This window comes from Shewanella sp. SM29, assembly GCF_025654245.1.
GTDB classification, from domain to species: Bacteria; Pseudomonadota; Gammaproteobacteria; order Enterobacterales; family Shewanellaceae; genus Shewanella; species Shewanella oncorhynchi.
In genome coordinates this window covers 115343-160716 of record NZ_JAKKRN010000009.1, presented here as the reverse complement: position 1 = coordinate 160716, position 45374 = coordinate 115343, and the positions used below count along the sequence as shown (strand labels likewise).

The window sequence follows — 45374 nt, the reverse complement described above, 5'->3', positions numbered from 1 at the left end:
TTTTGATTATTGTCTACATATTTCAATAAAAAAGATAAAATATTTTTGTATACAGAAATCAAATAAAAAGGGTATGCCAAATGACATACCCTGAAAGAACCGCGCACAATGAACTTTATGTTACGGTCAAAAATCAGCTAGAACGATTCTCGTACCTCACCCACGTCCCGCGCTAATTTTTGTCGGTTTGTGCTGCGCATTATACAAACCGCAGTACCTCAACATAATGTTGAGTCTTATTGTGCGCAGCTCTGTATCTAATCACTCTATGCCTTTCAAATGGTCGATTGGTTTGTTGAACGCACTCTCATGACGTTCAATTTGGCTTGTGTGCAAATATTGCGATGTAGTGTCGATACTTTCGTGGCCAGCGTCGGCTTGTACATGGGATAACGGTCTGCGGTTGATATTGATATCGTGCGTAATGCCGGTGTGACGAATATTGTGGGCAGTAAGTTTGCGCATCTGCGCCGCATCTTGTGTAAAGCCATCGATTTCTATACGTTCTGCAGCCAGATTAATTATTTTTTGAATTTCGTCGCGAACATGACGAATGCCTAGATTGGCATTGAGGATACCAACATCTCGGCCGCGTCCAGCAGCTTTATGCCGTACAAACAAAGGATGATTTTCGTTTGGTCCTGGATAATCCGTTAATCCTAAAAACTGACGATATTTGACTAATGCATCGAGCAAAGCTTTTGAAATCGCAACACTGCGTCTTTTACCACCTTTACTCAACGGAATATGAAAACTCCAGATGCCCGTTTGCTGATTACGTTTAAACTGGTTCATCACCGGCGAATAACCCGCACGTGCAGACACATCTGAAATGCGTAAATAACAGCAATAAATCAATATAACGAGGAATAAACTTCTTTGATGTAACTCAGGAAATTCTTCTGCTAGTCCAGTAACGGTCGCCATAATATATGACCACTGTAATTCAGTAAATGCGAGACTATTTTCATCTTCATGACTTTGACGCTGATATTGCCTGTTTGCTGCAAATCGACTGTGATTAAGCCAGATTTGAGCAGGATTCCGCTCACAATATTCTTCACTTGTCAGATACGAATAAAACGAAGACAAAATGGCCATTTTTGTTTTTAACGCATTATCGCTTAACACATAAGGCTGGATTTGCCCGAGTTGTTTTTTGCCGACAAATGGTCGCCATTGCGAGTTTGGAACCCGTTCATCATGCAGTTTATCGTACTTAAACTGTGGCACATTAAAATAACCGATCAGTGCTATCGGCGGTGCTTGGCAATAATCAACGTAACGGCTCATGTCTTTGCGCGTAACTTGAATGGGAGACATTGAAACTACATCAAAACACCAATGCAGAAACGTAGTGAGTTCACTGCGATAAGCTTTATAGTTGTTTTCGTTATGCTTTTGCTCAAATAGCCAATCACTGGCATGCTCGATGACTAAGCCCGCATCAACCACCTTTTTCATGCTAATTTGGGTGATATATTGGTTAACAATACTATTGCCAACTTGTATGAATTCAAATGAGTCAAATAACGGGATTACTGGAGGAAGTTGCATATTACATCTGAATTATAAGAGTTTCTTGTATGATAATACTTAAACGCAAATGCCGATAATGTTATTTATCGGCATCAAGATATGTCAGATTTTTAGCGCAACTTGAAAATGAACATTGCTGACAAGTAATACGCTTTTTGCAACAGATCAAGCATAGCTGCCACACTTGCTGTTTCGATTGGCTATCTAAGCACGTGAAGTCAGATGCGCAGATGTGTCCATCATGTATCAGCTGTGCCAATTTATGCGCTGAAATTGATAAGTTAATTCGATTAGTCATGCCCTTTCCCTCCCTATCATTATTTGATAGTAATAGAATACACAAATGAGAATCGTTATCAACAACGTAATTTAAGGATTGCCACTCATCTCGCTATTTTATGCAAGATTTTGCACCGCTTTGAAATGTGTCTACTACACTGATTATGTGATCATTATTTTTACTTGAATGAGGTATCGGATGCTGATTGATCTTGCAAAGAAAAACCCTCTTTTTTCCGGTAAAAAGTCTACCGAGACAACAGAGTCTGGTATTCCTTGGAAGGTATTAGTGGTCGATGATGAACCTGATGTTCATACCGTCACTAAGCTTGCCCTCTCCCGCTTTAAACTTGATGGCCGTGCCCTCACCTTTATCAATGCTTATAGTGCCGAACAAGCAAAAGAATTACTCAATCAAGAACATGACATCGCCATTGCCTTTATTGATGTTGTCATGGAAAGTGACCATGCAGGGTTAGAACTAGTAAAGTGGATCCGTGAAGAATTACTGAATAAAACCACTCGATTGATCTTACGTACAGGCCAGCCAGGGCAAGCACCAGAAGAAGACGTTATCGTCAATTACGATATTAATGATTACAAAGCAAAAGCTGAACTCGATTCCCGTAAGCTGATGACCAGCGTCTACTCAGCCCTTCGCTCTTATCGCGATATCATGGAAATCGAGCAAGCAAGGCGCACCCAAATAAATCACCGTAAGGGCTTAGAAAGAGTACTAGAAGCCACCTCAGGATTATTTGAACTGCGCACCCTGCATAAATTCGCCGATGGACTGCTTACTCAAGTCGCCACCCTGCTCAATCTGGATTCAGAAACCCTACTGCTAACGTGCAATGCCATTGATGCGATCAGCGGTCATCTTGATCCCGTAAATATTGAGATCCTCGCGGGCACAGGCCAGTTTTCCAATAAAAACCATATTACTCAATTGCCAGAGCATATCGACCGCTTACTGCGCAATGCGCTCACGCAAAAACGTTGCCTTTATGAAGACAATTGTTTTGTCGGTTACTTCCCCACAAAAAGCGGGCTAATCAATCTACTCTATATGGATGGTATTGATAAAATTGATGATCTTGATAAGAAACTCATTGATATTTTTGCCATCAACGTCGGCGTTGCATTTGAGAACTTGCTGCTCAGTCAAGAAGTTGAAGATACCCAATCTGAGCTCATTCTGCGTTTAGGGGATGTGGTTGAAAGCCGCTCAAAAGAAGCCGCCAATCACGTGAAACGTATGGCGGAATATTGCTCCCAACTCGCTTTACTCGCTGGTTTACCTGAATACGAAGCCGATTTACTGCGCCGCGCCTCACCTATGCATGACATAGGTAAAATAGCGATCCCCGATGCCGTTCTGCTCAAACCCGGTAAGTTAGACGATGAAGAATGGCAAGTCATGCGTCAGCACCCTACGATTGGTCATCAGATTTTGGCGAATTCAGAGCGCCCTATCCTCAAAGCTGCATCGATTATTGCACTGCAACACCATGAAAAATATGATGGTTCTGGTTATCCCGCCAATTTAAAACAAGACGAAATTCACATTTTCGCGCGGATTGTGGCTATTGCAGATGTGTTTGATGCACTTTCTCATGCCCGCTGCTATAAAACGGCTTGGCCTTTAGAAGAGGTGTTAGCTGAAATGCGTAAAGGCGCTGCGAAACACTTTGATCCGCACTTATTACAGCTTTTTATCGATAATGTGGATATTTTTGTCAAAGTAAAAGACAGTTGGAAAGATAGTTAATCCTTAATCACCCGAGTTAACACTCTCTAATAATACGCTGAGGACGATTCGAATAAATATCTAGCCAGTCTTAGCCATTGTCATCAGCGAGAAAATCAAACACTGCCGTTTTAGTTTCGCCATTAAGGTTGAAACTAACAAAGCCGCGCCAAACCATATAACCACTGCTACAGGAGCCATATACCATCTGACCAATATAGGTCATTTCATCGGTTTGCTTCACATTTACAGGAATAACCCCCATAAACATATCTCTTCCTTCTAAACGAATTTGCACATTTTTGATAGGCGATGAAGCTAATAGCCTTAATGTTAATGGCTTTTCGCTCGGGGCATTCGCTGGCGATAGGCTAATAGCAAGCTTGATATCGTCCAATTGTTTAACACAATCCCCTGCCGAAAATTGACAGAGGGAAGGATCAAGACTGCTTTTATGTGTGACTTGCTTAGCATCTTCAGTACAAGCTGTGAGATTGATGAGAATTAACGCGATGAATAAATAGAGATTAGGACGATTTAGCACAAAGATTAACCTTATGACGCAATATGTTAACATTCTATGGCGTAGGTTGATCTAGATCAACTTTCCACACCCCTTCTTTGGTATCTTTTTTGATATTGCTCAAGTATCATTGCGAAACCTCATATTTGAGCAAAAATATGCAGGGTAACGCATTGACATGACTCAGCAACCTGAATAGGGAAGCTGATTTTTATGTCGTTTTATAACAGGTAAAGCTTGTCTTTACTCAAAGTATCAGTAATAAGCAGTGGAAGCATGATGATGAACCATTCCCAGCCAACAGGCGCTGATTACAATTACACCATTGTCCGCCAATTTGCCTTAACCACAGTTTTGTGGGGTATCGTTGGTATGTCAGTCGGTGTATTAATTGCGGCTCAGTTAATCTGGCCTCAGCTGAACTTTGACACTCCTTGGTTAACGTATAGTCGCTTGCGACCATTACACACCAATGCGGTGATCTTCGCGTTCGGTACATCAGCCCTTTTTGCAACATCCTATTATGTCGTACAACGTACCTGTCAAACCCGACTATTTGCACCTAAGTTAGCTGCATTTACGTTTTGGGGCTGGCAAGCAATTATTATCTCCGCAGTAATCACCTTACCCTTAGGCTACACATCGAGTAAGGAATACGCAGAGCTAGAGTGGCCTATCGATATCGCAATTGCTATCGTCTGGATAGCTTATGCTACGGTATTCTTTGGCACGATTGTTAAGCGCACAACTTCACATATTTATGTGGCAAACTGGTTCTTCGGGGGGTTTATCCTTACCGTAGCGGTACTTCATATTGTTAACTCAATGGCAGTACCTGTTAGCCTGTTTAAGTCATATTCTATATACAGTGGCGCTGTCGATGCCATGGTACAGTGGTGGTATGGTCATAACGCCGTTGGTTTCTTATTAACCGCAGGCTTCTTAGGGATGATGTATTACTTCGTACCTAAGCAAGCGGGTCGTCCTGTGTACTCTTACCGTCTATCAATTGTCCATTTTTGGGCTTTGATCGCACTGTATATTTGGGCAGGTCCTCACCATTTACATTATACCGCGCTACCTGACTGGACTCAGTCTTTAGGTATGGTGATGTCACTGATCCTATTCGCACCTTCTTGGGGCGGTATGATTAACGGTATCATGACCTTGTCTGGTGCTTGGCATAAACTGCGTACCGATCCTATTTTACGTTTCTTAGTTGTTTCTCTGTCTTTCTACGGTATGTCTACCTTCGAAGGCCCGATGATGGCAATTAAAACCGTTAACGCACTGTCACATTATACAGACTGGACTATCGGTCACGTTCACTCAGGCGCGCTAGGCTGGGTTGCTATGGTGTCTATTGGTTCTTTGTATCACCTGATCCCTGTGTTATTTGGCCACGGCCGTATGTACAGCGTCAAGTTAATCAATGTTCATTTCTGGTTAGCAACGATTGGTACTGTACTCTACATCGTCTCTATGTGGATTTCGGGTGTAATGCAAGGTTTAATGTGGCGCGCAGTGAATGCTGACGGTACTTTGACTTATAGCTTTGTTGAAAGTCTGGAAGCTTCTTATCCTTTCTACTTTGTGCGTTTCCTCGGCGGTTGTTTATTCCTTACCGGTATGCTGATCATGGCATATAACGTGATCCGTACAGTGAAAGCCTCTAAAGATTCATTGCCAGCATTGGCTGAACCCACAGCGGCTTAAAGGAGCAAACTCGATGAAATTTAATCATGAGATAGTCGAAAAAAACATCGGTTTGCTAGCGATTTTTACTGTTATCGCTATCAGCTTCGGTAGTCTGGTTGAAATCACACCGTTGATTTTTCAAAAAGATACGACTGAGCCAGTTGAAGGTTTAAAGCCATACACTGCCCTGCAAATCGAAGGTCGCGATCTATATGTGCGCGAAGGTTGCAGTAATTGCCATAGCCAAATGATTCGTCCTTTACGGGCTGAAACTGAACGTTATGGTCACTACTCTGTTGCGGGTGAATCGGTTTGGGACCATCCATTCCTATGGGGTTCTAAGCGTACAGGTCCTGATTTGGCACGTGTTGGCGGTCGTTATAGCGATAAATGGCATGAAGTTCACTTAATCGATCCTCGTGCTGTAGTACCTCAATCGAATATGCCTGGGTTCCCATGGTTAGCCGAAAACAAGTTAGACGGCGAACTGACGGGCGCGAAGATGACTATCCTACGTAACATGCATAAAGGCGGTTACAAAGGTAATGATCTTTATACCGATGAAGAAATCGCTGGCGCACAGAAAGCTGTTGCAGGTAAGACAGAGCTGGAAGCCTTGATTGCATATCTTCAGTCTTTGGGTCACGCACTCAAATAAGGAGGCAATATATGGATTACGGCACATTACAAGGCATCTTAACCATTATTGTGATGCTGACCTTTATCGGTATCTTTGCTTGGGCATATAGCTCGCGCCGTCAGAAATCATTTGATGAAGCAGCTAACCTTGTATTTTCCGATGAGGAAATCAGCAAGGAATCGAAGGACTCAGGAGAGAATAAGTGATGAGTAGCTTCTGGAGTGTTTGGATTACCGTACTCTCGTTAGTCGTGATCGCGGGTTGTTTTCTATTACTCCGCGTGTGTTCTAAGAACACCACGGGCGTAAAAGAAGGCGAATCCATGGGTCACAGTTTCGACGGTATTGAAGAACTCAATAACCCACTGCCAAAATGGTGGAGTTATATGTTCTATATCACTATCGTGTTTGGCTTGATCTATCTAGCCTTATTTCCTGGTTTAGGTAACTACAAAGGCCTTTTAGGCTGGACGAGTTCTAACCAAAGCATTGGTACTGAACAAGGTATTAAAGCCGATTCTGCCGCAGCCATTGAGCTTGCAGCAAAAGAAGGCCGTTATGTTCAGTATGACCAAGAAGTAAAACACGCTAGTGAAAAATATGGCCCAATCTTCGCGGCTTACTTGGCAACACCACTAGATGAATTAGTGAAAAACCAAGAAGCATTGAAAGTGGGTGGCCGTTTGTTCCTACAAAACTGCGCACAGTGCCATGGCTCTGACGCACGTGGTAGCAAAGGCTTCCCTAATCTCACCGATGGTGACTGGTTATATGGTGGCGACTTAGCCACGATTAAAACCACTATCATGGGTGGTCGTCATGGCATGATGCCGCCGAAAGGTGGTTTGCCAATCGATGACAGCGAAATTGCGGGTTTAGCTGAATACGTTGTTAAATTGTCTGGTCGTGAGCACGATGAAACACTCGCTGCCCAAGGTCAAGGGTCATTCATGAAAGGTTGTTTTGCGTGTCATGGTATGGACGCTAAAGGCAACAAGTTTATGGGTGCTCCTAACTTAACTGACGATGTTTGGTTATATGGCGGTAGCCGCGGCGTGATCGAAGAAACCATTAAACATGGTCGCGCAGGTGTGATGCCGGCGTGGAAAGACGTTCTCGGTGAAGAGAAAGTTCACGTAATCGCAGCTTATGTTTATAGCTTGTCAAACAAGTAATTAGATATGAGTAACGCTAAGGCCTCGAAGACTTCGAGGCCTTTTTTTTAAAGTGCTAAAACCACCTTTTAACGGTAAAATGGCGCAAATTTTTTAGAATGGGTATCTGACATGAACGAACAACAAGCCTGGTATAAGCAGTTCTGGCCTTGGTTTTTAATTATTCTTCCTTTATGTGCTGTCATCGCAAGTTTTACCACACTGAAAATTGCCCTTACTAACTCGGACTCGTTAGTCGCCGAGGATTACTACAAAGAAGGCAAAGCCATTAATATGGACTTGAGTAAAGTGAAGTATGCCAAACAAATCGGCATGAGCTTTTTACTCGAACAAACTAATAATGAAATTTTACTGACGCAACAAGGGGGACCTACATATCAAGCCGCCTTGAAAGTCGAGTTCTATCATCCAACCATTGCCGACAGAGATATGAAACTCACTGCGACGGCCGATGCCAGCAATGTGTATCGCATTACCATCCCTACTACCCTAACCGGCCCTTGGGAAGTTCGCCTCGAAAGTTACGATGGTAAATGGCGAATTCACCAACGCGTTGAATTAAAAGATCACGTCCAACTTTGGCTGAATTGATTGTGGTTAAATAAGTAGCGCTATGACGTATCCAAGTTGTTTTCACTGCCAAGAGCCCGTTCTGACGGGCCAGCAGTTTGTGACTCGCATTAATGACCGTGATGAACTTATGTGTTGCCCTGGCTGTCAGGCGGTTTCTCAAGCGATTGTCGATGCGGGATTACTCAGTTATTACAAGTTCCGCACTGAGCCTGGCAGTAAACAGAATGCCCTGGTCCCCGAAGCATTAACGCAATTTAGCGCCTATGACTTGCCCGAAGTGCAGCAAGACTTTGTGCATTCTGAGGACAATGTCGAATCAGTATCACTCTCCATCGATGGTATCACCTGTGCCGCCTGTGCTTGGTTAATTGAACACAAAGTCAAACAACTCGCGGGCGTGAGCCAAGTGCTAGTCAACTCAACCACCCAACGCGCCATGATCAGTTGGGATAAACGCAAGGTAAAACTTAGCGATATTCTCGGACAAATTAGTCGTATTGGCTATCAAGCCGCGCCCTACCAAGTTGACGAACAAGAGCTCAACAATAAACTCAATAGTCGCAAATTTTTACTGCGTTTAGGCTTAGCTGGCTTTGCGACTATGCAAGTCATGATGTTCGCCCTCGCCCTTTATACTGGCTACTTCACTGATTTAGACGTGCAGTATCGGGACTATTTCCGCTGGGTCAGCATGATTTTTGCCACGCCTGTGGTGCTTTATTCGGCGCAGCCCTTCTATTTTAGTGCCATTCGTACCCTGCTCAGCGGCAAACTCAATATGGATGTGTCTGTTTCGATTGCCATTGGTGGTGCCTATACCGCAAGCTGTTTTGCCACAGTGAATGGCACAGGCGAAGTGTATTTTGAATCCGTATCCATGTTTACATTCTTTTTGTTACTCGGGCGTTACTTCGAGCAAAAGGCAAGACAAAAGGCCTCGGTCAGCTCCAGTAATTTACATAAATTGGTGCCGCTCACTGCACACTTAGTCACCGAAAATGGTCAAGAAGAAATTCCGGCCAAAAAGTTACGCCTCAATGATGTGATCCTTGTGAAACCAGGAGAAATGGTTGCGGCCGATGGTGTGGTGATTGAAGGCCACACAAATATCAATGAAGCTATGCTCACAGGTGAGCAAATGCCCATTGAAAAACAGCAAGATCAGCAAGTGTACGCTGGTACTATCAACGTCGACCAACCGATAAAAGTTAAAGTTACCGCATTGGGGCAAGACCAACTCGTGGCTGAAATTATTCGACTGCAGGAACTGGCATCCAATACAAAACCTGCGATAGCCCTATTAGCCGATAAATTATCCCGCTATTTCTCGGGTACGATTCTAACAATCGCGACGATCACCTATTTGGTTTGGCAACAGATTTCCCCAGAGGATGCCTTTTGGGTAACGTTATCGGTTCTGGTCGCCACTTGTCCTTGTGCCTTAGCGCTAGCGACACCGACCGCCGTCACCTGTGCAACCGCCATTTTTACCCGTCTTGGGATCATTACCCGCAAAGCCGGTGTCTTTGAAAAACTTCCGCAGATTAAACATGTGGTCTTTGATAAAACTGGCACCCTTACCTGTGGTACGCTCTCTATCGGGCAAACGCAGTGCATGGCCGATTTAACAAAGACGCAGGCCTTAGCTATTGCCGCAGCGCTGGAAACAGGCTCTCGTCATCCGATTGCGGCTGCATTTGCCCTATTTGCCGATAATACCTTGGTCGCAGAACAAGTTCACCATGAAGTCGGCTTTGGTGTTCGAGGCCGTATCGAGGGGACTGATTATTTAATTGGTAATGCTGTATTTACTGGTGCACGTGTCGATACTCAGGACCCAACCCAAAAGATTTGGTTAGCACGCTCAGCTAATGAGCAGCTTGAAGTGCTTGCCAGCTTTGAGATCCAAGACAATATTCGTCAAGACAGTAAGGCCACGATTGAAATATTAAAGCAACAAGGTTGTCGCATTAGTATCGCCAGCGGCGATAGCTCCGGACATGTGCATCAACTGGCCAAAGAGCTGGGAATTGAAGATGTGCACAGCGGATTAACCCCCGCGGGCAAACTTGCCCTAGTAACGAAATTACAACAGCATACTCGCGTGGCGATGTTTGGCGATGGCATCAATGATGTGCCAGTACTTGCGGGGGCTGATTTGTCGGTCGCCATGGGCAGTGGCAGTGCGATTGCCAAAAACAGTGCCGATTTGATTTTGCTGGGCGATCATCTATCCCGTTTCACCCAAGCTGTCGCGGTCGCTAAACTGACCACGCAAATTATTAAACAAAATTTAGCGTGGGCGCTGGGTTACAACGCCCTTATCTTGCCTTTAGCTGTCACTGGTCATGTGGCACCTTATATTGCCGCGATTGGCATGTCGGCGAGTTCTTTGATTGTGGTCGGTAATAGCCTGAGATTATTACGGGTAAAAGTGTGATCATAATAAAACGTTTAACCAGATACTAAGAGGTCATTATGGAAATTATTTATGTGCTTATCCCCATTGCCATGATCTTCGTCGCCATTGCGGTAATGGTATTTTTCTGGGCAGTGAAATCTGAGCAATTTGACGATCTTGACCGTCAAAGTGTTTCTATATTGTTTGATGAAAATACTGACAAACCAGGCCATCTACCCACCCCTGCCATTCAGTCAACAGCAGAACATGATGACATCGCAGCGCAGCAAGCGATAAAAAATCAGCAAAAAGGCATGCCTTTGTGATTGAGTACAATGTCACCGGTGCCTTTCTCGTCGGCTTGATGGGAGCTGCACATTGTTTTGGTATGTGTGGCGGTTTAGTGGGCGCTTTTTCCGCCCAAATCCCTCATCCTAAAATAGGTAACCAGCTGGCCCATCAGCTTAAATATTTACTGAATTACAATTTAGGCCGTATTTTAAGTTACACCTTAGCAGGCGGCTTAGTGGGTGCATCGTCGGCAGGTCTTGGTCACTTATTTGAACTGGATATTTATCTGATTGTCCTGCGCATGGTTGCTGGACTGATGATGATTGCAACAGGGCTTTACATCGCTAAAATTTGGGTTGGAATAGTGCAAATTGAGCGTGTAGGTCAATGGCTATGGCAATATTTAAAACCGCTAGCGCAGCGCCTTGTTCCAATCAAGAATCCGAGCCAAGCAGTCATGGCAGGATTCATTTGGGGCTGGCTCCCCTGCGGCCTCGTCTATAGCACCTTAACTTGGTCGGTTGCATCTGGCTCTGCCAGCCAAGGCGCCTTAATTATGTTAGCCTTTGGCTTGGGTACTTTACCCGCGCTATTAAGCGCTGGCGTTGCGGCAAAACGCCTTGCTGCATGGGTACAAAAGAAAACCGTTAGACTATTGAGCGGCTTACTGTTAATTGCTTTTGGTGGTCAAACTTTATATATCGCACTCGCGCAGCTAAACTAGCCCAAGTGAGTGAATTGGTTTAACATGGTTGCAGTGGATAAACTTGAGAATCAACATGACAATTGAACAAAATAAGAATCGTCGTCCTGCCGCTAGCGGATGCACAATCCATTGTCACGATTGCAGTATGGGTACCCTTTGTATTCCTTTTACCCTCAATGCAAGTGAGCTAGATCAGCTCGATGATATTATTGAGCGTAAAAAGCCAATCCAGAAAGGCGAGCAAATTTTTAAGTCAGGTGATGCATTGAAATCCCTGTTTGCGATCCGCTCTGGCACCATCAAAAGTTACACTATTACCGAGCAAGGTGATGAGCAGATAACGGGCTTCCATCTTGCGGGTGATGTGATTGGTTTTGATGGTATTCACGCTCAGTTGCACCAGAGTTTTGCACAGGCCCTCGAGACCTCTATGGTCTGTGAAATCCCCTTTAATATCCTCGATGAACTTTCGGGCACTATGCCTAAGTTACGTCAGCAGATCATGCGTCTAATGAGTAATGAGATCATGAGCGATCAAGAAATGATCCTGCTGCTCAGTAAGAAAAATGCCGAAGAACGTCTAGCAGCGTTTATCAGCAATTTAGCAAATCGTTTCGGCAGCCGTGGCTTCTCACCCAAAGAATTCCGCTTAACCATGACCCGCGGTGACATTGGTAATTATCTCGGTTTAACCGTTGAAACCATCAGCCGCTTACTTGGACGCTTCCAAAAGTCAGGCTTGATTGAGGTTAAGGGTAAGTACATCACTATCCTCGACTCGCAAGAGCTAAATCTGTTAGCGGGTAATTCTCGCATCGCGAGATAGTCAATCGCAAGAGCATTAACCGTGAGAGGTCAAGCCTAAATAATTGTCGCCAATAGCATAACAGTTTAATGGTAAAAGCTGTGCTTGCTAGACATGTCATGCAGATTAAGGCATGATTTTTAAGCGAGTTTTAATCAATTTCAAATGAGTTTGATCTAGAACAATACAGCTCACTGCCAAAGGCTCATGATGATATTGAGCCTATGACTAAAGGAACCAAACATGAAGGATTATCAAAAAATACTGGTTGTGGTTGACCCTACCACTGAGAATCAAGTTGCCCTTGCACGAGCGGTCGCCTTGGCCAGTAAATGCAACGCTCAAGTCACTGTGTTTCTTTCTATCTTCGACTTCTCTTACGAAATGACTTCGATTCTGTCGAATCAAGAACGCGAAGCCATGCGTCAAGGTGTCATAGATCAACGGCTCGCCTGGATCCAAGACTTACTCGCCGCTTATACTCATCTGCAACTCAATATCGATACTCAAGTCATTTGGCATAATCGCCCCTTTGAAAGCATTATTAATCATGCTATTTCAGGGCAATATGATTTGATTGTTAAAGGCACCCATGCCCACGACAAACTCAAGGCGGTGATCTTCACTCCAACTGATTGGCATTTAATGCGTAAAGCCCCTGTGCCAGTGTTGATGGTGAAAGCCCATGACTGGCCAGCCGCAGGCAAAATCCTCTGTGCTGTGAATGTGGCAACCGAAGATACCGATCATCAAATGCTTAACGGTAAAATTATTGAACATGCAAAAGATTTGGCGAAAAAGTTCTCTGCTGAAGTACATTTAGTTAATGGTTATCCCGGCACGCCAGTTAACTTAGCCATTGAGCTTCCTGACTTTGATGCCCAGTCATACAACGAAACCATTCGCATGCAGCATGAGCAGCGCGTGAGTTATCTTGCAGGCGCTTATGATATTAATCCAAGTCATTGCCATGTAAAAGAAGGTTTACCAGAGGATGTGATCCCTGAACTGGCTGAAAAACTTGATGCTGAATTGGTGATCCTAGGGACTGTCGGTCGTACCGGATTTTCAGCAGCACTGATAGGTAATACCGCTGAACATGTTATCGATAGCATCAACTGCGATTTATTGGCTATAAAGCCCGACGGTTATAAATCACCGTTAGAAGAAGCCTAAGCAATACGCGGCTCTTTACCCCGCCAAAGATAGCTGGAATAATACGCGCCCTGAAACTGTGTTACTGGGCGCTTTTTTATGCTTGAAGCTATATCTGAAGTTACGGTAAATCCTATGCCGGAAGAATTATCAAAAAAACAAACTACCCGTCTGAATAAATTACAGAAGCGGCTTCGTCGTGAAGTGGGCAGCGCGATTGCCGATTACAATATGATTGAAGATGGCGATAAGATCATGTGCTGCCTCAGTGGCGGTAAAGACAGCTACGCCATGCTCGATATTTTGATGAATCTGCAGCAACGTGCGCCCATTCAGTTTGAAATCATTGCGGTTAATTTAGATCAGAAGCAACCAGGCTTCCCTGAGCATGTATTGCCCGCCTATCTCGATAAGCTCAATGTGCCTTATCACATCCTCGAGAAAGATACTTACTCGATAGTGAAAGACAAAATTCCTGAAGGTAAAACCACCTGCTCCTTGTGCTCTCGCCTGCGCCGCGGCACGCTTTATGGCTTTGCTCAGCGTATCGGCGCCACTAAAATCGCCCTAGGCCATCACAGGGATGATATTATTGAGACCTTGTTCTTAAATATGTTCTTTGGCGGTAAGATGAAAGCAATGCCGCCAAAGCTGCTGTCGGATGATGGCGCTAATATCGTCATACGTCCCCTAGCCTATTGTCGCGAGAAAGATCTCGAAGAATATGCAAGCTTAAAAGAATTTCCAATCATTCCATGCAACTTGTGTGGCTCACAGGAAAACTTAAAACGCGCCGCAGTCAAAGACATGCTGAATCAATGGGATAAACAATACCCCGGACGCATTGAAACGATTTTCACCGCCATGCAAAACACCGCACCATCACAGGGTGTTGACCGTGAACAGTTCGACTTTGTGTCTCTAACACGTGACCCCGATGCGCCTATGCGTGGTGATGTTGCTGAAGCCAATCTGCCTGCATTCGATTTTCTTGATATCGCCAATAGTGGTCGTATCGATTTGGATGCAGCAAAACGCATTGATATTGTTAACACTTACGAAGTCTAACTTAGACTGAATTTAGCGCCTATTCAGTAAGAGAAGTTAACGCAACGAAAGTAAACAAGATAAATTAACACAACAAAAATGCCCACTTAATGTGGGCATTTTTATGGCTACAGAATAAGTTTATCTTTGAGCCAGCGCTTCTGAATCGCTCTGAAGATATAAAGATGATTACTTCACCCAAGGACTCAACACTAATGGCTTGGCACTGAAGCTTAGCGTGGTGATGCTTTCAAGCTCATTAGCGGCTAATTTATAACTGCCTTTTATCGCTTCTTCACGACCATTAAGGCGTATATAGACTTCTTGTTCAGGTGAGAATTCAAAGTTTAAGCCAGTAATGGATTCCCTAAAATAACGCATCGGGAAGCCTTGCATAGCACCGAGCAGCGTGTCCATCTCAGTCATGATTTGTTGTAGGCGCGTTTTATCGTACTCGGCTAATGTCTGTTTTGCTCTAACTTGCATTGCAATACCACATCCCTCAGCGCTGCCAGCGAAATGCAGATTAACCAAGGCTCGCTGATCTTTTAAATCATCATCTAAGGGAATGAATAACCGCTGATCATCAGTATACGTCAGTGGCGTTGAGGTTTTTTCACTGGAAATAGAACCACTTTGGATCAAACAATTCTTTTGCATTGGAACACTAAAAGCCACTTCCACGAGTTGATAACCGCCTTTATTGACTTGTTTCAACCTATCATAAAAGCCTTTATATTCAAGGGATACAGTTTCTGCAGCGGCGCTAGTTGCCAAAAAAAATAGGCTACTAAACAACAGTTTTTTATACATCGACATTCACCAAATATTTTTCATTATGACGTAACATATCAAGCAGCTCATCAATATAAGCCTCTTGTCTTTCAGAATAATTCACTAAACCGTAAATCAATTGATCCGCTGTTGGCTCTAGCTCCTGTGAACGTAAATCTGCTCGAATAGAGCGAAATAACGCATAGGCAGTATTAGAATTTAAATTACGCATATAGGATGAAACCGATTCATCGACCGATGAAAACACTTTCACCTCATGACTTTTACCCGAACCACGTGAGGACGGCACTATGCCGCAGCCAGAAGTAAAACACCATTCACCAAAAAAGTTAAAACCTTCTCTCGCAAAACGTGAACTCCCCCAACCCGATTCATTCGCGGCTTGAATTAACACCATAGATTCCGGCACGATATCGACACGTTTAAGTAAGCTTGCTAATGACTTAGCATCTACGTTACGCGCCGCATATTGGTATTTATCGAATAACGCATTGATCTGCGCTAATTCGGTATTAGATAAACTCTTACCATTATCGACTAAGGCAAGCATCTCATTGATAAAGCCACGCTCCATCAAGATAATGGCATTCTGTTGCTGAACAATCGGCCGCAGGAAATCAAAAAAAGCTTTCTTCTTTTCGGTAATGTCGCTGATCGCTGAAAAGTCAGGGACTTGCGTAACAGGATCGACATCGCTGACGAATTGGGGCGCAATAGCGGATGAGTCATTCGAGTGAGGAATGATCCAAACTCGTAATGCAAAAATCGCCACTATGACCATGGCTAATGCCAATGTAAACGAACCGATTCTACCCGTTTTCAATCATTCACCTTAGGTGTAACGCCCTTATTGGGCAAATAAAGGCCGGATTATAAGCTATTTGTCAGATTTCACGAAATTTGCCCATCATCATGATCACGAACTCAGGTACAATATTACGCCTGAGGCACCATTATCGAGTCGAGCTTGCTATTACGCCGTCATTTATAGATGCAAGCATTTGACTGAGTATTTATACTAAGGTTCCTTAGCGTTATCACCATTGCACAACGGCTCATGAGTCATCCCGCTTATAGCGACAATGGATGGCTATGACATTAAATTTTCGGGTATTCAGGAAGGAAAAACCCAGATGCAGCATTTGATGTTAAATCAATTTGAACGTGTCGTCGCCATCGGCGGAGGCCATGGTTTAGGCCGAGTATTATCCTCGCTCGATTTTTTAGGCAACCGCCTTACAGGGATTGTCGCCACCACTGATAATGGCGGTTCTACTGGTCGACTGAGAGCCGAACAAGACTGCATTGCTTGGGGTGATTTACGTAACTGCTTATCCCATTTAGCTAATCGTCCTTCCGTTGGCTCGCAATTGTTCGAATACCGTTTTCAAGGTGCCACTGAACTCAGTGGCCATAATTTAGGTAATTTAATCTTACTGGCTCTTGATCAACTCTGCGTTCGTCCATTAGAAGCAGTTAATCTCATCCGTAACTTACTTAAGATAGAAACCCAACTTATTCCCATGTCAGAGCAGCCCACTCACTTAGTGGCCCTGCAAGCCTGTGGCAGTAAAGTCTTTGGGGAAATTAATGTCGACAGTATGAATGAGGCTCCTATCGCGCTCTGCCTTGAGCCGCAGGTCGATGCCACCTTTGAAGCCTGTGAGGCCGTTCGGCACGCAGATTTAGTTATCCTAGGCCCTGGGAGTTTCTTAACCAGTATCATGCCGCCGCTGCTGTTACCTAAGTTCGCGAAAAGCCTCGCCGCTACTAAAGCACAGGTAATCTTTATCGATAACCTTGCCGAAGAGGCCTCACCCGCAGGTCGGTTTAGCATTGAGCAACGTATCGCTTGGTGTCACCAAGTGATTGGCAAGCCCATTATTCACAAAGTACTTCGCCACGGTGAACAAACGCGTTTAGGGCCACTGATTAACTATTTTCCGTTGAAGAATCGCCATAATCCCAATCTACATGATCAAGCTAATTTATTAGATGCATTAAGCGCCCTGCTGCGGATCAATGATCTCACTCAACAACCGCTTGCCTGCTAGTTCTTACCTGTTAATCATTTAATCGAAATAATAAAGGACAGCAAGTGCTGTCCTTTATATTGTAAAGCTAAAAGGAATGTCCCTTTAGTCTGTCTATAAGGCTGCTATAACCATTACAACACTTGTGCTATGGCTTTACAGATAACAGGCATATTCGTCTTAGTCATGCCTGCAACGCTAATGCGTCCAGAGCCGACAATATAGACACCGAATTCGTCTTTCAAACGTGCCACTTGGGCTTTGTTTAAACCTGAGAAACTGAACATGCCATTTTGGCGAGAAATAAAACTGAAGTCCTGAGTCACGCCCTCAGCCTTTAAGCTATCAACAAACAGAGTACGCATTTCGGCGATACGTTCACGCATCTCTTTGACTTCCTGCACCCACATGGCTTTCAGAGCTGCATCATTTAATATCGTGCTGACGATCAGTGCGCCGTGGGCTGGCGGATTAGAATAGTTGGCGCGTATGGTACGTTTCACTTGGCTAAAAGCACGTACGGCAGCATCAGCATCTTCAGCCACCACAGTCACGGCGCCAATACGCTCGTTGTATAAACCAAAGTTTTTAGAGAAAGAGTTAGCGACCAGCAACTCAGACACTTTAGACGCGACTAAACGCAGACCTGCCGCATCTTCTTCAATGCCAGCACCAAAACCTTGATAAGCAAAGTCAAACAGTGGCACGAGTTTCTTATCAGCACACAATTGAGCAACAAGTTCCCATTGCGCCAACGTTAAATCGATACCCGTTGGGTTATGGCAGCAACCGTGTAGCAGCACGACATCACCCGCATTGGCGTTAGATAAATCAGTCATCATGGTATCGAAATCGATGTCATGGGCTTCTGCTTTGTAATAACCGTACTCTTTAACCGTTAAACCCGCCGTTTCAAAAATATTCTGATGGTTGGCCCACGTTGGATTACTCACCCAAATCGTGTGCGAATCGGTATTACGCAGTAAAAACTCAGCAGCAATACGCAGTGCTCCTGTACCACCAGGAGCTTGCGCTGTGGCAGCACGGCCAGAAGAAATTAATGCACTGCCTTCGCCAAACAACAATGTTTGTACTACACGGTTATAAGCTTGAACGCCTTCAATGCCTAAGTAGTTTTTGGTCTTCTCTTGCTCAAGTAAAATGGCCTCGGCTTTTTTCACTGAAGCCAGAACGGGAGTCTGTCCTGCCTCATCCTTATAAATGCCAACACCAAGATTAACTTTATCCTGACGCGGATCAGCTTTAAAGGTATCGGTTAAACCAAGAATTGGATCAGCGGGTGCGAGTAATACTTGAGAGAAAATCATGACTACGTATCCTAATATGCGCGTGTAGGGGAAATTTCGGCTTATTTATACCACTGTCTTTAAGGGGGTAATAGCGACTTAAGTCCCTTCTTAGGGAAATTATTACACTATTGTCGATTCAATAATAAAAAGTACATTTTATTACGCAATTATTAGCCCAATAGTGACATTACTTAAATAAAGCGATTTACAACATCTAGATCACAAAATCACTCAGTTTTGTATTGTAGAAAAGAAACAGGTCAGAAGTCGCAATACTGAATGAGTAAAATAGTGGGCTTGGGCCTAACCAATCTATAGCTGTAGTGATACTAGATTAAGAATCATGAAATGTGGGTGTAGAAGTTATAAAGCAAAAAAGCCCTGACATCAGTCAGGGATTTTTTGTTTTTTGGTACCCGAGGCCAGACTTGAACTGGCACGCTGTTACCAGCGAGGGATTTTAAATCCCTTGTGTCTACCGATTCCACCACTCGGGCAAACTCTTTATATTAACAACGGGAATCGTGTCATTAATACTTTAATCTATGGAGGCGCGACCCGGAGTCGAACCGAGATCGACGGATTTGCAATCCGCAGCATAGCCATTCTGCCATCGCGCCCAAACTGCCAAATTTATTAAAATTTGGAGCGACATATCGGGTTCGAACCGATGACCTATACCTTGGCAAGGTATCGCTCTACCAACTGAGCTAATGTCGCCTATCATTGCGCTTAATCATTTGAACTCATGCTCGGCATGCTTTCCCCTGACTGCGGATTGGCATTCTACCGATTTAGACCTCAGAGTCAATCAACAATTTTTAAAAAATGATCTAAGCCGTATCGTTTGCCCAATAAACCGCCACACCTCAGTAAAGTTGATGTTTCATTCATCAATTTAGGCTTTTTACCGATACTGATGCCGATGCTACCGCTAATTAAACGCGGCAGATAAACAGGAGTTCATAATGAGTTATGGAGTAGAGTCCAATAAAATTGTAGAAGTATAGAAAAACAAAAGCGCCCTATTGGGCGCTTTATTCAAAGGTTAGGCAAAGTCATTAATCACTCGAGCAAAAACTACGCGGGCAATTTACGCAGGTAGAGATAACGTCGTTAAACCTAACATAGTTTGCATTACGCCAACCACTTGGCAACTGTAACCAAATTCGTTGTCATACCATACATAAAGAATGGCACGCTTGCCTTCTGCAATAGTCGCTTGTGAATCAACCACACCCGCGTAGCGAGAACCCACTAAATCGCTCGATACAATCTCAGTAGAGTCTGTGTAATCAATTTGATTTTGCAGTGGTGATTGTAGCGCCGTATCTTTCAGATACTCGTTAAGCTCATCTTTACTGGTTTCAGCATTCAGGTTCATGCTGATGATCGCCATAGAGACGTTAGGCGTCGGCACACGAATCGCGTTACCTGTTAACTTACCGGCTAATGCAGGTAAAGCTTTAGCAACCGCTTTTGCTGCACCCGTTTCAGTGATCACCATGTTTAATGGTGCACTACGGCCACGACGGTCAGCAGTATGATAGTTATCAATCAGGTTTTGATCGTTAGTATAAGAATGAATCGTTTCAACGTGACCATTCTCGATACCATATTTATCATTCACAGCTTTCAGTACTGGCGTAATAGCATTGGTGGTACAACTCGCCGCAGAAACGATAATGTCTTCAGGGGTAATATCGCCTTCGTTCACACCGTAAACGATGTTCTTAATCGCGCCTTTTGCAGGAGCCGTCAGTAATACTTTGCTGGCACCTGGGCTCTTAAGGTGTAAACCAAGACCCGCTTCATCTTTCCAAATACCTGTATTATCGACAATCAATGCATCATTGATGTCGTATTTAGTGTAATCCACTTCGTCGGGTGAATTAGCATAGATCACTTGGATATAAGTGCCGTTGGCTATGATGGCGTTGTTCTCTTCGTCAACTTCAACAGAACCATTGAAAGGACCATGGACTGAGTCACGACGCAGTAAACTCGCGCGTTTTTCTAAATCACCTTTCTTGCCGCCACGTAAAACGATAGCGCGTAATCTTAACTTATTGCTGCGACCTGTGCGTTCAATCAGCAAGCGTGCCAATAAGCGACCGATACGGCCAAAACCATAAAGCACGACGTCACGCGGCGCGACATCATCGGCATGGTCGATAGCATCGGCCAATTCTTTTGCCATATAGCTTTCAATTTCGCTGACATCAGTATGGTCGCGCCAGTAATTGACAGCGAGTTTACCAATATCCACTTTACATTGTTTAACTGCGAGTTTGCTCAAAGCTTGAACGAAGGGGAAACTCTCGCGTAAACGTAATTTTTCACCGACATGACGACGAACTAAACGGTGCGCTTTAATGATTTCAATCGTAGAAGCATTGAGTAACGGCTTGCCGTAGACCACGACTTCAACGCCTTGGTTACGGTACAACTTGCCTAACAAAGGCTGCATCGCCTCTGCCATTTCAAAACGTTCTTGCCAACTTTGTAGGTGTTTATCAGCGCTCATTTACAGATCCTTTATCTCACTTTTCAATAAAATGTACTGAAAGGTTTGAGTAACATGACGAAAAGACCAATAATCTAATGCGGGTTTTAGGGAAAACCCTGTTTTGGTCGGCGCCATTGTAATGAAAGTCGCGCTTTGTTGCCAGTAAGATATTTTCTGTAAATCTGTAATTTTATTAGAAATAATTATCGTTTGGAGAGTGTTTTGAGACAAAATCTAGTAATAATTACATCATTTACCTTAGGGATGAGCTTTTTCGGTCTTTTCGGTTGTGATAATGACCGAAATATCTCAGCAATTTGTAAAAATAATCCTGAAATTTGTGCCGATTTGCATAAGGATAGCTGGTGTTTGACTGAAAAGACCAAACTTATCCAAAACCGCTACATGTTAAAAGACAACGAAAACCTCACAGGTAAGCAGCTCTACTCACAATTAACCTACCTTGAGGATTACAGCCGTTGCATTGAACTCGCCTCTGGCGTTCAGCATATCATCCACACCAATCGCACAGCAGATAGAGCCAGAGCCTTTAGACTAAGCACTCAAAATTTAAGTTTACTACAAGATCAAACCCGTGAACGGCAAGACCCTTTTATGTCCTATTACCAATGGACTCGCTTTGGCGATACCGCTGCGTTAAATAGATTATTAGAACAGGAAAACGCCGGCGAAGTGACTGACCCCTTTCTACTTGCCCAAGTCGCAACCTATTACAGCAATCGAAATGCCATCAAAGCGCAACAACTCTATCTTAAAGTCTTTGCGGAGATCCAATACGATGATTTCGACGTTAACTGGTTACTTGGGCTCGCATCTGCCTATCGCCAGCAACAGGTTTTAGATAAATCCTATATGCTAACAAAAGCAAATTTACTACTTACGCAGCAGAAGTATTCTGAAGAAAAAATGCTAGCCTTGCTCGGTGGCAATAAAACGCTGGCGACTGAACTCGATTTAAAAGCCCAAGCCCTTATCGATGCGCTAAAAAAGGGCACTTATTCTATGAGCCCAGTAAGACAATGGCTTGATCCTCAAGCGGTTGCCCAAGCGCCAACTGTAACTGAGGTGGTGCCGCCTGCGCCTGTCGAAAAAGTAAACTAAGCAATCGATGGCAAAATGTTTGCCATCTTGTAATTTTTTACCCAATTAACGCGTAAAAAATGGCGATTTCGCGACCGATGTAAAAAAAATACCTAATTTGTTAATCAAGACAGCGGTAAAATGCCGATTTAACTTGACGATAGCTGTCAGTTTGGTAATTTTACTACCAGTTGAATTTTATAATCACCAGAGGGATATGAGATGACTATCCGTGTAGCAATAAATGGCTATGGCCGTATCGGTAGAAACGTATTACGCGCCTTGTACGAAAGCGAAAAAGCTTATCCAATCAAGATTGTCGCTATTAATGATTTAGGCGACGCTTCAATCAACGCTCACCTGACAAAATACGATTCTGTTCATGGTCGTTTCAATGCCAAGGTTGACCATGATGCAGAAGCCATTTATGTGAATGGCGATAAGATCCTCACTTTCCAAGAACGTGATCCTGCAAAACTGCCATGGGCAGAGCTACAGGTTGACGTGGTTTTCGAATGTACCGGTATCTTCACTTCTAAAGAAACCGTTCAACCACATTTAACCGCTGGCGCGAAGAAAGTGATTATTTCTGCTCCAGGCAAAAACGTCGATGCCACCGTAGTTTACGGTGTGAACAACAACGTGCTGACGTCAGACATGACAGTGATTTCAAATGCTTCTTGTACAACAAACTGTTTAGCCCCTTTTGCTAAGCCGTTAAATGACGAGATTGGTATCGAATCAGGCCTGATGACCACCATTCACGCTTATACCAACGATCAACGTTTATCTGACGTGTACCACACAGATTTACGTCGTGCCCGTGCTGCGGCACTGTCAATGATCCCAACTAAAACTGGCGCAGCTGCTGCTGTAGGTTTGGTTGTACCTGAATTACAAGGTAAATTCGACGGTTTAGCGGTTCGTGTACCTACAGTTAACGTATCACTCGTGGATTTATCTTTCATCGCTGCCCGTGACACTACAGTTGAAGAAGTGAATGCCATTATTGAACGTGCTGCCAGCGTTGCGCCATTGAGCGAAGTGTTAGCGGTAAACAAAGAGCCATTGGTGTCTATCGACTTTAACCACAATGCGTTTTCTTCAAACTTTGACGCAACTCAAACCCGTGTAAACGGTCGTTTAGTGAAAGTGATGTCTTGGTATGATAACGAGTGGGGATTTAGTAACCGTATGTTAGATAACGCGGTTGCCCTGATGAACGCCAAGTAAGTAAGCGTAAAGTAATCTAGTCACTAGATTCCGCGTTACTCAATTAAGCCTCGCATTTGCGGGGCTTTTTATTGCCTTAGTTTTAATAAAAACAACAGACATAAAAATCCCCACTCTATGGCGGGGATTTTTATTAGGCTGAAGAAAAGCTAAATAATGGGCTTAGGCATTACCCTTCACTTTCATATTCAGTGTCTTGGCAAAATCCAGCATACGCGTCAGTGGGATAAGCGCTTTAACTCTTAAGTCTTCATCCACAAAAATCTCATGGGTGGTTTTATCGCTGTCGGCGAGTGACGCTTCAATTGCCTGCAAACCGTTCATCGCCATCCAAGGACAGTGGGCACAGCTCTTACAGGTTGCGCCATTCCCGCCCGTTGGCGCTTCAATTAAAATTTTACCTGGCGCCGCCTGCTGCATTTTATAAAAAATGCCGCGATCGGTTGCCACGATAAAACGCTCATTTGGCATGGTCTGCGCTGCTTTAATCAGTTGACTGGTCGAGCCAACTGCATCGGCCATCGCCACCACACTGGCTGGCGACTCAGGATGCACAAGAATAGCCGCATCTGGGTAAACGCTTTTCATATCGCGCAGCGCATTAGATTTAAACTCGTCGTGAACGATACAATCGCCCTGCCACATCAACATGTCGGCGCCCGTCTGCTTGGCAATATAGCTGCCTAAATGACGATCGGGTCCCCAAATGATCTTTTTGCCTTCGCTGTCTAAGTGCTCTACGATTTCAAGGGCAATACTGGAGGTCACCACCCAATCGGCGCGCGCTTTAACCGCAGCCGAAGTATTGGCGTAAACCACCACAGTATGATCTGGGTGCGCGTCGCAGAAAGCGCTGAACTTATCGATTGGGCAACCTAAGTCCAATGAACAGGTTGCTTCTAAGGTCGGCATTAAAATGGTTTTTTCTGGGCTTAAAATCTTGGCGGTTTCGCCCATAAACTTGACCCCAGCAACGATTAAGGTTTTTGCTGGGTGATCGCGGCCAAAGCGCGCCATTTCTAAGGAGTCTGAAACGCAGCCGCCAGTCTCTTCGGCAAGGGCTTGGATTTCAGGATCGGTATAATAGTGGGCAACCAGAACGGCATCTTTTTCAATGAGCAGTTGCTTGATACGCGCCTTGTAATCGGCTTTTTGCGCATCGGACAAAGGCACTGGTTTAGGCGGAAACGGGTAATCAATGGTTTCTATTGTTGGAGCAAATGGGCTGGGGGCTAACTGACTCATAACACATCCATCAGGATAACTACGTTCGGGAATTATACGTAATCGGGATCAAAAGATTAACCCATTTGTGCAAAGCAAATAAAAAAGGACGCTTTTAGCGTCCTTTTAGCGTCCTTTTAGTGTCAGTTATTCGTGCCAGCGGCTTAGCGCATCGCTAATAACATCTCTTGAGGCTGCTCAAGATACTGTTTCCACAGATTACAGAAGCGAGCAATCGTACCGCCATCGATCACTCTATGGTCACCTGACCAGCTCACTTGCATGATTTGGCGAGCTTCGACTTCCCCTTTCGCGTTAAAGCGCGGTAGGGTTTGCAACTTACCTAAGGCCACAATCGCCACCTCAGGTTTGTTGATAATAGGCGTCGCCACTGTGCCACCTAAGGCGCCAATGTTCGATATGGAAATCGTGCCGTCTTTCAGATCCGCTGGCGCCACGCGGCCGCTGCGGGCTGCTTGGGTCAGACGGGTGATTTCTGCCGCCACTTCTAAAATACTCTTGTCCTGCACGTCTTTGATGTTGGGCACCAAGAGACCGACTTTAGAATCCACCGCCATGCCGATATTGTGACGTGCCTTGTAAGTTAGTTCAGTGCAATCAGCATTCACTTGACTGTTCATCACAGGGAACTGACTTAACGCGAGCGACATTGACTTCATGAAGAAAGGCATCATGGTCAACTTCACTTCATCTGACGAATACTTCACTTTCATGCTTTCACGCAGTGCAACTAAGTCTGTTAAATCAAACTCTTCGCAATAGGTAAAGTGCGGAATGCTCGATACAGATTCCACCATCATGCGTGCCATCACAGCTTTTACGCCGCGAATAGGCTCAACCGTGTCAGCGCGTTGAGTCACTGTAGATGTTGGAACTTGGGTTTGAGATGCTTGAGTCGCTTGAACTGGCGCCTCTTTTACCTGAGCCACACTTGGAGCAGAAACATTGCTCGCGCCTTGTTGGAAGCGAGATATGTCTTCCTTATACACACGGCCGTGCTTTCCTGTGCCAGGTACTTGGCTCAAATCGATATCTAACGACCGCGCCATACGACGAACTGCGGGGCTGGCTAAGGCTTTACCTTGGCGAGCAGGCTCTGCACTCACAGCCTGCGCTGCAGGTGCGGCATTGGCCACAGTATCTGTGTTTGTTGTTGCCGCAGGTGCAGAAGCCGCCTGTTCAACTTCAATGGCAAATAAAGGCGCATGCACTTTGGCAAGCTGACCTTTGCGATAATGCAGTTTGGCTATTTTACCCGCTTTAATGGCAGGAATTTGCACCAGCGCTTTATCTGTCATCACGTCGGCAATCGGTTGATCTTCCTCAACCCAATCACCTTCACTCACCAACCATTCAACTAGTTCACATTCAACAATGCCTTCGCCGATATCTGGTAGCAAGAATTCTTCAATGCTGACAGATGAATGAGATGACGTGGTCGCGTTTGTTACTGCCACTGGCTCAGCCACAGCAGATTCAGCAGTAACAGATTCGCCCGCGATTTCAACTGCACCTTCAATTTTTACGGCATAGAGCGGCGCATGCACTTTCGCAATATCGCCCTTGGCGTAATACAGTTTAGTGACCACGCCCGCAAAAGGCGCAGGGATTTGCACTAAGGCTTTGTCTGTCATGACATCGGCAATCGGCTGATCTTCAACGACAGTGTCGCCTTCTTTGACAAGCCATTCAACCAACTCACACTCCACAACACCTTCGCCAATATCCGGCAAAATAAAATCTTTAATCATACCGGACTCCTAGAAGGTCACTGATGCTTTGATGGCTTCAAACGTTTTGAATGCATCTGGCATGTATTCTTTTTCATGAATGAGTGGGTACGGGGTATCTAAACCACAAACGCGGCTGATGGGCGACTCTAGATACAAGAAGCATTCTTGCTGAATCGTCGCCGCTATCTCACCAGCAAAACCACCGGTTAATGGCGCTTCATGGTTAACCAGTAAACGTCCGGTCTTTTTGACTGAATCGGCAACGGTATCGATATCCCAGGGTGACAAGGTGCGTAAATCGATAACTTCACAGGAGATCCCTTCTTTAGCGGCCATATCGGCGGCTTTTTCAAGGATTTCCATTTGCGCGCCCCACGCCACTAAGGTGATGTCTTTACCTTCGCGAACCACTTCAGCCTTACCCAGTTCAATTTCATAATCGCCCGCGGGCACTTCGCCAACCGATGCACGATATAAACGCTTAGGCTCAAAGAAGATCACCGGATTTTTGTCACGGATTGACGCCAACAGCAGGCCTTTGGCTTGCTCAGGGTTGCGTGGCACCACCACTTTTAACCCCGGCGTCTGGGTAAAATAGGCTTCAGGTGATTGCGAGTGATAATGTCCGCCCGCGATACCGCCGCCATAGGGCGTACGGAACACTAATCCACCGACATCGAATTCATTACCGCTACGGTAACGGAACTTAGCCGACTCGTTGACGATTTGATCAAACGCCGGAAAGATATAATCGGCGAATTGAATTTCAGCCACGGCGGTCATGCCATTTGAGGCTAAACCATTGGCAAAACCGGCAATACCTTGCTCTGTCAACGGCGTATTAAAGCAGCGAGCGCGACCGAATTTTTCTTGAAGACCGGAGGTGGCGCGAAATACCCCGCCAAAGTGGCCCACATCTTCACCAAAAACCACCATGCGTTCATCGGCTTGCATGGCAATCGACAAGGCCTCATTGACGGCCTGTAACATATTCATTTCAGCCACGGCTTATAGTCTCCCTGCACTTTTTGGATAGGCTTGCGGATATTTCTTGATATGTTCTTTAAGATCGGCGAGTTGCTTTTTCAGCACTGGCGTCGGCTTGTCGTACACATCTTCAATAATTTCATCCAGCATAGGCACAGGAATTTTTTCAGCCACTTTTACCGCAGCCAATACTTCTTCACGATATTTTTCATGCAGTTTCACATCATCCGCTTCAGCCAACCAACCTTTGTTGATAAGCCATAATTTGAAGCGTTTAACCGGATCGTGTTGCTGCCACTTGGCTTCTTCATCTTTCGAGCGATAACCTGAGGGATCGTCTGAAGAAGAGTGTGCGCCGAGACGGTAAGTCATGGCTTCAATCAGCACAGGCGCATTATGCTCAATCGCATAGGCACGTGCTTGCTGGGTTGCCGCTAACACGGCCAACATGTCATTGCCGTCTACACGAATGGTGTGCATGCCATAACCCACACCGCGGCTGGCAATACCGTTTCCAGCAAACTGCTCTTCAGTGGGGGTAGAAATCGCGTAGCCATTGTTACGACAGAAGAAAATCACTGGGCATTTCAGTACCGCGGCCATGTTTAGGCCAGCATGAAAATCCCCTTCCGATGCAGCGCCTTCGCCAAAATAACAAACCGCGACTTTGCGCTTACCTTGCATTTTTAAGCTGTAGCCCACACCAGTCGCCTGCGGGATTTGCGTGGCTAACGGTGACGAAATCGTTTGATAATGCAATGCCGCACTGCCGTAATGGATTGGCATTTGGCGACCTTTACCAAGATCTTTCTCGTTACTGAACATCTGATTCATAAACTGTTCAGTGGTAAAGCCGCGATAACGCAGCGCCGCATGCTCACGATATTGTGCGAGGATCACATCTTCTTGATCGAGTGCGGCCACACTGCCGACAATCGCCGCTTCTTCACCCGTACAGGTCATGTAGAAGCTGATGCGTCCTTGACGCTGGGCGCCAAGCATACGTTCATCAAGTACCCGAGTGAATACACAGGTATCGTAAATTTTAGTGGCTAAGGTTTCATCTATCACAGGCAAAACCGCGGTTTCATAAGTGGTGCCGTCGGCTTGTAGAATTCGAAGGATAGGAATGTGTAGCGATGCCTTATCCAAGAAGCCGACACGGTGCACTGTATCAGTGTTGAGTGTTGCTTTGCTCATATTGTGCTCTTGTTATCTCATTACGCATCAAAGCGTTTTGATGCGTCTGTTTATACGAATATGCCCGACGAACATTACGTTAACGTAAACTACCTATCAACCATTGGCATAGCTCAAACCACAAGTTATCCCTGCCACGCATGTATATATTGCTTTACAAGCCTAACGCACGTCCGCATTCACCGCAGGGATCAGGCAAATCACAGTGCGATTGCCAATAGGCACTTTGGCATTAGGGAACACGACAGACTCAAACTCGTGCTCTACTTTAATTTCTTGCCCACCTTCCCGCGCTAAAACAAAGCCCTTCGGGAAAGATCTGAAGTTTTCGACATCAGTTGCGAAGGTAAATTCAAAATCATCGAAATGTTTATTGATGACGCGGCACACTTGGTACAAGTTGACCTTATCGGCATCAAATTCATCCAGCGCCAACGGCTTAGCGGTGATCAAGCGCATGAACATTTCATGGGTGGCGATAAAACGCGTCATGTCGTTCTGCCCCATGGGATACACTTTGCCAAGCTCAATGGTAAAGGCATCAGCGCCGTAACGTTCAGAGGAAAAATAGCTGAAGGTCGTGGTCGGTTCGTGGTGGAAAAGTACTGTATCGACGCCGCTTGCGGCTAAAAACATAATTTGCTCGCCGCTAAAGGCGCGCCCTGGACGATAGGGATAGATAGCGAACTTTTCATGCTTCGAGGCGCGCATCGCCGTGTGCAAATCATAATGAATGCGCTGACGTCCATCGGCAACCGCAGTATAAAAACGATCGACATAGGCTTCGAGTTTTTTCGCGCGTACTCGCTCAGGGTTCACTAACCCTGGTGGATTGGAATGCTCACCACTAAATAGACGATTCATGTTTTCGTCAATAATCCGCGTGCCGTTATTAATCGCTAATGGGTTACCAATGAGAAATAAAGTGCGCTGCTTTGCGATGATCTTTTGCTGTAGAAGTTGTTTAATTAAGCTATTGCAGAGTTCAATGGGCGCGGTCTCGTTACCGTGAACACCGCAGGAAAGCACAATATCTTTTCCTTCATTCTGTATTGGTTCGAAAACAATAACACCGGTATCCCACACTTCCACTTGAGTATGATCGCCTAAGTTAAATGAAAATTCGCCATCGAACTGTTCAGGATGGGCTAAGGTGAGCGCTAAAAAATCCTTTGAATCTAACAGAGCTTGTAACACAGAATTCTCCTTATAATGATGTGTAACAGTATTGGCGCAATAGCATAAGTACAGGCAGTAATAACCACTTAAGCATTTATCTCACTGCGGTTAGTCTCACTCGCACCTAAAAAACGGCTTCAATACTAACACATGTTTTTAGTGCTGTTCTCAGACATTTATTGCCGTAGGACCCAGTTTTAAGCGGAATGACATTCAACTAAGCTGATTGTTAAATTCTTAGGACATTCCCTAAGAATTTCCCATGATAAATATTCCAGCTTGAGGCTTGCTTTTGCACTCAAGTTTTATCACAATCCTTAGCCATCTAGACTTCTATTGGATTTAATTATGGCGTTAGCAACCTTTGGTGCCGGCTGTTTCTGGGGCGTAGAGTATTTTTTTAGACAAGTGAACGGCGTATCCAATGCCACCTGCGGCTATATGGGCGGCAATAATGCGGCGACGAGCTATGAAGAAGTCAAAAAAGGCAAAACGGGCCATGCCGAAGTGGTGCAAGTGGAATTTGACCCTGCCCTTGTCAGTTATGAAGACTTGCTCGATGTATTTTGGAAAAACCATAATCCTACGAGTCTGAACATGCAAGGCGGAGATATTGGCACTCAATATCGCAGCACCATTTTCTTCCACGACCGTGAGCAAAAAGCGGCCGCAGAAGCCTCAAAGTTAGCTTTTGCCCGCTCGGGCCGTTGGGGATTACGCCATATCGTTACTGAAATAGTGCCACTTCAACAGTTCCATGTGGCTGAGGAATATCATCAAAATTACATCGATAAGAATAACTTACCGAGTTGTCATATCGAGTACTAAATACGGTCAAATCAGTATTAGATCAACTACTCACAGCTGAATTAGACACAAACAAAAACGCACTCAAATCTGAGTGCGTTTTTTATTTTGAGACGTTAGCTAAACCTACTACTGCATTAAGCGTTTAGCGCCTTATCAATTAATGCCTGCGCATCTTTGATGATCTCAGCCAAATGCTGCTCACTGATAAAACTTTCGCCGTAGATTTTAAATAACGCTTCAGTGCCCGATGGACGCGCCGCAAACCACCCATTAGCTGTGGTAACTTTGATGCCGCCAATCGCCGCATTATTGCCTGGCGCATGGGTTAACACGTTTTCGATTGTCTCACCTGCAAGCACAGTGGCATTTAAAGTATCGGCATTGAGCAAAGCAAACTTGGCTTTGTTTTCAAGGCTGATTGGGCTATCGATACGCTTATAGAAACTTTGGCCAAATTGTTTTACTAGCTCTTGATGGCGTTGACCTGGGGTTTTCCCTGTCACCGCAAGAATTTCTGCGGCAAGTAACCCTAAAATGAAGCCGTCTTTATCTGTGCACCATGTACTGCCATCACGACGTAAAAATGCCGCGCCAGCACTCTCTTCACCGCCAAAGGCGATTGTGGCTTCGGCTAAACCGTCGACAAACCACTTAAAGCCCACTGGCACTTCGAGTAACTTTTTGCCGTGGAAAGCACAGATTTTATCGATAAGCGCACTCGATACTAAGGTTTTACCTATGGCTAAGGTATCGCTCCAATCTGGTCTGTGTGTCAGTAAATAATCGATAGCGACCGCAAGATAATGATTCGGATCCATCAAACCCGTACCAGGGCAAACTATGCCGTGACGGTCATAGTCGGGATCATTACCAAGGCATAAATCAAAGGATTCTTTATGGGCGAGTAACCCGGCCATCGCGTAGGGAGATGAGCAATCCATGCGGATTTTGCCGTCTTTATCCAGCGGCATAAAGCTAAAGCTTGGGTCAACTTTATCATTAACTAACGTGATATCGAGCCCATAACGCGCGGCAATCGGTGCCCAATAGAAAATCCCTGAACCACCGAGCGGGTCAACGCCGATGCGCAGCTTAGCGTTGGCAATCGCCTGCATGTCGATAACATTCTCTAAATCAGCCACATAGGGTGTAATCAAGTCAATGGCTTGCACATAACCCGAAGTCAGCGCATCGGCATAGGCTGATTTTTGCACGCCAACTAATGCTTGGCGCAGGTAATCATTGGCCCGCGATTCAATCCAAGCCGTGATATTACCTTCGGCCGGTCCACCATGGGGTGGATTGTACTTGATGCCACCGTCCTGAGGCGGATTGTGGGAAGGCGTAATGATCAAACCATCGGACAATGCAGCACCCGTAATATTGGCTTCGCGATTGGCGCAAATCACCCCATGGGAAACCACTGGCGTAGGTGTAAATCCGTCGTTCTGTTGGATTTTCACTGTGACTTTATTTGCCGCCAGCACTTCAATTGCCGACAAATAGGCCGCATAGGATAACGCATGGGTGTCAATCCCAAGGATCAGCGGCCCATCGATATTTGCCGATTGACGGTAGTCCACTACAGCTTGGGTAATCGCCCAAATGTGTTGTTGGTTAAAACTGCCATTGAAGGCGCAGCCTCTGTGCCCAGAAGTGCCAAAGGTGACGCGTTGTTGTACGTCATCCATATTTGGCGTGATGCTGTAATAATGGCTCATCAGTTTTGGAATATTGACCAGATCCGTCTGATTAGCGATTTGTCCTGCCCTTTGATGTATTGCCACCGATGGCTCTCCTGCACTCAATTACAATTAGAAAAAGTAGAAAAATGTCGTACTAACTTGGCTCATCCGCGGATTAAACGCGCTCGGCGATACCCGCTGCTACTGTCGCATCACAACCAAATTGCACTAAAACTTCCGATAAAATAGTGCGTTTCTTGGCGGTATTGTTGTTACTCGTTACCCAGAAACCACTTGTACCAATTTCTTTTGGGTTAGCCGAAGCACTCGCTTCGAGCAGTTGCTCCTTAGAGCGAGCAAAATACAAACGATCGCGCCCTTGGATCTGCAAAATTTGTGAGAATTGCTCTGGGGCTAATTGATACAAACTTTCGAGCAAAAACAGAAAACGACCTACTGCGCCTTTTTGCTGCGATAACTGATGTTCATCGACTAAGCGACTAAAATCATTCACTGCTGGCACTGTTTGCGCCGCGACGGGCTGAATAGGTTCAGCTTCAAGGCTCGGTTGGCTAATCGCCAAAGGCTGAGGTTGTTCGACCGCATCGACGGACAGGCCGAGTAATCGACGAAGAATGTCAGAGGCGCTCTCACCAATTCGTTCTGTTTTGCTGGCAATATGACGATAGAGCTCTTCATCTACTTCGATATATTTCATAACCTTAATTATCCTTTGTTATTCAACAGGCTTAACCGAAAAAAGTGTACCACAGCGATCGGGGCAGATCATTGCGATCTGTTACCAGTGTATCTATCTCTATCAATCTGATAAAGCGCCATTATTCTAAAAGTGCGGGAAATAGCACAGCAAACTAGCAGTTAATCGACAATTGCCGAAAAAGCACACAAGTTACTGGCCGCCCCCACTATAGAAATAGCAACTGACTTGTCAAGCCAACGGCATTAAGGGCACAATTCGCGTCACGCTAAGCTAAAAATCTCCAACAGGAATCACCATGAACTTTGTTTCTACAGGCCAAGGACCCGCAGTGCTCTTGATCCACGGCTTGTTCGGTAATCTAGATAACCTCAAAGGTCTAGGGCAAGTATTAGAAAATCAGTATCAAGTTATTCGTGTCGATGTGCCCAATCATGGTTTAAGTGAGCATTGGGATCAAATGGACTACCCTCGCCTCGCCACTGCAATGATCAGCTTGCTCGACGAACTGGCTATTGAACGCGCCCATATTGTGGGTCACTCCATGGGGGGTAAAATCGCCATGGCGACGGCGTTAGCCTTTCCTGAGCGCATTATCAGTATGGTGGCAGCCGATATCGCCCCCGTCGCCTATGAGCCAAGACACGACACAGTGTTTGCGGCATTAGAAAGCCTGCCCTTAGAAGGCCATACCGACAGACGCTTTGCCCTAAACCACTTAATTGACAATGGTATTGACGAAGCAACGGCACAATTTTTACTCAAAAATCTACAACGCACTGATACTGGTTTTCGTTGGAAAATGAACTTAAGTGGTCTAAAGGCTTGTTATCCTAATATTATTGGCTGGCAAAATCAGACACTAAATCCAGTACAAAGCTATGCTGGACCAAGTCTGTTTATTCGCGGCGGCGACTCAAATTATGTCACTAGCGAGCACAGAAGCGCTATCATGGCGCAATTCCCCGCGGCACAGGCAAAAACACTTGAAGGATGTGGTCATTGGTTGCATGCGCAAAAACCCGTCATTTTTAACCGGATCGTGTCTGAATTTATTGACAAACATTCAATGTAAATCAGCAGCAAACTCGACCGAAAGCATATGGCAGCCGCCATCTTGTTGTGATATATTCGCGCCTCTTTTGGCCTTAGAACACTCTCAAGGACTAAGAAAGTATGTTATCTCAGTACATGGAACAAATTGAAACCATCGGCCTGAACCTGTTTTTTGCCTCGATATTTTTCTTTATCGGCATGGCCATCCACGATGTGCTTAAACAAGGTAACGTGCCAAAATTTGGTCGATTTATTGTTTGGTTAGTGTTATTTCTCGGCTGCGCCGGGTTTATTGTAAAAGGTATTATCCAGATCACTTGGGAAGGCTCAGGGATCGGTTAACAATAAGAACATGGCAAAAGAAGCGACAGACAGAACCACTATTGACCTTTTTGCCAATGAAAAGCGCCGGGGCCGCCCAAGAAGTAATCCTTTGTCCCGTAGCCAACAGCTTAAGGTCAACAAACGCAATCAAATCCAGCGCGATAAAGCCAACGGATTAAAGCGAATAGAGTTAAAGGTGTCACAAGATTTGTATGACGCCTTGAATGAGCAGGCATTGGCCAGTAACATCAGCCGTAGCCAGTTAATCGAATTAATTCTTCAGCAACAAGTTGAGTGCTGAACGAGTACCAGCAAGATTAACCTAATAAGTGAACTAGACATTAAAGGATAGACAATGGCAACTGTAGGTCTTTTTTTCGGTAGCGACACAGGTAACACCGAAGCTGTAGCCAAGATGATCCAGAAAAAACTGGGTAAAAAAATGGTTGAGGTGAAAGATATCGCCAAAAGTACCAAAGAACAGATTGCAGAGTATGACTTGCTGCTGTTCGGCATCCCGACCTGGTATTACGGTGAAGCGCAATGTGACTGGGATGATTTCTTCCCTGAATTAGAGCAAATTGATTTTACTGACAAACTTGTCGCTATTTTTGGTTGTGGTGATCAAGAAGACTACGCTGAGTACTTCCTTGATGCTATGGGCATGGTTGGCGATATTGTTCAGGCCCGTGGTGGCATCATCATCGGCCATTGGCCAACTGCAAGCTACAATTTTGAAGCCTCTAAAGGTCAAGTCGATGACGACCACTTTATTGGTTTAGGTATCGATGAAGATCGCCAGCCAGAGCTGACTGAAGAACGTGTTGATGCTTGGGTTAAGCAAATTTACGAAGAAATGTGTTTAGCTGAATTAGAAGATTAATTCTGTTAACCATTTGATTAAAGCGGCTTAACGCCGCTTTTTTTATGCATATATTTCTACTTGTTGCAACTATCTACTTGTTGTAACTAAGAATAACGACATACCACACTCATGACCAACACACCCAGCTCCACCCATTGGGATATCTTTTGTACCGTCGTCGATAACTATGGCGATATTGGCGTCACTTGGCGTTTAGCCAAACAAATGGCTAATGAGTACCACATTCCAGTTAATTTGTGGGTCGACGACCTCGCAAGCTTCTCCCATATTTTACCGACACTTGAACCACTAAAAGCCACTCAAACCTTCAATGGTGTGAATATTATTCATTGGAAAGAGCGTTTGCCTGTAGCGTTTGTCGCAGGAGCTGTGCTCATCGAAGCCTTTGCCTGTGAACTCCCCGAACAGGTAAAAGAGCAGTTGGTTTATTTACATCAGAACGCCCCAAAATCTGTACCTGTTTGGCTGAATTTAGAGTATTTAAGCGCAGAGGATTGGGTTGAAGGCTGCCATGGTTTGCCATCGTTACAAGCCAATGGTTTGAAGAAGTATTTCTACTTTCCCGGTTTTAGCGCCAAAACGGGTGGACTCATTTGCGAGCAAAATTTGTTTGCAGAGCGTGATGCTTGGCAAGCTGATACTGCCAATAAATTGCAGCTTTTTACTGTTCTAGGTCTTAAGGACATTCAGGCACAAGACACTGTTATTAGCGTTTTTAGCTATGAGACCGAGGCGCTACCTGCATTATGTGAGTTATGGCAGCAATCGGCAGAAAAAATCCATGCGCTGATCCCCAAGGGGCGTAGCTTAAACAGTCTGACGCATCTACTACCCTGTGAAATTGCCGCTCTAGTGCCGGGTCAACAGATAAATCATGGTAATTTAACCCTGCACATTTTACCTATGACTGACCAACAGGGGTTTGATCGCCTGCTCTGGAGCTGTGATTTTAATATCGTGCGCGGTGAAGATTCCTTTTTACGTGCCCAATGGGCCGCAAAACCCTTCATTTGGCACATTTATCCCCAAGAAGATGATTATCACCTCGTAAAATTAGAAGCTTTTCTCAAACTTTACTGCGATAATCTGCCACCTAAAATTGCTTGTTATTGGTCTGAATTGAATCTCGCGTTCAACCAAGCACAGCAATCAGCCGTGAGCCTTCACTGGCAAAACCTTAATCCTGTTAATTTGCCCTTGTTGCATCACCATGCTAAACAATGGCCAATTAATGCATTAAATGCTGCAGATCTCGCTACTCGACTAGTTCAGTTCGTTAAAAACAGCTAAGATACTGCGCGAAAACAGAAAAATCTAAATATAGGAAATAGTGTAATGAAAACTGCTCATGAAATCCGTCCTGGTAACGTGATCATGTTAGATGGCAGCCCATGGGTTGTGCAGAAAACTGAAACAACTCGTTCTGGCCGTAACGCTGCTATCGTTAAGTTAAAGTTGAAAAACTTACTGCTTAACTCTGGTACTGAAACGACTTTCAAAGGTGAAGATAAGTTAGAAGACATCATCTTAGATCGTCTTGACTGCACATATTCTTACTTTGCAGATCCTATGTTTGTATTCATGGATGCAGAATACAACCAATACGACGTAGAAGCTGAAAACCTAGGTGATGCAGCGGCTTATATCGTTGACGGTATGGAAGAAACTTGCCAAGTGACTTTCTATGATGGCAAAGCTATCTCTGTTGAAATGCCAACCACTATCGTCCGTGAAGTGATCTACACTGAGCCTTCAGCTCGTGGCGATACTTCAGGTAAAGTAATGAAGCCAGCGACTATCACTGGCGGTGGCACAGTAAGTGTTGCTGACTTCGTGAAAGTAGGCGACAAAATTGAAATCGACACTCGTACTGGTGAATTCAAGAAGCGCGTTTAATCGCCCTTCTCGTTTCCAGACAAAGAAAAGCCAGTGCTTGCACTGGCTTTTTTGTTGCTATTTTTTAGTTGAACATTTTTAAGACTCTTAAGTCATTGAAGGGGTAAAACTTTTATAAGTAATAATTCCCTTATTCATAAAAGCGTTAGCATTGCGGCCCTAAGAAACGTCGCTCCCAAGCCCCTATCTCACTCAAATAACTTTGGAATTCAATTTCCTTCACCGATACAAAGCCAGTGACAAAATCGTCCCCGAGTAAGCGTCGTGCCGAATCACTTTGGCGCATTTGCGTTAACGCAGCTAAAAATGTCTGCGCTAGGTCATGGCTGCTATCGTAGGCGCTCCCGGTTTCTGGTGCACTTGGCGATAATTTTTCTTCTATTCCGGCAAGGCCCGCTGCCAAAGATGCGGCAATCATCAGGTACGGATTAGCATCGGCGCCCGCAATGCGATTCTCTACCCGTCTCGCCACCGGAGCACTCAATGGCACACGTAAGCCAGTGGTGCGATTATCAACGCCCCAACTTAAATTAATCGGCGCTTGACTGCCGGAAATGTAACGTCTAAATGAATTGATATTGGGTGCGAATAACAACATTAAATCAGGTAGATACTTTTGTAATCCGCCGATGTAGTGGTGAAAACGGTCAGTGTCGCTACCATCTGCATGGCTGAAAATATTATGACCTTTCTCATCGACGACACTTTGATGTAAATGCATAGAACTGCCGGGTTGACCCGCTATGGGTTTTGCCATAAAAATCGCATTCAAACCATGTTTTATGGCGATTTCTTTCGCGGCATATTTGAACATAAAGGCTTGATCTGCAAGAGCCAACGGATCACCATGCACTAAGTTAATTTCATATTGTGATAGCCCCATTTCATGGATCCAAGTATCACCTTTAATCCCAATCGCATCGATGGCGGCATTAAACTCATCCCAAAATGGTGCGAGTTCATTGAGCATATTCATGCTAAACGCGGATTGACCATTTTCAACTCGGCCACTTTTTGAAATGGGCGCCTGATACGGAACACTCGGATCGGTATTCGCCTCCGTAAGATAAAATTCAATCTCGGGTGCCACCACAGGGGTTAACCCCAAGGCTTGGTAACGAGCCAGCACATTTTTTAACATAGAGCGCGGCGCAAATGGACATAAATTACCATCCAGTAATACGCAGTCATGGATGGCAAATGCGCGCGGCACTGTGCTCCATGGGATCATCTTGAGGGTGCTGTAATCGGGGACGAGTAAAAGATCAGGATCAGCATCAGGGAAAACAGGATCGTAGGAATACTCACCGGTAATCGCTTGCATCGAAATAGCTTGGGCAATACGTAATTCAGCACCCTGAGCAAAACTTCGGGCTGGCATAAGCTTTCCCCTTGGATAGCCTGAAATATCAGGGAATAAACACTCGACATCACGTATTATGCCGTGCTCGAAAAACGCAGTAAGAAGAGTTGAGTCCATTTGATTCGTTTGCCACTAATGTTGAAAATAATGCCCTGAAGGATGCAAAGTATAATCAGGCTTTGATTTGAAAAGCTACATGGCGACGATGAAATATGTAAAATATAAATGACAATTTCGTAAAATATAATTTGACATCAGTTGAAAATCTTCATTTAACAGTGTAATCCTGTTTATCCTAGTTCAAGCCTCATCACTCTTTACTCACCTTTTACTCACTCTAGCCGCCTAACCCAATGACGGCAGACATAAAAAAACCAGCCGTAGCTGGTTTCTTATATTAATCGTGACAGAAGTTATGCAATCACAATAAAGCCGATAAATGCTATTACCGCTGCGATAAGTGCATAAGGTAACTGAGTCACAGCATGGCTCACTAAGTTACAACCTGAGCCTTGGGCGGCCAATACGGTTGAATCTGAGTAAAAGCACGCTTGGCTACCAAATGATGATGCGGACAATAAGGCCCCAATGACTAATGGGATGTCCGCCCCAACCGCTTGCGCTAATGGCATCACGATAGGAATCGTCACGGCAAATATACCCCAGCTCGAACCTGTGGCAAATGCGAGTATAGCCATAGATAAGAACACTACCGCAGGCAGCAATTTAGGTGTCATAAATGGGCTTAATGATTCAATGACATACTGCGGCAGTAATAACTGATCGCACACATCCTTAAACACAAACGCCGCAATTACAGTGCTAATGGCCGGTAGCATGCTTTTAAAGCCATCGATCATTTGGTCCATCATCTCTGAAAATGGCATCAAACGCTGCACTGCATAATAAGGAATCGTGATAACTAAGGTCGCCAGCAAGCCTTTCCACACGTCGATATCAAAGTACACGGTAAAGGCAACTAACAAACCAATAGGCACTAAAAAGTTATGCAGTTTGCCCTGATTATCGGCGTGCTTAAATTCCTCTTCTATGGCTTTAACCGCATATTCATCCGAAGTTTGCACTTGGTCGAAATCCACTTGCGCTTCAGCGGGTTCACCTTGGGCAGCGCGCAGCTGCGCAGCCTTCATTGGACCAATAGCGGGCACAATACCTAATGCGACAAGTAGCACCATAGCCACAGCTAACCAAGCATAAAGCATGTAAGGAATGGCTTGCATATAAACTGCAATGCCTTGACCTTCGGCTGCCACACCGTTATCCACCAGTAATCCACCAAAAAATACCGCCCAAGTTGATAATGGCACTAACACGCACACGGGCGCGGCGGTGGAGTCCACGACATAGGCGAGCATTTCACGGGACACTTTAAATTTATCCGTTACACGCTTCATGGTTTCACCCACGGTCAACGCATTGAGATAGTCATCGATAAAAATCACGATCCCAAGGATAAAAGTCATTAATAGGGAAGATTTAGGTCCTTTCGCCAATTTAAGTGCATTGCGGCCAAACGCTAATGCGCCGCCAGTTCGTACTAAAAGTGCGATGAGCGCACCAAAACCACCACACACCAGAATCAACCAACCTATGGTTTCATCGGCCATAACCTTCAATGACACACTAGCAAAATTGTTTAAGACTTGACTGGGATCGAGTAACAGGAAACCGGTTACCGCACCTATGATCAAAGATAAAATAGGACGGCGTAACCAAATAGCTAACACCAATACCACCAAAGGTGGAATGAGACTTAACGCTGTCGGTTCAGACATGCACTTAGGTCCTCTAAATAAATCGCCTAAAAGGCAAATGGTTTTAGAATAACGCCTGAAATCAACACGATTCAGAACGTCAACACAGCTGCTTCATGATGACTAACCCTGAAGATAAAACCCGCGAATTGCTTGCTATCTAAGGTGCCTTGCCAAAAACATCGCGCAGAAAATAAAGCGCATCGAATATTGAGTCAACTATAAATTTAACTTGATAGAAAATAAATTTAATTCCCGTGAGACAATTTTACATAACCGCATAATCTAAAAGACTTTTAACGCCATTGTAACTTAAACATTTATGATCTTCTTAGCTTAATAAGCATTCAATAAATATGCCTAATTATCACAAGATAAAATGCCGCTTGCATAAGTTTATCTTATCAAAAATCTATGATTAAAAATCAACCATTAAGTATCAGCTAAAATACATTTTCTTCTGTCACGATTAATATGGCTAATATAGAGAAATTAAATATTGGTCAGCTAATGAAAACGCATTTTCATCTGTCGAAATGAAAAAACATAAACAAGATTCCCTACCAACCCAATAGATAAACAATCTCAAAATCATACCAATATCAGAATATAAAACTTGTGCAGATTTCTTTAATCGACTGTTAAAGCATATTTAACTGAGGGATATTTATAAAAAAAGCGCAATTCTGTGCTTATCCCCCCTTTCATCTGCAATGAAATTTCGTTATGGTGCGCTAACTTAAGCCAAAACTTTATGCATGTTCCGAGGTGTAAATGCGCCCTATCATCAAATCCAACAAGCTGGATACCGTTTGCTATGACATCCGCGGCCCAGTGCACAAGGAAGCCAGACGTTTAGAAGACGAGGGGCATCGAATCCTCAAACTCAACATTGGTAATCCGGCCCCCTTCGGTTTCGAAGCGCCTGAAGAAATTGTGCGCGATGTGATCCTCAATTTACCCAGTGCCCAAGGCTACTGCGAGTCAAAAGGATTATTCTCTGCCCGTAAGGCCATAGTGCAGCATTACCAAGCCCAAGGGATTTTTGGTGTCGATATCGAAGATATCTATATAGGTAACGGCGTTTCAGAACTCATTATGATGGCAATGCAAGGCCTGCTAAATACCGATGATGAGATCTTAATCCCCTCACCAGACTATCCCCTGTGGACAGCAGCGGCGAATCTCGCGGGCGGCAAGGCTGTGCATTATCGCTGCGATGAAGAAGCGGACTGGTTCCCCGATCTCAATGACATTAAAAGTAAAATTTCATCACGTACTCGCGGCATAGTGCTGATTAACCCGAACAACCCAACCGGAGCGGTATACAGCAGAGAATTACTGCTGCAAGTGGTTGAACTGTGTCGTCAACATGATCTGATCCTTTTTGCCGATGAAATTTACGATAAAATTTTATACGACGAAGCCAAGCATATTCCTGCTGCGGGTCTATCAGATGATATTTTAACTGTTACTTTTAACGGTTTATCAAAGGCTTATCGTGCAGCAGGATTTCGTGTTGGTTGGATGATGTTATCTGGCAATCTTAAGGCTGCTAAAAGTTACATCGAAGGCTTAGAGATGCTGTCCTCGATGCGCCTCTGTGCAAACGTGCCCAATCAACATGCGATTCAAACTGCGCTCGGCGGTTATCAGAGTATTAACGAGCTTATTTTGCCTAATGGCCGCCTCACAGTTCAAAGGGATGCCTGTTATGAATTACTTAACCAAATTCCAGGTGTGAGCGTTAAAAAACCAAAGGGCGCACTCTATGCCTTCCCTAAACTGGATATGAAGAAATTCAACCTAAGGGATGATGAGCGTTTAGTGCTGGATTTACTCAGAGAAAAGAAAATTCTGTTAGTGCACGGCACGGCCTTTAACTGGCCTGAGCCTGACCATTTACGAGTGGTTTTCTTGCCCTATAAAGAAGATCTGAAGAAAGCATTTACCGAGTTTGGGGCCTTCCTCGAAAACTATCGACAGTAAAATATCCCTTTAACGGTTTGAGACATAAAGCGATCCTAGTGGTCGCTTTATTTTTAGCTATTTCTTTAAATCCTCTACGCTCATGCTCACGTGTCATCCAAGGCTGTGATAATCTAAGACTTCACTAGCGTCAATACTGCCTATTCACTCGTTTCATGTCTTCCATTGCAGCTTGTCGCCTTCCGATTTCACTCTTTAGCAGGAAAACTATGAGTCATTTATTTGCGCATTTAGCTCGCATGAAACTTATCCAACGCTGGCCTTTGATGTACAACGTTCGCACTGAAAATGTTCAAGAACACTCGCTGCAAGTCGCCATGGTGGCCCATGCACTGGTGATTATCAGTAATAAGAAATTCGGCACGACGCTCGATCCCCATCAAGCCACGAGTCTGGCGATTTTTCACGATGCCAGTGAAATTCTCACGGGTGACTTACCGACGCCGGTAAAATACTTCAATAAAGAAATTGAAGCCGAGTATAAAAAGATTGAGGCGATTGCCGAGCAGCGCATGTTAGATATGGTACCTGAGGAATTTAAAGAAGATTATCGCAGTCTGTTCATCAGCGATTACGCCGATCCCGTTTACAAGACCATAGTGAAATCGGCTGATACTCTGTGTGCTTATCTTAAATGCCTTGAGGAAAACCGCGCTGGCAACAGTGAATTCAATACTGCCCGTAAGCGTCTCGAAGACATGCTGGCGACAAATCCAGATCCCGCAGTACAGTATTTTATGAGCTGCTTTGTACCCAGTTTCACTTTGAATTTAGACGAAATTAACAAGATGCTTTGATTTTCCACTCTCGCTAGGAATGCATATGACTTCAAGTGTTTGGCAAGAACGCCGTCATGGTGAAGATAAACAACGGCGCTTTGATCACCGCAGCCCTTACCAAAGAGACAGGGCGCGTATTCTCCACTCGGCCGCCTTTCGCCGCCTCCAGGCCAAGACCCAAGTGCTCGGTGTTGGCATGAATGACTTCTATCGCACCCGATTAACCCACTCACTCGAAGTCTCGCAAATTGGCACTGGCATAGCCGCGCAGCTCAGACGCAAATATCCACAACATAAGCAGTTGCTTTGCTCTATGAGCTTATTAGAGTCCTTATGTTTAGCCCACGATATTGGTCATCCTCCCTTCGGCCATGGCGGTGAAGTCGCATTAAATTACATGATGCGCGACCACGGCGGCTTTGAAGGCAATGGCCAAACTTTTCGTATTTTATCGAAACTTGAGCCCTATACCTTAGATTTCGGGATGAACTTATGCCGCCGAACTATGCTCGGGATTTTAAAATACCCCGCGCCGCACTCGAAGCTGTTTGTCGCGGGTGAACATAATGAAATCACCAACCATAGACAGCTCAAGCCGTCACAATGGCCGCCGGTTAAGGGCATTTTCGACGATGATAACGACATCTTCGCTTGGGTGCTTGAGCCTTTGTCTGAGGCGGATAGCCGTCGTTTTACCTCGACACAGCAAGGTTCACACCCCGCCCTGCACCACTATCCACATCTGCGAACCCAGTTTAAATCCTTCGATTGCTCGATTATGGAACTGGCAGATGACATCGCCTATGCGGTGCACGATCTCGAAGATGCGATTGTGATGGGCATAGTCACAGCGTCCCAGTGGCATCAAGATGTGGCGCCGACACTGACCAGCAGCAGTGATGCGTGGATAAAACAAGAGCTGGCAGATATTGGCAACAAGCTGTTTTCACATGAGCATCACCTGCGTAAAGATGCCATAGGCACACTCGTTAATGGCTTTGTCACCGCTATTGTTATCTCAGAAGATGACGTGTTCGAAGAGCCATTATTGCGCTTTAATGCGACGTTAGAGCCGGAGTTTGCCATTGCGCTCAATGTACTTAAGCAACTGGTTTATAAATACGTTATTCGTAAACCCGAGATCCAAATGCTCGAATATAAGGGCCAGCAGATTGTGATGGGATTATTCGAAGCCTTCGCTTCCGATCCCGAGCGTTTACTGCCACTGAACACCCAAGAGCGCTGGCGCGAAAGTGAGCACCAAGGCTTAAACAGTCACAGAGTGTTGGCGGACTATATTTCAGGGATGACAGATGAGTTTGCGGGGCGACTGTATCAACAGTTATTTAGCCCCAAAGCCGGCTCAAATGTCGAATTGAGTAAGGAAATGTAGCCAAGCTGACATTACGTAGCCCGACTTGCTATAAATCCAGACCGTTTGTAAATGTGCGAGTTACTGTAAAAACCAGACTTTCTACAGAGTCAGCTATCGCAGCCGTTCTTTATCAAAATGCGAAAAATAAAAGACAAAAAACCACCTCGCGGTGGTTTTTATTTTGTCACTATTTCAAACTCGATTTATAAAGCGCCAATGGCATCTTTACAAAGTTGAGTGATACGATCCCAATCGCCGTGTTCCATTGCATCCGTTGGCGCAATCCAACTACCACCAATACAATCGACGTTTTTCAGCGCTAAATAATCTTTATAGCTACTTGGCGTAATGCCACCTGTTGGGCAGAAGCGAATATCCGCTAGCGGACCCGAGAAGGCTTTAAGAGCATCAACACCACCCGAAGCTTCAGCTGGGAAGAATTTAAAGTGGGTGTAACCGAGCGCCATCCCCGTCATCACTTCTGAAATGCTCGCAACCCCTGGAATTAAAGGGATTGGACCATGCATACCCGCTTTGAGCAGTTCAACCGTCGCGCCTGGGGTAATAATAAACTGCGCACCCGCGGCAATCGCAAGATCAAGCTGAGCTTCGTTTAAGATAGTCCCTGCGCCGACTAAGGCCTCAGGCACTTCTTTGGCGATTTTAGTGATAGCTTCGAGTGCACAAGGCGTACGCAAAGTCACTTCTAACACGCTAATGCCGCCGGCAACCAGTGCTCGCGCTAATGGCACCGCATGTTCAATCTTGTTAATCACCATAACAGGAACAATAGGGCTGCGTTTAAAAATATC

At 44.9% G+C, this 45374-nt stretch carries 42 protein-coding genes and 3 tRNA genes (1 of these 45 cut by a window edge); 25 read left to right on the top strand and 20 right to left on the bottom strand.

Annotation, left to right across the window (positions count from 1 at the left end):
• Positions 1-261 precede the first annotated feature (261 nt).
• Together L5L77_RS08685 and L5L77_RS08680 are read right to left on the bottom strand one after the other, a co-directional pair.
• On the bottom strand, positions 262-1557 hold the full coding sequence (locus L5L77_RS08685) for a tyrosine-type recombinase/integrase (protein ID WP_105252485.1): 1296 nt from the start codon (positions 1555-1557) through the stop codon (positions 262-264).
• Between the two features lie 61 nt (positions 1558-1618).
• The gene (locus L5L77_RS08680) at positions 1619-1837 is read right to left on the bottom strand and encodes a hypothetical protein (RefSeq protein WP_105252484.1); all 219 of its coding nucleotides are present in this window, start codon (positions 1835-1837) and stop codon (positions 1619-1621) included.
• A 180-nt stretch (positions 1838-2017) separates the two neighbouring features.
• On the opposite strand from L5L77_RS08680, the gene L5L77_RS08675 reads away from it, so the two are divergent.
• On the top strand, positions 2018-3589 hold the full coding sequence (locus L5L77_RS08675) for a DUF3369 domain-containing protein (RefSeq protein WP_263182356.1): 1572 nt from the start codon (positions 2018-2020) through the stop codon (positions 3587-3589).
• Positions 3590-3659: 70 nt separating this feature from the next.
• On the opposite strand, the gene L5L77_RS08670 is transcribed toward L5L77_RS08675, so the two are convergent.
• Entirely contained in the window at positions 3660-4112 is a 453-nt protein-coding gene (locus L5L77_RS08670) for a hypothetical protein (protein WP_263182355.1), read from the bottom strand.
• A gap of 258 nt (positions 4113-4370) precedes the next feature.
• Between L5L77_RS08670 and ccoN the strand changes: the two genes are divergently transcribed.
• The 11 genes from ccoN to ttcA all read left to right on the top strand — a co-directional run bounded on the left by ccoN (position 4371) and on the right by ttcA (position 14602).
• Positions 4371-5807: a cytochrome-c oxidase, cbb3-type subunit I gene (ccoN, locus tag L5L77_RS08665; RefSeq protein ID WP_107404951.1), complete on the top strand. Its 1437-nt coding sequence runs from the start codon at positions 4371-4373 to the stop codon at positions 5805-5807.
• Positions 5808-5820: 13 nt separating this feature from the next.
• A complete protein-coding gene (ccoO, locus tag L5L77_RS08660) occupies positions 5821-6447 on the top strand; it encodes a cytochrome-c oxidase, cbb3-type subunit II (RefSeq protein WP_263182354.1) in 627 nt (208 codons plus the stop codon).
• A gap of 11 nt (positions 6448-6458) precedes the next feature.
• The gene (locus L5L77_RS08655; RefSeq protein ID WP_107404487.1) at positions 6459-6635 is read left to right on the top strand and encodes a cbb3-type cytochrome oxidase subunit 3; all 177 of its coding nucleotides are present in this window, start codon (positions 6459-6461) and stop codon (positions 6633-6635) included.
• The gene (ccoP, locus tag L5L77_RS08650) at positions 6635-7603 is read left to right on the top strand and encodes a cytochrome-c oxidase, cbb3-type subunit III (protein WP_263182352.1); all 969 of its coding nucleotides are present in this window, start codon (positions 6635-6637) and stop codon (positions 7601-7603) included. The genes L5L77_RS08655 and ccoP overlap by 1 nt, the downstream gene beginning before the upstream one ends.
• Positions 7604-7714: 111 nt before the next feature.
• The gene (locus tag L5L77_RS08645; protein WP_263222573.1) at positions 7715-8194 is read left to right on the top strand and encodes a FixH family protein; all 480 of its coding nucleotides are present in this window, start codon (positions 7715-7717) and stop codon (positions 8192-8194) included.
• A 22-nt stretch (positions 8195-8216) separates the two neighbouring features.
• Positions 8217-10616: a heavy metal translocating P-type ATPase gene (locus tag L5L77_RS08640; protein WP_263222571.1), complete on the top strand. Its 2400-nt coding sequence runs from the start codon at positions 8217-8219 to the stop codon at positions 10614-10616.
• A 38-nt stretch (positions 10617-10654) separates the two neighbouring features.
• Positions 10655-10903: a cbb3-type cytochrome oxidase assembly protein CcoS gene (gene ccoS, locus L5L77_RS08635; protein ID WP_173244909.1), complete on the top strand. Its 249-nt coding sequence runs from the start codon at positions 10655-10657 to the stop codon at positions 10901-10903.
• On the top strand, positions 10900-11592 hold the full coding sequence (locus L5L77_RS08630) for a sulfite exporter TauE/SafE family protein (protein ID WP_263149184.1): 693 nt from the start codon (positions 10900-10902) through the stop codon (positions 11590-11592). Before ccoS ends, L5L77_RS08630 begins: the two co-directional genes overlap by 4 nt.
• A 55-nt stretch (positions 11593-11647) precedes the next feature.
• The gene (gene etrA, locus L5L77_RS08625; RefSeq protein ID WP_006081599.1) at positions 11648-12400 is read left to right on the top strand and encodes an electron transport transcriptional regulator EtrA; all 753 of its coding nucleotides are present in this window, start codon (positions 11648-11650) and stop codon (positions 12398-12400) included.
• Positions 12401-12622: 222 nt separating this feature from the next.
• Entirely contained in the window at positions 12623-13555 is a 933-nt protein-coding gene (uspE, locus tag L5L77_RS08620) for a universal stress protein UspE (RefSeq protein WP_105252478.1), read from the top strand.
• A 78-nt stretch (positions 13556-13633) separates the two neighbouring features.
• On the top strand, positions 13634-14602 hold the full coding sequence (gene ttcA / locus L5L77_RS08615) for a tRNA 2-thiocytidine(32) synthetase TtcA (RefSeq protein ID WP_173244915.1): 969 nt from the start codon (positions 13634-13636) through the stop codon (positions 14600-14602).
• Between the two features lie 168 nt (positions 14603-14770).
• Here the strand turns inward: ttcA and L5L77_RS08610 are convergent, their stop codons facing one another.
• Together L5L77_RS08610 and L5L77_RS08605 are read right to left on the bottom strand one after the other, a co-directional pair.
• On the bottom strand, positions 14771-15394 hold the full coding sequence (locus tag L5L77_RS08610) for a DUF2987 domain-containing protein (RefSeq protein WP_263222569.1): 624 nt from the start codon (positions 15392-15394) through the stop codon (positions 14771-14773).
• Positions 15387-16199 carry a glucosaminidase domain-containing protein gene (locus L5L77_RS08605; RefSeq protein ID WP_168827700.1) on the bottom strand — a complete coding sequence of 271 codons (813 nt, stop codon included), beginning with the start codon at positions 16197-16199 and terminating at the stop codon, positions 15387-15389. The genes L5L77_RS08610 and L5L77_RS08605 overlap by 8 nt, the downstream gene beginning before the upstream one ends.
• A 310-nt stretch (positions 16200-16509) precedes the next feature.
• Here L5L77_RS08605 and L5L77_RS08600 point away from each other — a divergent pair, with 310 nt between their 5' ends.
• A complete protein-coding gene (locus tag L5L77_RS08600) occupies positions 16510-17430 on the top strand; it encodes a YvcK family protein (RefSeq protein ID WP_105253119.1) in 921 nt (306 codons plus the stop codon).
• 113 nt (positions 17431-17543) lie between these two features.
• On the opposite strand, the gene L5L77_RS08595 is transcribed toward L5L77_RS08600, so the two are convergent.
• The 5 genes from L5L77_RS08595 to L5L77_RS08575 all read right to left on the bottom strand — a co-directional run bounded on the left by L5L77_RS08595 (position 17544) and on the right by L5L77_RS08575 (position 21246).
• Positions 17544-18737, bottom strand: a complete 1194-nt coding sequence (locus L5L77_RS08595; RefSeq protein ID WP_028759977.1) for an amino acid aminotransferase — start codon at positions 18735-18737, stop codon at positions 17544-17546.
• Between the two features lie 392 nt (positions 18738-19129).
• Positions 19130-19216, bottom strand: a tRNA-Leu gene (locus L5L77_RS08590).
• Positions 19217-19265: 49 nt separating this feature from the next.
• Positions 19266-19339 (bottom strand) — tRNA-Cys (locus L5L77_RS08585).
• Between the two features lie 24 nt (positions 19340-19363).
• Positions 19364-19439, bottom strand: a tRNA-Gly gene (locus L5L77_RS08580).
• A 373-nt stretch (positions 19440-19812) separates the two neighbouring features.
• Positions 19813-21246, bottom strand: coding sequence for a glyceraldehyde-3-phosphate dehydrogenase (locus tag L5L77_RS08575; RefSeq protein WP_028759978.1), 1434 nt, complete (start codon positions 21244-21246; stop codon positions 19813-19815).
• Positions 21247-21450: 204 nt separating this feature from the next.
• Here L5L77_RS08575 and L5L77_RS08570 point away from each other — a divergent pair, with 204 nt between their 5' ends.
• Both L5L77_RS08570 and gap read left to right on the top strand, forming a co-directional pair.
• Entirely contained in the window at positions 21451-22350 is a 900-nt protein-coding gene (locus L5L77_RS08570) for a DUF2989 domain-containing protein (RefSeq protein WP_168825261.1), read from the top strand.
• Between the two features lie 201 nt (positions 22351-22551).
• Positions 22552-23562 carry a type I glyceraldehyde-3-phosphate dehydrogenase gene (gene gap / locus L5L77_RS08565; RefSeq protein ID WP_006081590.1) on the top strand — a complete coding sequence of 337 codons (1011 nt, stop codon included), beginning with the start codon at positions 22552-22554 and terminating at the stop codon, positions 23560-23562.
• 162 nt (positions 23563-23724) lie between these two features.
• On the opposite strand, the gene nadA is transcribed toward gap, so the two are convergent.
• From nadA to astE, 5 genes are all read right to left on the bottom strand, one after another.
• Positions 23725-24807 carry a quinolinate synthase NadA gene (gene nadA / locus L5L77_RS08560; protein ID WP_028759980.1) on the bottom strand — a complete coding sequence of 361 codons (1083 nt, stop codon included), beginning with the start codon at positions 24805-24807 and terminating at the stop codon, positions 23725-23727.
• A gap of 143 nt (positions 24808-24950) precedes the next feature.
• On the bottom strand, positions 24951-26558 hold the full coding sequence (locus tag L5L77_RS08555; RefSeq protein WP_263185604.1) for a dihydrolipoyllysine-residue acetyltransferase: 1608 nt from the start codon (positions 26556-26558) through the stop codon (positions 24951-24953).
• A gap of 9 nt (positions 26559-26567) precedes the next feature.
• On the bottom strand, positions 26568-27545 hold the full coding sequence (locus L5L77_RS08550; protein WP_028759982.1) for an alpha-ketoacid dehydrogenase subunit beta: 978 nt from the start codon (positions 27543-27545) through the stop codon (positions 26568-26570).
• A gap of 3 nt (positions 27546-27548) precedes the next feature.
• A complete protein-coding gene (locus tag L5L77_RS08545) occupies positions 27549-28727 on the bottom strand; it encodes a thiamine pyrophosphate-dependent dehydrogenase E1 component subunit alpha (protein WP_006081586.1) in 1179 nt (392 codons plus the stop codon).
• 162 nt (positions 28728-28889) lie between these two features.
• Positions 28890-29924, bottom strand: a complete 1035-nt coding sequence (gene astE, locus L5L77_RS08540; protein WP_263185602.1) for a succinylglutamate desuccinylase — start codon at positions 29922-29924, stop codon at positions 28890-28892.
• A 330-nt stretch (positions 29925-30254) separates the two neighbouring features.
• On the opposite strand from astE, the gene msrA reads away from it, so the two are divergent.
• Complete coding sequence (gene msrA, locus L5L77_RS08535) at positions 30255-30734, top strand: peptide-methionine (S)-S-oxide reductase MsrA (RefSeq protein ID WP_105252470.1); 480 nt, start codon at positions 30255-30257, stop codon at positions 30732-30734.
• A 116-nt stretch (positions 30735-30850) separates the two neighbouring features.
• Here msrA and pgm read toward each other — a convergent pair whose 3' ends face one another.
• Both pgm and seqA read right to left on the bottom strand, forming a co-directional pair.
• Positions 30851-32503 (bottom strand): phosphoglucomutase (alpha-D-glucose-1,6-bisphosphate-dependent), encoded by a 1653-nt coding sequence (pgm, locus tag L5L77_RS08530; RefSeq protein WP_263185599.1) that lies wholly within the window; start codon positions 32501-32503, stop codon positions 30851-30853.
• A 73-nt stretch (positions 32504-32576) separates the two neighbouring features.
• Positions 32577-33119, bottom strand: coding sequence for a replication initiation negative regulator SeqA (gene seqA / locus L5L77_RS08525; RefSeq protein ID WP_105252468.1), 543 nt, complete (start codon positions 33117-33119; stop codon positions 32577-32579).
• A 298-nt stretch (positions 33120-33417) separates the two neighbouring features.
• On the opposite strand from seqA, the gene L5L77_RS08520 reads away from it, so the two are divergent.
• From L5L77_RS08520 to efp, 6 genes are all read left to right on the top strand, one after another.
• A complete protein-coding gene (locus L5L77_RS08520) occupies positions 33418-34194 on the top strand; it encodes an alpha/beta fold hydrolase (protein ID WP_173496693.1) in 777 nt (258 codons plus the stop codon).
• A gap of 101 nt (positions 34195-34295) precedes the next feature.
• Complete coding sequence (locus L5L77_RS08515; RefSeq protein ID WP_006081578.1) at positions 34296-34517, top strand: DUF2788 domain-containing protein; 222 nt, start codon at positions 34296-34298, stop codon at positions 34515-34517.
• Positions 34518-34527: 10 nt separating this feature from the next.
• Positions 34528-34800, top strand: coding sequence for a LexA regulated protein (gene ybfE, locus L5L77_RS08510; protein ID WP_006081577.1), 273 nt, complete (start codon positions 34528-34530; stop codon positions 34798-34800).
• A 54-nt stretch (positions 34801-34854) separates the two neighbouring features.
• Positions 34855-35382, top strand: a complete 528-nt coding sequence (gene fldA, locus L5L77_RS08505) for a flavodoxin FldA (RefSeq protein WP_006081576.1) — start codon at positions 34855-34857, stop codon at positions 35380-35382.
• Positions 35383-35493: 111 nt separating this feature from the next.
• A complete protein-coding gene (earP, locus tag L5L77_RS08500; protein ID WP_263185597.1) occupies positions 35494-36675 on the top strand; it encodes an elongation factor P maturation arginine rhamnosyltransferase EarP in 1182 nt (393 codons plus the stop codon).
• Between the two features lie 45 nt (positions 36676-36720).
• On the top strand, positions 36721-37281 hold the full coding sequence (efp, locus tag L5L77_RS08495) for an elongation factor P (RefSeq protein ID WP_105252465.1): 561 nt from the start codon (positions 36721-36723) through the stop codon (positions 37279-37281).
• Between the two features lie 145 nt (positions 37282-37426).
• Here the strand turns inward: efp and L5L77_RS08490 are convergent, their stop codons facing one another.
• The gene (locus L5L77_RS08490) at positions 37427-38761 is read right to left on the bottom strand and encodes a glutamine synthetase family protein (RefSeq protein WP_317629706.1); all 1335 of its coding nucleotides are present in this window, start codon (positions 38759-38761) and stop codon (positions 37427-37429) included.
• A 296-nt stretch (positions 38762-39057) separates the two neighbouring features.
• Positions 39058-40440: a Na+/H+ antiporter NhaC family protein gene (locus L5L77_RS08485; protein ID WP_028759992.1), complete on the bottom strand. Its 1383-nt coding sequence runs from the start codon at positions 40438-40440 to the stop codon at positions 39058-39060.
• A 753-nt stretch (positions 40441-41193) separates the two neighbouring features.
• Here L5L77_RS08485 and L5L77_RS08480 point away from each other — a divergent pair.
• From L5L77_RS08480 to L5L77_RS08470, 3 genes are all read left to right on the top strand, one after another.
• Complete coding sequence (locus tag L5L77_RS08480) at positions 41194-42408, top strand: pyridoxal phosphate-dependent aminotransferase (protein ID WP_105252462.1); 1215 nt, start codon at positions 41194-41196, stop codon at positions 42406-42408.
• A 209-nt stretch (positions 42409-42617) separates the two neighbouring features.
• Complete coding sequence (gene yfbR / locus L5L77_RS08475) at positions 42618-43205, top strand: 5'-deoxynucleotidase (protein WP_006087181.1); 588 nt, start codon at positions 42618-42620, stop codon at positions 43203-43205.
• 25 nt (positions 43206-43230) lie between these two features.
• A complete protein-coding gene (locus L5L77_RS08470; RefSeq protein ID WP_263185593.1) occupies positions 43231-44580 on the top strand; it encodes an anti-phage deoxyguanosine triphosphatase in 1350 nt (449 codons plus the stop codon).
• Positions 44581-44765: 185 nt separating this feature from the next.
• Here the strand turns inward: L5L77_RS08470 and L5L77_RS08465 are convergent, their stop codons facing one another.
• Positions 44766-45374 carry the 3' portion of a bifunctional 4-hydroxy-2-oxoglutarate aldolase/2-dehydro-3-deoxy-phosphogluconate aldolase gene (locus L5L77_RS08465; RefSeq protein ID WP_028759995.1) on the bottom strand. 33 nt of this gene lie beyond the right edge of the window, so the window shows 609 of its 642 coding nt (coding positions 34-642); its start codon lies beyond the right edge, outside the window — the gene reads right to left on this strand; the stop codon is at positions 44766-44768.

What these genes read in the sequence shown, in the direction of transcription:
- L5L77_RS08685 (WP_105252485.1), bottom strand. Translation starts at nt 1,557, where the DNA reads ATGCAACTTCCTCCAGTAATCCCGTTATTTGACTCATTTGAATTCATA.
- L5L77_RS08680 (WP_105252484.1), bottom strand. Translation starts at nt 1,837, where the DNA reads ATGACTAATCGAATTAACTTATCAATTTCAGCGCATAAATTGGCACAG.
- L5L77_RS08675 (WP_263182356.1), top strand. Translation starts at nt 2,018, where the DNA reads ATGCTGATTGATCTTGCAAAGAAAAACCCTCTTTTTTCCGGTAAAAAG.
- ccoN (WP_107404951.1), top strand. Translation starts at nt 4,371, where the DNA reads ATGATGAACCATTCCCAGCCAACAGGCGCTGATTACAATTACACCATT.
- ccoO (WP_263182354.1), top strand. Translation starts at nt 5,821, where the DNA reads ATGAAATTTAATCATGAGATAGTCGAAAAAAACATCGGTTTGCTAGCG.
- L5L77_RS08655 (WP_107404487.1), top strand. Translation starts at nt 6,459, where the DNA reads ATGGATTACGGCACATTACAAGGCATCTTAACCATTATTGTGATGCTG.
- ccoP (WP_263182352.1), top strand. Translation starts at nt 6,635, where the DNA reads ATGAGTAGCTTCTGGAGTGTTTGGATTACCGTACTCTCGTTAGTCGTG.
- L5L77_RS08645 (WP_263222573.1), top strand. Translation starts at nt 7,715, where the DNA reads ATGAACGAACAACAAGCCTGGTATAAGCAGTTCTGGCCTTGGTTTTTA.
- L5L77_RS08640 (WP_263222571.1), top strand. Translation starts at nt 8,217, where the DNA reads ATGACGTATCCAAGTTGTTTTCACTGCCAAGAGCCCGTTCTGACGGGC.
- ccoS (WP_173244909.1), top strand. Translation starts at nt 10,655, where the DNA reads ATGGAAATTATTTATGTGCTTATCCCCATTGCCATGATCTTCGTCGCC.
- etrA (WP_006081599.1), top strand. Translation starts at nt 11,648, where the DNA reads ATGACAATTGAACAAAATAAGAATCGTCGTCCTGCCGCTAGCGGATGC.
- uspE (WP_105252478.1), top strand. Translation starts at nt 12,623, where the DNA reads ATGAAGGATTATCAAAAAATACTGGTTGTGGTTGACCCTACCACTGAG.
- ttcA (WP_173244915.1), top strand. Translation starts at nt 13,634, where the DNA reads ATGCTTGAAGCTATATCTGAAGTTACGGTAAATCCTATGCCGGAAGAA.
- L5L77_RS08610 (WP_263222569.1), bottom strand. Translation starts at nt 15,394, where the DNA reads ATGTATAAAAAACTGTTGTTTAGTAGCCTATTTTTTTTGGCAACTAGC.
- L5L77_RS08600 (WP_105253119.1), top strand. Translation starts at nt 16,510, where the DNA reads ATGCAGCATTTGATGTTAAATCAATTTGAACGTGTCGTCGCCATCGGC.
- L5L77_RS08595 (WP_028759977.1), bottom strand. Translation starts at nt 18,737, where the DNA reads ATGATTTTCTCTCAAGTATTACTCGCACCCGCTGATCCAATTCTTGGT.
- L5L77_RS08575 (WP_028759978.1), bottom strand. Translation starts at nt 21,246, where the DNA reads ATGAGCGCTGATAAACACCTACAAAGTTGGCAAGAACGTTTTGAAATG.
- gap (WP_006081590.1), top strand. Translation starts at nt 22,552, where the DNA reads ATGACTATCCGTGTAGCAATAAATGGCTATGGCCGTATCGGTAGAAAC.
- nadA (WP_028759980.1), bottom strand. Translation starts at nt 24,807, where the DNA reads ATGAGTCAGTTAGCCCCCAGCCCATTTGCTCCAACAATAGAAACCATT.
- L5L77_RS08555 (WP_263185604.1), bottom strand. Translation starts at nt 26,558, where the DNA reads ATGATTAAAGATTTTATTTTGCCGGATATTGGCGAAGGTGTTGTGGAG.
- L5L77_RS08545 (WP_006081586.1), bottom strand. Translation starts at nt 28,727, where the DNA reads ATGAGCAAAGCAACACTCAACACTGATACAGTGCACCGTGTCGGCTTC.
- msrA (WP_105252470.1), top strand. Translation starts at nt 30,255, where the DNA reads ATGGCGTTAGCAACCTTTGGTGCCGGCTGTTTCTGGGGCGTAGAGTAT.
- seqA (WP_105252468.1), bottom strand. Translation starts at nt 33,119, where the DNA reads ATGAAATATATCGAAGTAGATGAAGAGCTCTATCGTCATATTGCCAGC.
- L5L77_RS08520 (WP_173496693.1), top strand. Translation starts at nt 33,418, where the DNA reads ATGAACTTTGTTTCTACAGGCCAAGGACCCGCAGTGCTCTTGATCCAC.
- L5L77_RS08515 (WP_006081578.1), top strand. Translation starts at nt 34,296, where the DNA reads ATGTTATCTCAGTACATGGAACAAATTGAAACCATCGGCCTGAACCTG.
- ybfE (WP_006081577.1), top strand. Translation starts at nt 34,528, where the DNA reads ATGGCAAAAGAAGCGACAGACAGAACCACTATTGACCTTTTTGCCAAT.
- fldA (WP_006081576.1), top strand. Translation starts at nt 34,855, where the DNA reads ATGGCAACTGTAGGTCTTTTTTTCGGTAGCGACACAGGTAACACCGAA.
- earP (WP_263185597.1), top strand. Translation starts at nt 35,494, where the DNA reads ATGACCAACACACCCAGCTCCACCCATTGGGATATCTTTTGTACCGTC.
- efp (WP_105252465.1), top strand. Translation starts at nt 36,721, where the DNA reads ATGAAAACTGCTCATGAAATCCGTCCTGGTAACGTGATCATGTTAGAT.
- L5L77_RS08490 (WP_317629706.1), bottom strand. Translation starts at nt 38,761, where the DNA reads ATGGACTCAACTCTTCTTACTGCGTTTTTCGAGCACGGCATAATACGT.
- L5L77_RS08485 (WP_028759992.1), bottom strand. Translation starts at nt 40,440, where the DNA reads ATGTCTGAACCGACAGCGTTAAGTCTCATTCCACCTTTGGTGGTATTG.
- L5L77_RS08480 (WP_105252462.1), top strand. Translation starts at nt 41,194, where the DNA reads ATGCGCCCTATCATCAAATCCAACAAGCTGGATACCGTTTGCTATGAC.
- yfbR (WP_006087181.1), top strand. Translation starts at nt 42,618, where the DNA reads ATGAGTCATTTATTTGCGCATTTAGCTCGCATGAAACTTATCCAACGC.
- L5L77_RS08470 (WP_263185593.1), top strand. Translation starts at nt 43,231, where the DNA reads ATGACTTCAAGTGTTTGGCAAGAACGCCGTCATGGTGAAGATAAACAA.